The sequence below is a fragment of the Streptomyces sp. SID9727 genome (genome assembly GCF_010550605.1).
In the GTDB taxonomy this organism is placed as follows: domain Bacteria; phylum Actinomycetota; class Actinomycetes; order Streptomycetales; family Streptomycetaceae; genus Streptomyces.
Genome location: NZ_JAAGNI010000015.1, coordinates 1 through 56,437, shown reverse-complemented (window position 1 = coordinate 56,437; position 56,437 = coordinate 1). Strand labels below are relative to the sequence as shown.

Below are 56,437 nucleotides of genomic sequence, written 5' to 3'. Positions count from 1 at the left end.
GCCGGCCCCGGCAGGGCGGGGCGCCCCGTGCGGTGCGGCCCGGCGGGCGGCGACGGGCCGGAGGGCGGACCGGCGCGGGGCACTCCGGATAATGCCTGGTGATCGGCAGGGCGGGCAGGGCATTCTGTGCGCCATGTTGATCAGGGAAGCCACCTCCGAGGACTGGCCCGCCATCTGGCCGTTCTTCCACGAAATCGTCGCCGCCGGCGAAACCTTCACCTACCCCCTCGACCTCCAGGAGGCAGACGCCGCCGGCTGGTGGCTTCTCGAGCCGCCCCACCGGACCGTCGTCGCGGTCACCGATGACGGGACCGTCCTCGGCACGGCGAAGATGAACAAGAACCACATGGGCAACGGATCGCACATCGCCAGCGCCAGCTACATGGTCGACCCCCGGCACTCCGGGAAGGGCGTCGGACGCGCCCTGTGCGAGTACACCATCGACTGGGCGCGCACGGCCGGGTACCGGGCCATGCAGTTCAACGCGGTGGTGGAGACCAACACCCACGCGGTGAAGCTGTACGAATCGCTGGGCTTCGACATCCTGGGCACCCTGCCCGAAGGATTCGACCACCCGGTCGAGGGCTTCGTGGGGCTGCACATCATGCACCGCCGTCTCTGAAGGCGGGGGCGGGGACGCCTGGGCCGGCCGGGCATCAGCGGCCCGTGTCCGGCATGTCCCAACCAGCGTGGGTGTGGGGGAGGTTGTGACGCAGAAACCCCTGTGGGGCGGGTGCACACGGTGGGGCCGAGGCCAGTACTGTGCGCTGCACCGCCCATACGGGCGCGAAACATCTGCGGAGGAAATATCCATGACCATACCCAGGAGATCGTGGCGCGCAGCGGGAACTCTCGTCGCCGCCGCGGTTGTCGGCCTCTCCGGCGCGGTCCTCACCGCCGGTCCGGCCGCAGCTCACACCCCCACCTGGGCCGTGACCTGTGACGAAGTGAGCCTGCACCTCACTCAGTACAACGCCGGTGTCACCAACGAGGTGACCGTCACCGTCGACGGCAAGGACCTGCTGCCGACGGAGAAGTTCGGCAAGGACTTCGACAAGAAGCTCGCGCTGCCGGAGCACGACCAGCCGGTGAACGTCCGCCTGGTCGTCAAGGCCGGGGACGGTGACAATTTCTCGAAGGACGAGACCAAGCAGGCGCCGGTGTGCGAGGGCACCCCGCCGCCGAAGTCCTCGCCCAGCCCGACCGAGTCGAAGCCGCCCGAGACGCCGACCACGGCGTCTCCCAGCCCGTCGGAGACGCCGAGCGAGTCCGCTCCGTCGTCGGCCGCGCCTGCCGCGGCGACGCCGAGCCCCAGCTCGCCGGACCTCGCCGAGACCGGTTCCTCGTCGTCCACGCCGATCATCGGCGGTGCGGCTGTCGCCGTGCTGCTGGCCGGCGGCGGCATCATGTGGTCGGTGCGCAAGCGCCGCACCGCGCAGCACTGACACTCCGTGCCGCCCGGTCGCGCAGAGCGGCCGGGCGGCACGGCAGGGGGCGTACCGTCACGCGCGACGTGGCGGTACGCCCCTCACCGCTGAGTGCCCCCGCCTCGCGCCCCGGGCGGTTCGGCGGCGTGCCGGTGCACGGGTGGCGTGGTGGGCGGTGCGCCCGGTCCGATCTCGCACCAGACCGCCTTGCCCTCGCCCCGCGGCTCGATGCCCCAGCGCGTGGAGACGGCGTCGAGCAGCAGCAGCCCCCGGCCCGATGTCGCGGTCTCGCCCGGTGACCGGCGCCGAGGCCAGGCGCTGGAGCGGTCCTGCACGGAGAGCCGCACCCGGCGGACCGGCTCGGGCAGCACCTCCAGGGTCAGGACAGCCCCGCCCTCCGTGTGGAGCAGTACGTTCACCAGCAGCTCTCCGGTCACCAGCTCGGCGTCGTCCGCCAGTTCGGCCAAATCCCAGTCGGTCAGGGCCTGCCGCACGATGGTCCGGGCCTCGGACAGCCCCTCCGGGTCCGCCTGGTGGATGTACTGGTGGAGCCTCGGCGCCCGGGGCGACCCCGGGTCCGGGCTGCGGCGCAGCACCAGCAGCGCGACGTCGTCACCGGAGCCCCACCGCTCCCACAGCCGGTCCGACAGATGGTCGGCCAGCGCCTCGGCGCCCGCCGGGCCCGCGCCGACCTCGGTGATGAGGGTGCGCACCCCCGCGTCGATGTCGGCGCCCGGCTCCTCCACCAGCCCGTCCGTGTACAGCACCAGCGTCTCGCCCGGCACCAGGTCGAGCCGGGTCTCCGGGTACTCCTCGTCGCCGAAGTCGGTCGAGATGCCCAACGGCAGGCCACCGCGGACCCGAGGGCTGCCGACCCGGCCGTCCATGTGCCGGATCAGCGGCCCGAAATGGCCGGCGCGGACGACCCGGACGGCCCCGGTCTCCAGATCGACCTGGGCATAGGCGCACGTCGCGAACCGGTCCGTGTCCAGTTCGGCGAGGAACCGCGAGGCGCGGGCCAGCACCGTCGAGGGCGGATGCCCCTCGGCGGCGTACGCGCGCAACGCGATCCGCAGCTGACCCATGATCGCCGCCGCGTGCGTGTCATGCCCCTGGACATCGCCCACCACGACTCCGAACCGCCCCTTGGGCAGGGCGATCACGTCGTACCAGTCACCGCCGACCTGCCGGCCGCTCCACGCCGCGTGGTACCGGACCGCGATCTCGCCGCCCTCGATGTCATGGATGCGGCGCGGAAGCATCGCGGACTGCAGCCCGGTAGCGAACTCGCGTTCCTCGTCGAACAGCTTGGCCCGCTGGAGGGACTGGGCGACGATGGCGGCGAGCCCGCGGCACAGATTGCGCTCATCGGCCGTGAAGGCGGTGCGCTGCCGGTAGAAGAGGGCCAGACCGCCGAGCGTCCTCGCCTGGGCGACGAGCGGCAGATAGGCCGCCGCCTGGAACTTCATCCGTCCCACGGACGGCTCCAGCACCGGATAGCGCCGCGTCAGCGCCGCCGGCGAACCGAGGAAGCGGGGGCGCCCGCTGAGCACGGTGTCGGCCAGCGGAAACGCCGGGTCGAGGGGGCCCGGACTCAGGTCTTCCAGGACCTCCAAGGACTCACCGCTCAGCGCGATGACGTCGAGCTCCGCGTTGTCCAGCAGCCCGAGCGCCAGTCCGTCCGCGCCCAGCCGCGCCAGCCCTCCGGGACCGGTCAGAGCGGCCGTCACATCGTCCACCGTCACCGCACGCGACAAGGCACTCGTCGTACGTTCAACTATGTCGGTCTGGCGTCGCCGGCGTCGTTCCAGCTCCAGCATGAAGTCCGCATGGGTGACCTCGGCCGTCGCGTCCCGCACGAGGCCGATCACCCGGCGCGCCTTCCCGTGCTCACCGCGCACGATGCGCCCCTGGACATGCGTCCACTGATCCCGGCCGTCGGCGCGTGGAATCCGGAAGTGGACGCTGTACGAGCTGCCCGAGCCCTTCAGCGCCTCATCCGTCGCCACGCCCACACGGGCACGCTCCTCGGGGTCCAGCAGCTCAGCCAGGGACTCAGGGCGCGCGTCGAACGCGTCCGGGTCCAGACCGAAGACCAGCAGACCGGCCTCGTCCACGTCCAGGGTCCAGGTGTCCAGGTCCCACTCGAAACTGCCCGTCCGGTTCAGGGCGAGCCGCTCCGCCGTACCGGTCTCACCGGTCGGCGCTCTTCCCTCCGGCCGGCCGTCCGGTCCGGGGACGACCGGGGGCCGGTTCTGATCGGTCATGCCAGCTCCGGGGATCGTCCGGCGGGTCCGCCGTACGGCGTGCCTCAATTGTCCGGCCGGTCCGGCACACCTGCCACAGCGGAACCCACCCCGCACCGCCCCTCCCTCCGGGGCCCGCGCACAATGGCAGCGGAAGATCGTCCCCCGACCGGCGGACGGCAACGGCACCCGGGCTGAGCGGAGCGCGCGCATGAACCACGAGGACCCCGTCCTGCTGCACACCGAAGGACGCGTCCGCCACCTCACGCTCAACCGGCCCCGCGCCCTGAACGCGCTCAACCACGCCATGGTGCGACTCCTGGCCGACGCCCTCGACGCGGCCGAGAGCGACGAGGCCGTCGTCGCCGTGCTGCTCACCGGCGCGGGGGAGCGCGGCCTGTGCGCGGGCGGCGACATCCGAGCCGTCCGCGACGACGCCCTGGCCGGGGGAAGCGCCTCGCTGGACTTCTGGCGGGACGAGTACCGGCTCAACGCACGGATCGCCCGTTTCCCCAAGCCGTACGTCGCCCTCATGGACGGCATCGTGATGGGCGGCGGTGTCGGAGTCTCCGCCCACGGCTCCGTCCGGATCGTCACGGAGCGTTCACGCATCGCCATGCCGGAAACTGGGATCGGGTTCGTCCCGGACGTCGGCGGAACGTACCTGCTGGGCACCGCACCCGGCGAACTCGGCACGCATCTCGCGCTCACCGGTGAGGCGGTCGGTGCGGCCGACGCGCTGCTCTGCGGACTCGCCGACCACTTCGTGCCCGCCGACGGGCTCGCCGCCCTCGTCGCCGCCCTGGCCCGGTGCACGACCCCCGAGGCCGTCGCCACGACCGTGAGGGACCACGCCCGCCCCGCCCCCGGCGGCGAGCTCGCCGCGCACCGCGCCTGGATCGACTCCTGCTACGCGGCGGACACGGTCGAGGAGATCACCGACCGCCTCGCCGGCCACGGGGACCCGGCCGCCAAGCAGGCCGCGGCGACCATCCTGACCAAGGCACCCACCTCGCTCAAGGTGACCCTCGAAGCCGTGCGCCGGGCACGCCGCCTCGGCGGGCTCGAAGCGGTCCTCGACCAGGAGTACCGCGTCTCGACCGCCGCCTTCGCGGGCCCCGACCTGGTGGAGGGCGTCCGCGCCCAGATCGTGGACAAGGACCGCGACCCGAAGTGGAAACCCTCCGAGCTCGCCCAGGTCACCGCCGAGGACGTGGCCCGCCACTTCACGCCCCTCGGTGACCGCGAACTCGGCCTCGCACCACTTCCCGAGGCAGGCTGAGGGAGCGGGCCCGCCCCACCCCTCGGTTCAGTGGCCACTGCCCGTCAGGCTCGGCCGGAGCGCGCCGACCAGTTCGAAGAACCGCGTCTCGTTTCCGGCGAACCCGGCACGCCGGAGCGCCCCGTCCGCCTCCTCCATCGGCGAGGTGAGCAACGGCAGGAACAGCGGGGCGTCGTCGGGGTCGGAGAGAGCCGCCCGGGTGGCCTCCAGTAAACGGACGTACGCCTGTGCCGCCGCGATTTCGTCCTTGCGCATCTCAGCATCTCCAGGTCAGAGGTGTCGGACCCCACCAGCATCCCCCATGGGTCTGACAACGCCGTCCGGCGAGCGGCACGGCACGGCGGCTATCGGCCGTCCGGCCGACCCGTCGGCGGCTCGACCTCCAGGAACCGGCGACCGCGCGGCCCCCGGTACAACAGCGCGGTCCAGCCCAACTCCCGCAGCGCCGCCACGCACCTGGCCAGCTCGCCCTCCTCCTCGTACGCCGCCCCGCTCCCGGCCGGCCCCAGCCACTCCACCCGCACGGTGCCCGGCGATGGCCCCGCCGCCACCCGGTACCCCTTCGCCGTACGCTCCCCTGACGGGCCGACGGCCGAGGCGGGGAGCCCCGCGGCCTCCAGGGCCAGGGCCACGGCCCGTACCGGGCGGTGCCGTTCCCATGGCGCGGGCACCGACTCCGGGTCGCCCGGGCCGCTGTTCGCCAGCCGCCTGATCTGCCGCAGCCCGGCCAACGCCGACCGCACCGAAGCGGAGCGCGCCTCAGCCTCCCCGCGGGCCGGCGGGCCGTCCCCGGTCGCCGGTTCGAACCCGCTCTCCTCCCCGTCGCGCATCCGCGCCCCCTCCGTTCCTTCGCCGTACCGCACTCCCGCCAGTGTGCGCCGCCCCACCGACAACGGCGGACCGCACACCGAACCGATAGGCTCCGGTGCTGCTCACGAACACCGCGCCCCGAAGGATCCATCCCTGTGCCCGACACCGACCGGCCCTCCGGCACCGACCGCCAGGACGGAGACGGCCGTGACGCCCTGCGCGCCGACTGCGGCAAGTGCTTCGCCCTGTGCTGTGTCGCGCTGACGCTCACGCGCTCCGCCGACTTCGCCGTCAACAAGGCGGCGGGCACACCCTGTCGGAACCTCCGGGACGACTTCCGCTGCGGCGTCCACGCGCGGCTGCGCACCGAGGGCTTCCCCGGCTGCACCGTCTACGACTGCTTCGGGGCGGGCCAGAAGGTGTCGGTGGACATCTTCGGCGGCCGGGACTGGCGCGCCGCACCGGAGACCGCGCAGCGGATGTTCGAGGTCTTCCCGGTGGTCCGGCAACTCCACGAGCTGCTCTGGTACCTGACCGAGGCGGCCGCCCTCGCCCCCGCCCGTCCCCTGCGCGGCGAGATCCGGCGCACGCTGGAAGCGACCGAAGCCCTGACCCGCCTCGACGCCCCCGCCCTGGTCGATCTCGACGTGGCCGCCCACCGGGGCGAGGTCGCCGTGCTCCTCGGACGCGTGAGCGAACTCGTCCGCGCCACGGCGCCCGGCCGCAAGCGGCGCAGCCACCGGGGCGGCGACCTCATGGGCGCCCGGCTCAGGAAGGCGGACCTGCGGGGCGCCGATCTGCGCGGCGCCTACCTCATCGCGGCGGACCTCGCCGGCGCGGACCTGCGCCTCGCGGACCTCATCGGCGCGGACTTCCGGGACGCGGACCTGTCGGGCGCCGACCTGACCGGGGCGCTGTTCCTGACACAGGCGCAGGTGAACGCCGCCCGGGGGAGCGGCGCCACCCGGCTCCCGTCGCCGCTCGGCCGCCCCGCGCACTGGACGGCCTGACCCGTCAGCCTTCCGGGGAGTCCAGCGCCGCCTTGAGGCGTTCGAGCGTGGTGCGGATGTTGCGGCGCTGGAACACGGCGAAGGTGTGCCCCCGGGTGGCCACCCGGTCGAAGGCGTTGGCCACGACGTCCGGCCAGGCGCGGCGGTCGTCCGTCCAGGTCTCCGTGACCCGGGTGCCGCCCTCCACCGCCTCGAAGCGGTACTCCCACGTGGCGATCGGCCCGCGCAGCAACGGCCGCCGCGCACCGATCGCGTGGACGCGGAACGCGAACCGCCTGCCCGGATCGGCCGCGGTCACCGTGCACCGCGTCGTCCAGCTGACCGGGCCCCGCTTGTTCCGGCCGTCGAACACCATGCCGACGTACGCCTCCCGGCGGTCCCCCCGCACCCGGGCGCCGAGGTTCTCCGGGCTCCAGCGGCCCATGGCCGTGGGGTCGCTCAGCCGGGCGTACACCTCCAGCGGGCCGGTGTGCACGACGATGCTGTCCGACACGGACATGGTGCGGGGCATGGAGCACTTCCGTTCCGCGGCCGGCTGCGGTCACGACCGGGCGTCGGACCGGCCGCACGGCCGACGGGCTCCCGCCCCCACACCTTACTGACCGGTCACATAGGATCCGGAAGCGGGGAGTGACGCATCCGGCAGCGGGGACGAGAACGCCCCGCGGCCGTGGTTCGTTGCACAGACGTCGCATCCGGAACACGCCGACGACCGACCGAGGAGCCCGCACATGCCCAGCCGTACCGATCCCAGCCGCACCGAGCCCGGCACCGCAGACCGCACCCGGCTCGTCGAACGGCTGATGGAGCAGTTCCCGCACGTGCCGCGCGAGGCCGTCATCAAGGAAGACCTGCTGCGCGGCGGCGTCGCCTTCGACGAGTCCGCGCTCAGCGACAACGAGGGCGGTGACGTCAAGCCGAAGTCGTACTTCATCTTCTCCTTCGACCACGGCACCCTGCCCGAGTTGGGCGCGGCCGCCCTGCGCCGCCCGCCGGAGGAGATCGTGCTCACCGGCGGCCCGTACGAGCTGCGGCGCACCGTCGTCTCGGTGCGCGTCAACCCCGCGTCCCCGTACCGCGTCGCGGCGGACGCGGACGGGATGCTCGGGCTCTACCTCGACGGCAGGCGCATCTCCGACGTCGGCCTCCCCCCGATGCCGGACTACTACCGGCACACGCTGGCCAACGGGAAGTCCGTCATGGAGGTCGCCCCGACGATCCAGTGGGGCTACCTCGTCTACCTCACCGTCTTCCGGGTCTGCCAGTACTTCGGTGCGAAGGAGGAGTGCCAGTACTGCGACATCAACCACAACTGGCGCCAGCACAAGGCGGCGGGCCGCCCGTACACCGGGGTGAAGCCCGTCGAGGAGGTACTGGAGGCGCTGGAGATCATCGACCGGTACGACACGGCGAAGACCTCCACCGCGTACACCCTCACCGGCGGCGCCATCACCTCGCACATCGGCGGGCGGGACGAGGCGGACTTCTACGGCCAGTACGCCAAGGCCATCGAGGAGCGTTTCCCGGGCCGCTGGATCGGGAAGGTCGTCGCCCAGGCCCTGCCCAAGGCGGACGTCCAGCGCTTCCACGACTACGGGGTGCAGATCTACCACCCCAACTACGAGGTGTGGGACCGGCGGCTGTTCGAGCTCTACTGCCCGGGCAAGGAGCGCTACGTCGGCCGTGACGAGTGGCACCGCCGCATCCTCGACTCCGCCGACGTCTTCGGCGCGCGCAACGTCATCCCGAACTTCGTGGCCGGTGTGGAGATGGCCGAGCCGTTCGGCTTCACCACGGTGAAGGAAGCCATCGATTCGACCACCGAGGGCCTGCGCTTCTTCATGTCGCACGGCATCACCCCGCGCTTCACCACCTGGTGCCCGGAGCCGACGACCCCGCTCGGCAAGACCAACCCGGACGGGGCGCCGCTGGAGTACCACATCCGGCTCCTGGAGTCGTACCGCGCGACGATGGACGAATTCGGTCTCAGCTCGCCTCCCGGTTACGGCCCGCCCGGAGCGGGGAACGCGGTGTTCTCCGTCAGCTCCTTCATGGACAGCCTGCCGGCCGCCCCGCGGGACGCCCCCGAAGCGGGCTGAGCGCTCACCCCTCGGCGGCGAGCTCGCGCACCACGCGGGCGAAGCCCCGTACCAGTGCGGTGTCCGCGCCGTCCGCCCAGGCCAGGACCACGCGCAGCGGCTCCACGTCGGTGAGCGGCACCCAGGACAGGTCGGGGCGCGCGTAGTAGCGGGCCATGCTCTCGGGTGCGAAGCAGATCGCGGACCCCTGCGCCACCTGCTCCAGCATCTCCTCGACGTTGTCGTTGGTCGGCCCCCAGACCGGGGCCGACCCGTCGGGGCGCGGGTTGACGGCCCACCAGTCCACCCATGGCCGGGGCGCCCGCCGCGTCCACAGCAGCGGCTCGTCCTTGACCTCCAGGACGGAGACGCCGTCGCGGGACGCCAGCGGGTGTCCCGTGGGCAGGCCGACGACGCGGGACTCGGTGTGCACCGCCTCGTACGTCAGCCCCGTCAGGTCGTTGGGCAGCCAGACGAACGCCACGTCCGCGAGGCCGTCCCGCAGCGCTTCGGCCTCCTGCCCCCAGTCGTACCGTTTGGGGGCCACCCGCACCCCGGGATGGCGGCGGGCGAACTCGGCCCGCGCCCTGGTGGTCAGTTCGCCCGCCCCGCTCGCCTCGAAGCCCACCCGCAGCACCCCCGCCTCGCCCCGCGTGTGCCGTTCGGCCGCCGCGGTGACGCGCTCGGCCTGGCGTACGGTGAGCAGCGCCTCGGCGATCACATCGCGTCCCGCCGGGGTGGCCGAGACCCCGCCGGCGTGGCGGTCGAAGAGCTTCACCCCGAGCTCCGTCTCCAGACTCCTGAGCGCGTACGAGAGCGCCGGCTGGCTGACGAAGAGCCTGCGGGCGGCCCGGCCCAGGTTCTCCTCCTCGGCTATCACCGTGAGGTAGTGCAGCTGGCGCAGTTCCATGGCGTGATCATAAGTCGTCTTTATCGCTCAGGAGAATCCATGTCTTGGACCGTTCGCGCATGCGGATGACATAAATGAATCACCGCAACGCATCGACGGAACAACGGAGTTGAACATGAGCACGGCACACGCCACCCCCGCCCGCGACAACGCCCAGGGTCGCGTCTGGCTGATCACCGGCGCCTCCTCCGGCTTCGGCCGGTCCATCGCCGAGGCCGCCCTCGCCGCCGGGGACACGGTCGTCGCCACGGCGCGCCGGCCCGAGGCGCTCGACGCCCTCGTCGCCGCACACCCCGACCGCGCGGTCGCCGTCCGGCTCGACGTCACCGACACCGCCCGCATCGCCGACGTCGTCGCGGACACCGTGCTCTGGTACGGGCGGATCGACGTGCTCGTGAACAACGCGGGCATGGGGCTCGTCGGCGCGGTGGAGGAGACCACCGACCGCGAGCTGCGCGACCTCATGGACCTCCACTTCTTCGGCCCCGCTGCCTTGGTCCGGGCGGTGCTGCCGCACATGCGCCGCGACGGTTCGGGCGCCGTGGTCCAGATGAGCAGCATGGGCGGCCGGTTCACCTTCCCCGGCGTCGGCGGCTACTCCGCGACGAAGTTCGCCCTGGAGGGCCTGTCCGAGGCGCTGGCCGCCGAGGTGGCCCCGCACGGCATCAAGGTCCTCATCGTCGAACCCGGTTCCTTCCGCACCGGATTCGCCGGCGGCGGTGCCCTGCGCCAGTCCGCGCCGCTGGACGCCTACGCGGACTCCGTCGGCCCGGTCCGCAGCGGCCTGCCGGACTCGGACGGCAAGCAGGAGGGCGACCCCGCCAGGGCCGCCGCGGCCATCCTGGCGGCACTGGACGCCGGGGACACCCCGCTGCGGCTGCCGCTCGGCAACGACGCGACGGACGCCGTGCTCGGCGCGCTCGACGCCTCCCGCGCCGAAGTGCTCGCCTGGGAGAAGCTCAGCCGTTCCACCGGATTCGACGCCTGACGGTCGGCGGGCGTGTGCCCGCCCGGGCGTGTGTGCCGGAGCGTGCGCCCCGGCACACACGCGCATTCGTGCTTCGGATGGGGGTGGGAAGCGGGCGATCAGGGAAAGTAAGCGGAACAGAGCACCCCGATTGTAAAGGCGGCGCCCATGCTGCACGGTGTCGATGTCAGCGCCCATCAGTCCTCGTTCGACACGGACGGAGTGGACTTCGTCTTCATCAAGGCCACCGAGGGCCGTTCGTACGTCAATCCGCGCCTGACCGACCAGACGAAGCAGGCCCGCGACGCCGAATGCGTCGTCGGCTTCTACCACTTCCTGTGGCCCGGGAACATCGCGGCTCAGGCCGAGTACTTCCTGAGCAAGGCGCCCGAGAAGGCCGGTGATCTGCTCGCCGTCGACTGGGAGCAGAACGGCGAGGGCACCCGCGCGAGCAACGCCGAGAAGGACCGCTTCATCCGCGAGGTCAAACGCCTGCGGCCGCACCATCGCGTCCTGCTGTACTGCAACCGCTACTTCTGGCTGCACCACGACACCACGTCGTACGCCGGGGACGGACTCTGGATCGCCGACTACGTGAAGGCGGGCAAGCCGCGCATCAAGGCCTCCTGGCGCATCCACCAGTACACCGACCGGCCGCTCGACAAGGACGTGGCCGACTTCTCGTCCCGCTCCGCCATGCGCGACTGGGCGCGGAAGTGACGTCGGCGGACACCGGTCAGTAGGACTGAAGCTCCACGAGATTCCCCTCGGGGTCGCGCACGTGGGCGGTGCGCAGCCCCGGCCCCCACTCCGGGCGGTCGCACGCGGGTGCGGTCAACCCGGCGCCGTGGCCGAGGCAGAGGGCCAGCCCCGCGTCCACGTCGGCCACACGCAGGACGAACATCGACCGGTCCTGCGCCGGCGGCGGGTCCGCGGGCAGGCCGGCCGTACCCGCGACCGCCGCCATCGCGCTCCGGTCGAACAGCACCAGCACACCCTGGCCCTCGACGTCCCAATGGGCGTACGGCCCCGAGGCGTTGCCGCCGGCCCGTACGGCACCGATCAGCTCCGGCAGTACGGCGTCGTAGAAGCGGAAGCAGTCGGCGAACCGGTCGACCAGCAGGCGGGGATGCAGCGCGTCCACGGGATCTCCTTCGGTAGGTGTGCACCCATCATTGGGTTGGCCCTACGATATACCTGATGAACGAAACCCCTCCCAGTCTCCTGGGCCTCACGACCTATCTCATGTCCAAGACCGGCAAGGCGGCGCGCGGCAGACTCGCGGACCGGCTGGCCGAACGCGGCCTGCGGCTCTGGCACATGGCGGTGCTCGCGGCGCTGGACGACTTCGGCCCCCATGTGCAGCGCGAACTCGCCGCGCGGCTGTCGATCGACCGGAGCGACGTCGTGAAGATCGTGGACGGGCTCGGTGCGTCCGGACTGGTGGAGCGGGCCCGCGACACCACCGACCGGCGCCGCGTCACGGTCACCGTCACACCGGCGGGCCGGGCCATGCTGACGAGCCTCAAGTCCGAGGCGCTGGCCGTGCAGGACGATGTCCTCGCACCGCTGACGGACCGTGAACGCGCCCAGTTGGCCGCCCTGTTGCTCCGCGTCCACGACGGGGCACGGGAGAGCGGACCGGTCCGGCCAGGTCGCTGACCCGATCGGGGCGCCGGGTACGGCAGAATTCCCCGGTGACCACACCCGCGGCCCAGCCGCCTCGTGACCGCGCGCTCGGGCGCGGCATCACCACCCTCATCCCGCAGGCCGCGCAGTCCACACCGGCCGAACAGGCGGCGGCCGTACTGACCGCCATGCGGTCCGTTCCGGTGCGCGTCGGCGTACTCCAGGCAGCGGTCGTGCTGCTGGAGGAACGGGTGCGCGCCACGGAGGACGAGGCGGAGCGGGCCGCGGCGGCGACCACCGTGGCCATGCTCCGCAGCGCCATCGGACAGGCCGGCTGACCAACTCCCTGATCACTTCGGTCGAATTCCCCTCGCGTCGGCGCGGGGATTGCGCCATCCTGATCATCGCTCCCGGTCGGGGAGCGTGATCGACGGGCAGGCGGGACACGTTGGCGAACAGTGGTGTGTACGGGACGGCAAGCGGTCGGGTACGCGGACGTACACCGCACGGCGACGTCGTGGCCGTCCTCGGAATCCCATACGCCGCGCCGCCGTTCGGCGACAACCGCTTCCAGGCCCCCCGCCCGCGCGCCCCATGGCCCGGTGTCCGCGACTGCACGGGGTTCGGGCCCGTCGCGCCCCAGTCCGCCGAGCTGCCCGGCGCCCCCGTCTGGTCGCCCGGAGACGAGGACGTCCTGAGCCTCAACATCTGGACCCCCGCCGAGGCAGCGGGCCCGCTGCCCGTGCTGGTCTGGATCCACGGCGGCGCCTACACCTTCGGGTCGAGCGCGCAACCGGACTTCGACGGTACGGCGCTGGCTCGCACCGGCCTCGTCGTCGTCACCCTGAACTACCGCGTCGGCTTCGAGGGCTTCGGCCATGTCCCGGACGGCGCCTGCCCGCCCAACCGGGGCCTGCTCGACCAGATCGCCGCCCTCGAATGGGTCCGCGACAACATCGCCGCGTTCGGGGGAGCCCCGGACGACGTCACCCTGGCCGGGCAGTCGGCCGGAGCGGCGTCCGCGGTCTGCCTGATGGTGATGGACCGCGCCCAAGGGCTCTTCCGACGGGTGATCGCGCACAGCGCGGTCGGCCCCGTCTTCGCCCCGGAGCTCGCCGAGCAGGTCGCCGCGCGGGTGGCCGCCGCTGCGGGGAGACCCGCGACGGAGGCCGCCCCGCAGGAGCTGCTCGCCGCTTCGGAAAGGGTCGTCGGGAACCATCGCGAGGACCCCGGCTCCGGGCAGCTGCACTGGGACCCGGTCCTCTACGGCCCGGTCGCCGACGGGCACCTCCTGCGCGACGACCCGATGGCCCTCCTCGCCTCCGGAGCCGCCCGGGACGTCGGCCTGCTCGTCTGCCACACGACCGAGGAGTACTGGCTGATGGACGCCGTCGGCAGCAGCATCCCGGTCCCGACGGACGAGCGGCTGCACCGCTTCGCCGCCGACTTCGGCCTGCCGCCCGGGCTCGTCGACGGGTACCGTGCGCTCATGCCGGGCGCCGGGCCCCACGACATCCACCTCGCCGTGTACGGGGACCTGATGTTCGGCGAGTACAGCACCCGGCTCGCCGAGGCCCACGCGGCGGGGGGCGGCCGCGCCCACCTCTCCCGGTTCGACCGCAGGGGCGGCGGAGTGCGCGCCTGGCACTGCGCCGACGTGCCCTTCGCCTTCGGCAACGTGGACGACGAGGCCATCCGGTTCCTCATCGGCGGCGCCGCGCCGACGCCCGAGGACCGGGCCCTCGCGGACCGGATGACCTCGGCCTGGTCCGGGTTCGCGGCCACCGGCGACCCGGGCTGGGAGCCGGGCACCGGACACGTCAGGGTTTGGGGGACGCCGGACCGCGCGACGGCCTCCGGACACTGGCGGGACAGCGACGCGGTCCGGTCGCTGTGGGACACGTACACCTACCGGCCCGCCCGCTCCTGAAGCCGCGCCGGCCGCGAGGGGTCACGTCGAGGGCAGTCGCAGCGGCCCCCGGCCCTCGCGACCTTGCAGGGCTCCCCGCCCGCTGGGGTGGACGACCCGGAGCCGCTCCCTGAAGGCGCTGTGGACGGCGGCGGCGAACTTCTGCCGTCCGGCGAAGGGGCGGACGGTGTGGCCGCTGCCCGACGCCGGGTCGACCCGCCGTGCTTCGCCGCGCAGCCGGCGCCGTAGAACCCGCATCCGGACCACGGCATCGGAGTCGTCGGTCATCGCGAAGGTGATCTCCGAACCGCCGGAGTGCGGGACCGGGGTGTGCGCCTCGATCACGCGGAGAACGCCCGGGCAGTACGTCTCGGCCAGTTCCTCGGCGTATGCCCGGTCCTCCTTCGTCGTGGCCACGAGACCGCACCCCGTGAGGGCCGCCGCGGGCGCGCACACCAGCGCCCCGGCCCATGCCGCTGCCGTCGTGCGCCGTCCCGGTGCATCACCCGTCTCCGCCCGCCCCCCCCGCTCACCCCAGGCCCGCCCAACGGCCGGGCCTGCCACTTCATCTGATGTGACGGCAGGACCGGGATGCCCGCGGAGGATGAGTGCGGCCACTCAGTCGGCGGCCCGTACGGCCGGCGCTGTCATTGGCATGGACCTGCTAACGACTTCTCCGCTACAGTCCGGAACGGCACACTCTGAGAGCGCTCTCACGGAGGGCGCCTCGGACGCCTGCTGTTCCTCCCTCACCCAGCCGGAACAACAGAAGGGCCAAGACCTTGAGACGCTCCACAGCCTTGAGGACCGCACTCTCCGCCGTACTCCTCCTCGGAGCCTGGGCGGGTGCGGGCTTCCCCTCGGCCTCCGCCGCCGACACGCCCGCCCCGGCCCCCGCATCCGACGGCCTGCTCACCGCCATGCAGCGCGACCTCGGCCTGACGGCAAGCCAGGCGAAGGTGCGCATCTCCCAGGAGAAGACGGCCACCGCGCTCCAGCCGAAGGCGCGCCACGCCGCGGGTGCGGCGTACGGCGGCTCCTGGTTCGACCCCGCGACCGGTGGTCTCACCGTCGCCGTCACCGACGCCGGGCAGGCGGACGCCGTGCGGGCCACGGGCGCCACCGTGCGGATGGTGACCCACACCGAGAAGCGCCTCGACTCGGTCAAGGCGAAGCTGGACGAACTGGACGCTCCGCAGGGCGTCAGCAGCTGGCACGTCGACCCCCGCACCAACTCGGTCGTGGTGGACGTCGTCGCCTCGCAGAGCCGTGACAACGATGTCCGGGCGTTCGTGCGCAAGGCCAGGGAGGCCGGGCCGGTCACCGTCGAGCAGACCGCCGAAGCGCCGCGCACCTTCTCGGCCGGAACCGTGGGCGGAGACCCGTACTACACGGGCAACGTACGGTGCTCCATCGGCTTCTCCGTCTACGGCGGCTTCGTCACGGCCGGCCACTGCGGCCGGGCGGGTGCCGGGGTCAGCGGCTGGGACGGCTCCTTCATAGGCAACTTCCAGGGCTCGTCGTTCCCCGGCGACGACTACGCGTGGGTCAGCGTCGGCAGCGGATGGTGGACGGTTCCCGTCGTCCTCGGCTGGGGTACCGTCTCCGACCAATTGGTCCGGGGCTCCAACGTGGCCCCGATCGGCGCATCGATCTGCCGCTCCGGCTCCACCTCGCACTGGCACTGCGGCAGTGTGCTCGCCACCAACGACACGGTCAACTACGCCCAGGGCGCGGTCTACCAGATGACCAAGACCAGTGTCTGCGCGGAGGGCGGCGACTCCGGCGGCTCCTTCATCAGCGGCGACCAGGCGCAGGGTGTCACCTCGGGTGGCTGGGGCAACTGCAGCTCCGGCGGCGAGACCTGGCACCAGCCCATCAACGAGATCCTGAACCGGTACGGGCTGACGCTCCACACCGCCTGACCGCGATACGCGGAACCCGGGGCCCGGCCGCGCGGGACGGCGGGCCCCGGCACGCGTGCGCATCCGGCCGTCAGGCGAGCCGGAGGTCGATGAACGGCACCGTATCGCCGGGCAGGACGTAGCGATCGGTCTCCACGAAGCCGTTCCGCAGCGCGAACCGCAGGCCCTCGGGGTTCGACTCCAGGACACACGTCTCGATGACCTCGGCCCCGAGTCCCCGGGCCAGCTCCAGCGCGTGCGCGTACAGTCGCCCGCCGAACCCCCGGCCCCGGTGCTCAAGCAGGATGCGGGCGATCACGGTCCCCGCCGGGTTGTCCGCACTCGGTGGCCGCACGGTCGAACACCCCACCAAGGCGCCTTCCGCGTACGCGACGCACAGCCGGTTGCGCCCCGCGCGTTCCGTCACCTCCGCGAACGACAGGGCGGCCGTCGGAATGATGGCGTTGTGGACCGACTGCCAGTCCAGGAGCGAGGCCTCGCCGTTCACGGGTTCGATACGAAGATCGGTCATGGCCGTCAGGGGAACCGGTCGCGGGGCCACGTGTCAACCGGCGCCCGCGCGGCCGCACCCAGGACGGCATCGGCCACCGAAGGCGCCCGCAGCCGCCTGCGCGGCCGGCCGGAACGGGGCGGGCCGACCGGATTCGAACCGGCGTGCTCCTACATGACGTGAAGGCGCGACGACCTCTGCGCTACGGCCCACTCCGCCGGGCAGCCTACCTGCCGCGCGACCCGGGACGCAGGCCCTGCCGCGATACGGGCCGCCCGCGCACCGTGCCCGTGGCCCCGGCCGCTCAGGCGGTCCAGGTCCCGCGCAACGCGGCCGTGGCGAAGCCCGGCCCGTACGCGACGGTGATCCCGTCGGCGCCGGCCGGCGGCGGTTCGGCATGGGTGCGTTCGAGGATGCGGAGCACCGAGACACCGCCGAGGTTGCCCTCGTCGGTGAGGGTGGCGGTCGAGTGCCGGGTGTCGTGGGCGTCGAGGCCCAGCGCCGTCGCGGTGTCGCTGATGATGCGCGCGCTGCCGGGGTGGATGACCCCGAAGTCCACGGAGGGCCGGCCGAGCCAGTCCAGCAGACTGGGCAGCACGTCGTCCGCCGCGCTCAGCGCCTCCTTCGTGCTGTCGAAGTGGAACCCGGCCGGATCGACGCGGCCGGCGTACCGGGTGAGGCTGCCCGGCAGGACGTGCTCGTAGGTGTCGGCCGGGGATCCCACGCGGAAACCTGGGCCCAGCGGGGCATCGGTGACGAGGGTCGCCGCGGCGCTGTCCCCGAACAGCACCTTGTAGATCATGTGCTCGACGGCGTCGTCCTGGTGGTTGTACACGGCGGAGATGACCTCGGCGGCGACCACCAGCACGGTGGCCCCAGGTCTCGCGGCCACCAGGTCGACGGCCCGGATCAGCGCCTGGGTGCCGCCCGCGCAGGCCAGCGTCGTCAGGGCGATCCGGCGGACGTCCGGCCTCAGCCCCAGGCGGTCGATGAGGTGGATGTCCATGTTCGGGACGGACCAGCCGGTCGAATGCGTCGTGATGACGGCGTCCACATCACCCGGCTCCAGCCCGTACGCCAGGAGCACCCCCCGCGCCGCCTGCTCCGCCATCTCCAACGCGTCGGCGAACGCCGCCGCACCCCGGGCCGCGACACCGGCGTCCCCCGACACGGTCGGCGCCGCCAGCGGCCGCGTGAAGTACCTGCTGCGCACCCCGGTGTTGGCCACGATGCGGAGTATCGCGGCGAGCCGCGGGTGGTCCGGGTGATGGGCGCGGATATCGTCCGCGATCTCCCCGGTGGTCACTTTGTGGGCGGGGAACACGGTGGTGGGGCGGGCTATGTAGGCAGGCACGACATCCTCCGGCGGGCACGGTGCGGCGGCGATGTGGGGGTGGGCACAACCTAAGCCACAAACGGCCGTGCCGCCCTGATCACAACACCGCGGAACGCCGGAGGGAAGTCTTCACGGCGCGCGCAGGACCGGAACGCGAGTGTGCGCCCGCCGGGCGCCCGCGTGGAAGACGAGAACGATCATGCGCGCGCCGGGGGCCGCCATGGGCTGCGCCGCGCACATCGTCACCCACCCCGGACCGTCGACGGCGTGGCGGATGGGCCGTTCGTCGCCGTCGGGATGGATGTGCGCGCCGCCCGACTCCCAGATCGGCGCACACTCCGGGTCGGCCAGCACGTCCTTCTCCAGCCGGCGGAGCACCTCGTCGTCGGGGCGGCTGGCGAGCGCCGCCCGAAGCTGCGGCACGACCAGCGGGGCCCAGGCGGTGTCCCAGTCGATGAGCATCTCGCGGCCCTGCGGTTCGAGGAGCATCCACCGCATGGTGTTGGTGGGTACGCCCCCGGCGGGGAACAGCCGCGCGAACCCGTCGTTGTGCGCGATGAGCTCCCAGGAGGCGTCGGTGATGTAGGCGGGGTGGGTCATCCCGTCGATGGCCTCCTGCCACACCCCCGGCACCTCCTTGCCCGAGCGGGCGGTGAGCGGACCCGGCGGGTCGCCTATCCCGGCGTACCGGCACAGTGACACCCACTCCTGCTCGTTGAGGGCGAAGAGCATCGCGACGTCACGGAGGAAGCCGGTGTCCGGCCTCGGCCAGGCGCCGGACTCCAGCCGGCGGTAGGTGCCGGGTGTGCGGTGCAGCAACTGGTCGACCTGGTGCTGGGACAGCCCGGGAGCGCGGCGCCCCTGGCGGGACGAACGGTGGAAACCGTGTCCGGTGGGGTCGATCAGTGCACGCCGGACTCTGAGCAGTGTCCGCAGTGCCGTCTTGTCGGTGTTGGTCATGCGATCAAATCCCCCGCGTATGGGCCCGGTTGCGCGGGCGTGAGCCTAATTGGCGCGACGTGGCTTAGCGCTAAAAACTGGACGTAGAAAACAGTCTGTTTACCTTCCATGCTGGACCGCGTGAGGCGGTGGACCGCGGCCCTTCGGGGCGGTGGGCCCGCGCCTGACATGCGGTCTTCCTGCTGTCCTCTCCTGGCAATGTTCGCAGCCGGAATTCCGCACCCGTTCAGAACGGTGGCGGGAAGGGCTTGACCAGCAGACCGTATTTCGCCCCTGATGGGGCGGACTGTCCGGCACGGTCCGCTGATCTGGCTCTTTCCGTCACCCACCTCGGTCTCCCGGGCCGGGGCGGGGCGGTACTCGGTGCGGTCGGCAGCCCCCCTGCCGGCCGCACCATTTTCATCCCGGCGGGGTACTGCTCCATCCGGAGCCGGGCGGTCCCCGGGCGGTGCTCCGGTACGGTGACGCCGTCGCAGCCGTCCCCACCGCCACCGACGCCTGGTGAGTACGGCCCCATCAGCGGCTTTCCCCCGCATCCGGCGCGACGCGAAGTCGTTGCTCTCTGGTGGAGAGGGGCTTCGCCATGTAGCGTCACTGCCGGAAGTCGTGGTTCGCCGAAACCGCCCGTGCTCCGGCGCGGGCGCCTTGCTGTGCAGGGGGCGGGCCAGGACACCACTGGGACCGCGTGGTGCGGCTCCCGATATCGACTGAGAGGCACCGGCATGGCCAGCGGAACCGTCAAGTGGTTCAACGCCGAAAAGGGTTTCGGCTTCATCCAGCAGGACGGCGGCGGGCCGGACGTCTTCGCTCACTACTCGAACATCAACGCCACCGGCTTCCGTGAGCTCCAGGAGGGCCAGGCGGTGACCTTCGACATCACGCAGGGCCAGAAGGGCCCGCAGGCGGAGAACATCACGGCCGCCTGACGCCGCGGTACCACCGTCCGGCCCCCGGGGAGCGCGCTCCCCGGGGGCCGGACGCGTGTCACGGCCGTGTGCCTCTCAGCCGGCCGCCGGGGTCTCGTCGCCCTCGGACGCGGCCGGCGCGGTCGCGGTGTACAGGGCCGTGCCCTTCTGGATGCCCTTGCCGACGACGCCCCGCCTCACCAGGGTCTCCAGGGTGTTCCGCACCACCTGTACCGAGGTGCCGCGCTCCGGATGCGCCTTGGTCAGGTCCGCGTGCACCTCGCGGACCAGGCGCGGTTCGCCCAGGGGCATCAGGACGCGGATGAGCTGGTGCAGGGGAGCACCTGCCGCGGCCGCCGCCTTCTTGCCGCCGGCCCTGGCCCGGGGCGGCCTCGCCTTCGCGCGTCCGGCGGGCCGGGGGGCCGGGACGGGTGTGCCGGCGGGGGTGTCGTCCTCCGCGGGCTTCTTCCCGGTGCGCGGCGCGCGACGCGGCCGAGGGGGCGCCGTCTCTCCCGGCAGTGCAGCCTGCATGCCGGTCAGCCAGGCCTCGTCCGCCCTGAGCTGCTCCAGGCGGGCCCGAAGCCGCTCGATCTGCGCGGTGAGTTCCTCCTGCTCCGCACGGTTGTCGGTGAGATCGGTGGCGAACCGCTCGGCATACATCGTCTGCACGCTCTGCGACGCGCTGTCCGCGTTGTTCATGGATGGTCCACACTCCTCGGGCCGGGGGTTTGCTGTCGCACGCCCCCATTCACCACCCGGAAGGACGCGAAAGGCGCAAAGTGTGCCCAAGATCCAGCCGAAGGGATGAATGCCCGGCCGGGGACGGAAGCGGTCTCACCGGCCGGGCGCGGACGTCGTCGGATTTCACAACTCCGTTTGTGTGTACAGGTCTTGCATTGACGGACGCGTGTGCTGTTCATAACATCGCAACACCTGAAGCCGTGAATGACCGGATCTCGCCGCTGGCGAGACCGTTCGGCCGCCGCGGTATCCCCGTGCCGTCGCGTCGCTCCGTCCCCCACATGCTCCACACGTCCCCATTGACCTGAAGCAACCGCACACCACGCCGCTCGGCGTGCGCGCCGAGGGAGTCGGATGAGTACCCAGGCCGTCCAGTCGTACCTGACGCGTGGCCAGAAACGTCTGTGGTTCCTGCACCAGATGGACCCCGACGACGCCTCGTACAACATCCCGCTCGTCCTGCGCCTCTCCGGAGAACTGTCCGAGCCCGCGCTGCGCGCGGCCTTCGACGCGGTGACGGCCCGGCACGAGGCGCTGCGGAGCCGCTTCCCCGCCGAGGACGGCGAACCGTCCGCGCTGGTGGCCGCGCCGGGCCCGGTGAACGTGGAATTCCGGGACGTGCGCGGTGAAGGCGACCGGCTCGAAGCGCTGATCGCCGAGCGCACGAACCGCGCGTTCGACCTCGCCCGGGGTCCGTTGCTGCGCGTCGCCCTCTTCCGTACGGGAGACACCGAGCACGTCCTGTGTGCGGTCCTGCACCACATCATCGCCGACGGCTGGTCGCTCAACGTCCTGCGCGAGGAACTGGCGGCGCACTACACCGCACACCTCCGGGGCGGCACCGCCGATCTCCCCGCCCCGCCCGCGCACCCGTCCGAGCAGGAGCGCGACGCGGACGAGGCACAGGCGCGCGAAGCCCTCGCCTACTGGCGGGAACGCCTGGACGGCGCGCCCGCCCTGGAACTGCCCCTCGACCGCCCCCGCCCCGAACACCCCTCGCCGGAGGGGGCCTTCCACACCCGGCTCCTCACCGGCGCCGGACCCGTGATCGACGCCCTGGCCCGGGCCCGGCGCTGCACCCCGTTCATGGTGCTGCTCGCCGCCTACCAGGCGACCCTGCACCGGTGCACCGGGCAACGCGACTTCTGCGTGGGCGTTCCCACGGCGGGCCGCTCGGGCCCCGACGCCGAACAGGCCATCGGCTACTTCTCGCGGACCCTGGTCCTGCGCTCCGACCTGTCCGGCACGCCCACCTTCGCCGACCTGCTCCGCAGGGCCCGCGCCACGGTGCTCGGCGCCTTCACCCACGACCGCGTGCCCTTCGAGGAACTGGCCGAATCCCTGCGCCTGGACCGGGACCCCGGGCGCACCCCCCTGTTCCAGACGATGCTCACCGTGCACACCCAGGACGCCGGTCTGCTGCGCGACGCGTCCTTCGCCGGTCTCGGCTGCACCGAACTCGACCCCTCCATGCGGGCCTGCAAGTTCGACCTCACCCTCGACGTGCGCCGGGACGGCGACGACGTGGTCGCCGTCTTCGGCTACCGCACGGACCTGCTCGACGGGGACCGGGTGGCCCGCCTCGCGCGCTGGTTCGAGACGCTGCTGCGCGGAGCGGCGGACGGACCGGACACCCCGGTCCACCTCCTCCCGTTGCTGGACGGGCCCGAGCGCGCCGCGCTGGACGCGGCCGGGCGGGGCCCCGCCCTGCCCGAGGGCCCGTCCACCGTGCACGACGCCATCGCCCGGACCGTACGCGAACGCCCCGGCGGCGAGGCCCTGCGCGGGCGCGACGGCTCGCTCTCCTACGCCGGGCTGTGGGACGGGGCGGGCGGGCTCGCCGGACGGCTGACCGCCGAAGGGGTGCGGCGCGGGGACACCGTGGGCGTGCTGCTGCCGCGCGGACCGCAGGCCGTCGTGGCGATGCTCGCCGCGTGGCGCGCCGGTGCCGCCTACCTCCCCCTGGACCCCGACTACCCGCCCGCCCGGATCGCGTACATGGTCGCCGACAGCGGCGCGCGCACCGTCCTGACCTCCCGCGCCACCGCACCGCCCGAGCTGCCCGGGAGCGTCCGCGTCCTGTACGTGGAGGACGCCGACGGCACCGGTCCGGGGGAGGGGGGCCGGACCGCGCCCCTCCCCGAGGACGCCGCGTACCTCGTCTACACCTCCGGCTCGACCGGCGAGCCCAAGGGCGTCCTCGTCCCGCACCGGGCGCTGGCCGAGCGGGTCCGCTGGATGCGCGAGGGGTACGGGATCACCGCCCGGGACCGCGTCCTGCACTGCGCTTCGCTCAGCTTCGACACCTGCGCCGAGGAGCTGTTCCCCGCGCTGGCGGCCGGTGCCACCCTCGTCGTGGCCGACGCCGGCGCCACCCTGCCCGACCAGCTGACCGAGGACTTCACCGCCGACATCACGGTCATGGACCTGCCCACCCCGTACTGGCAGCACCTCGTCGGCGACCCGGACGTCGTCGCCTGGCCGGACGGGCTGCGGTTGCTGATCCTGGGCGCCGACCAGGTCCAGGCCGCCGCCGTGGGCGCCTGGCGCGAGCGGTTCGGCGACCGGGTGCGCGTGGTCAACTCGTACGGCCCCACCGAGACCACCGTCATCGCCACCACCGCCGGCCTCGGCGACGCGGACACCCGCGCCCGCCCGCCCATCGGCACCCCGATCGGCGGCGTCACCGCCACCGTGTGCGACGAGTACGGCGGCCCGGTCCCGCCCGGCACCCCGGGCGAACTCCTCCTCGGCGGCACCGGGGTGACCTACGGCTACACCGGCCGGCCCGGCGCCACCGCGCGGGCCTTCGTCCCCGACCCGTACGGCCCGCCCGGCTCCCGCCGCTACCGGACCGGCGACCTCGTGCGCCGCAGACCCGACGGCGCCCTGGAGTTCCTGGGCCGGCTGGACGGCCAGCTCAAGGTGCGGGGCTACCGCGTCGAGCCCGGCGAGACCGAAAGCGCGCTGCTCGCGCAGCCCGGAGTCGCCGAGGCGGCGGTCGTCGCACACCGCGACACGCTGGTGGGGTACGTCGTTCCCGCTGCCGGGGCCCTTGATCCGGTGGAGTTGCGGAGCGCCGTGGGAGCGCTCCTACCGGCCCACCTCGTGCCCGCCGCCGTCCTCGTCCTGGACCGGCTGCCGCTCACCCCGAACGGAAAACTGGACCGCGCGGCCCTGCCCGCCCCCGAGCAGCGCCCCGAACTCCGCGCCGGCTACCTCGCCCCGCGCACCGAGGCGGAGGAACTGGTCGCCGAGATCTGGCGCGAGGTGCTGGACATCGACCGGGTCGGCGCCCTGGACGACTTCTTCGACCTGGGAGGGCACTCCCTGCTCGCGACCCGGGTCATCGCCCGTGTCCGGGCCACCGCGGAACTCACCGTCCCCCTGCGCACCCTCTTCACCCACCGCACGGTCGCCGCCTTCGCCGAGGCGGTGGAGGCCGCCCTGATGGCCGAGATCGACGCCCTGTCGGAGGAGGAGGCAGCCGCCCTCCTCGCTTCGGACGGCGCCACCCTGGAAGGAACCGGTACGCCGTCATGAGCGACACCACCACACCCCCCGCCGGTCTCTCCGACACCAAGCGCGCCCTGCTCAGCCGCCGGCTCACAGCGGGCCGCGCCGGCGCCTCCCGCCCCGTCGTCCCGCGGAGACCCGAGGGTGCCGTGCCGCCGCTCTCCTTCGCGCAGGAACGCCTGTGGTTCATGGAGCAGTTCGCGCCCGGCACCGCCGCGTACAACATCCCCGTCGCACGCAGGCTGCGCGGCGAGCTGGACCGGGAGGCGCTGGCCCACGCCCTGGACACCGTCATCGCCCGGCACGAGACGCTGCGCTCCCGCTACCCGGTGACCGACGACGGCCGCCCGGTGCTGGAGATCGCCGCGCCCGCGCCCGCGCCGCTGCCCCTCGTCGAGGCTCAGGACGAGGAGGACGCGGCCCGGATCGTGGACGAGGCGGGGGCCGAGCCCTTCGACCTGGCCGCCGGTCCTCTGCTGCGCAGCCTGCTCGTGCGCGTGACCGATCGCGACCACATCCTGCTGCTCGTCGTCCACCACAGCGTCAGCGACGGCTGGTCCAGCGAGATCCTGATCTCCGAGATCCTGCGCCGCTACGCGGCCCGCGTCGCCGGGGAAGACGACCCGTTGCCCGAACTGGCCGTGCAGTACGGCGACTTCGCCCAGTGGCAGCGCGACCGGCTGAGCGGGGACGCGCTCACCGCCGAAGTCGCGTACTGGGCGGACGAGCTCGCCGGAGTGGAACCGCTCGTCCTGCCCACCGCCGGGCCCCGCCCGGCACGGCAGACCTTCGACGGGGCCGGCTACGGGTTCCAGGTGGAGCGTGGACTCCTCGACCGGCTCGCCGCCCTCGGCAAGGCGCACGGAGCCACGATCCACATGGTGCTGCTCGCCGCCTTCCAGGAACTCCTGGCCCGGTTCAGCGGCCAGCGCGACTTCGCCGTCGGATCACCCGTCGCCGGCCGCCCCGAGCCTGAACTGGAGGGCCTGGTCGGCATGTTCGTCAACGTGCTGGCGCTGCGGGCCCGGCTCGACGGCGACCCCACCTTCGCCGAGCTGCTGGAGCGCACCCGCGAGACCTGCCTGGAGGCGTACGCACACCAGGAGCTGCCGTTCGCCCAGCTGGTCACCGAGCTGAACGTCGAACGCGACGTCTCCCGCTCACCGGTCTTCCAGGCGGTGCTCGCGGTCCAGAACTACGCCACCGGGCGGCAGGCCACCGCCGGCCCGGGGCTCGACGTGGAGACCTACGGCCTGCGTGCCTCGGGCACCCGCTTCGACGTCGAACTCTTCCTGATGGAGTGGCCGGACGGGCTGCGCGGCGCCTTCAACTACAACACCGACCTCTTCGCCGAGGAGGACATCGCCCGGCTCGCCGCCCACCTCGACCGGCTGCTGCACGCGGTGGCCGGCGACCCGGATGTGCCGCTGTCCGGACTCGACCTGCTCTCCGACCGCGAACGCGCTCGGGAAATCAGGGACTTCAACCGCACGGCGGCGCCGGTCCCGGCCGGTGCCACCCTGGTCTCCCTCATCGCCGACCAGATCGCGCGCACCCCCGACGCCACTGCCGTGACGGCCGGCGACCGCGGTCTCACCTACGCCGGACTCGACGCCGCCGCCGACCGCATCGCCGCCCGGCTCGTCGCGACGGGCACCGGCCCCGGCGACGTCGTCGCCGTCGGCGCGGAACGTTCCCCCGAACTGGTCGCCGCGCTTCTCGCCGTCCTGCGTACCGGCGCCTGCTACACCCCGCTCGACACCGCATACCCGCCCGAACGGCTCGCGTTCATGCTGGACGACAGCCGTGCGCGGGTGCTTCTGACCCAGCGGTCCGTTCCCGTCCCCGAGGGCTGCCGGGCCTCCGTCCTCTTCCTCGAAGACGACGACCCGGTTCGCGGGAGCGCTCCCACGGCGGCGGTGAGCCCCCCGGCACCCGATGATCCCGCCTACCTCATCTACACCTCCGGTTCCACCGGCCGGCCCAAGGGTGTGCCGAACACCCACCGCGCCATCGTCAACCGTCTCTTGTGGATGCAGCGGAGCTACCCCATCGGCCCCGAGGACGCGGTGCTCCAGAAGACTCCGGCGGGGTTCGACGTCTCCGTCTGGGAGTTCTTCTGGCCGCTGATGACCGGCGCGCGTCTCGTGCTGGCCCGTCCCGGGGGCCAGAAGGACGCCGCCTACCTGACCGAACTCATCCGTTCCGCGCCCGTGACCGTCGCCCACTTCGTCCCCTCGATGCTGCCGCTCTTCCTCGCCGAAGAGGGCGCGGGCCGGTGCACGGCCTTGCGCCGCGTCGTGTGCAGCGGCGAGGCCCTGCCGCCCGACACGGCGAGCGCCTTCCGCGAGGCGCTGCCCGGTTGCGCGCTGGCCAACCTGTACGGGCCCACCGAAGCGGCGGTCGACGTGTCGGCCTGGGAGTGCGAGGGGCCGTCCGACGTGGTCCCCATCGGCTTCCCGGTCGACAACATCCGCCTCTACGTCCTGGACCGGGCGCTGCGACCGGTGCCCCCGGGGGCACCCGGTGAGATCCACATCGCCGGCACCGGGGTCGCCCTCGGCTACCACCGGCGACCCGGGCTCACCTCCTGCCGGTTCGTCCCCGACCCGTACGGCCCGCCGGGCTCACGCCTCTACCGCACCGGCGACCTGGGCAGGCGCCGCCCCGACGGGGCCCTGGAACACCTCGGCCGCATCGACCAGCAGGTCAAACTGCGCGGCCTGCGCATCGAACCCGGCGAGATCGAGTCCGCCCTGCGCGCCCTGCCCCCGGTGAGCGAGGCGGCCGTCGTCGTACGCGAGGACACCCCGGGCGACAAGCGGCTCGCCGCCTACCTCGTCACCGCCGGAGAGGAGCCCGCGCCCGACCCGCAGGAGCTGCGCACTGCGCTCAAGCGGGTGCTGCCCGACTACATGGTGCCCGCCTCCTTCACCGCCCTGCCCGCCCTCCCGCTCACGCCCAACGGAAAGCTGGACCGCCGGGGGCTGCCCGCCCCGCAGGTCCACCGGACGTCCGGCGCGGCCCGTGCGCCCGGGACCCCGGCGGAGCGCGTGCTCGCCACGGTCTGGGCCGAGGTGCTCGGACTGGCGGAGGTCGGCGTGGACGAGGACTTCTTCGACCTCGGCGGCCACTCGCTCCTCGCCACCCAGGTCGTCGCCCGCGCCCGCGGACTTCTCCCGGAGGCGGGCGCCCGGCCCGTCAGCGTGATGGACCTGTTCACCTGCCGCACCGTCAGGGACCTCGCCGCGCTGGCGGACACCCCCGAGGACGCCCGGGGCCCCCGCAGACTCCTGCACCGGCTCACCCCGCAGGCCCCGGCCGGACGCCTCCGCGCCACCCTGGTCTGCGTCCCGTACGGCGGGGGCAGTGCGGTCGTGTACCAGCCCGTCGCCGATCTCCTGCCGCAGGGCTACGAGTTGTGGGCCGTCGCCATACCGGGCCATGACGTCGGTGTGACGGAGGAACACCTGCCGTTCGGGGAACTCGCGGAGAGCCTGGCCGCCGAGATACGCGAACGGGTCCGCGGCCCGCTGATCGTGTACGGGCACTGCGGCGTCGGCACCGCGCTGGCCGTGGCGACCGCCCGGCTGCTGGAGGCGTCGGGCCGCGAGCTCGAAGCCGTGTACGCGGGGGCGCAGTTCCCCTTCGCCAAGCCGCGCGGACGGGTGCTCGGCGCTCTCTCCAAGGTGGCGTCCCTGGAGTCGCTGCTCGGCAACCGGGTGTACGTCAACTGGCTCACGGGCATGGGCGTGGACACCTCCCAGCTCGACTGGGAGCAGACCGAGTTCATCGTGGGCAACATGCGCCGCGACAGCCAGGCCGCCGAGGAGTACTTCACTGGGGCGATCGCGGACGTCGAGGCCGGCGCCCCGAGGCTGCGGGCCCCGCTGGTGTCGCTCGTCGGCGACCGCGATCCGGCCGCCGACTTCTACCAGGAGCGGTACCGGGAGTGGCTGCTCCTCGCGGAGCGCTCGGCCGTCGCGGTCATCGACCAGGGCGGCCACTTCTTCGTGAAGTACCGGGCCGCCGAGGTCGCCGAGGCGGTGACGAGCGTCCACGAGGCGATCCGGGCCGGGACCACCGCGACCCTGCCCGGCCGCTCCCCGGACGCCGCCTGGTGGTTCCATGCCGAGACCGGGCCGCCGGACGGCCCCGGAGCGGACCCGGCGGACGGTGACGACACGCGGGCCCCGGGCGCCCCCGCGCCGGGTGCCGCCCGGTTCCTCGCCGTCGTGATCGGGCAGTTGGGGTCGATCGTGGGCTCGGCGCTCACGGAGTTCGCCCTGCCCATCTGGATCCTGCTGGAGACCGGCTCGCTCGCCCGGTTCGCGCTGTACTCGGTCGTCGCGATGCTGCCCGGAATCCTCGTCGGCCCGCTGGCCGGTGCCGTCGTGGACCGGTTCGACCGGCGCAAGGTCATGCTCGCGGGCGACCTCGCGGCGGGGCTCAGCCAGGTGGCCATGCTCGGCCTGCTGCTCGGGGGCGCACTGGACACCTGGTATCTGTACGTGCTGCTGGGCGGCCTCTCGGTGGCGCTCACCTTCCAGCGACTGGCGTACAGTTCGGCGATCCCGCAACTCGTCCCCAAGCGCTATCTCGGTCACGCCAACGGACTCGTCCAACTCGCCTTCGGTACAGCTCAGTTCGTGGTGCCGCTGGTAGCGGTGGCGCTGATGGCGGGCATCGGTCTGCGCGGCATCCTCATCCTCGACATCGCGAGCTACGTGGTCGCCGTCGCCGTGCTCGTCTGCGTGAGGTTCCCCCGCACGCTGCCCTGGACCCGCCGGGAACCGGTCGTCGAGGAGATCAAGCAGGGTTTCGCCTACACCTGGCGCCACCGGGGCTTCCGCTCGATGCTTCTGTGGTTCGCCGCGCTCAACCTCTTCCTTTCACCGCTGTTCCTGCTGGTGACGCCCCTGGTGCTGTCCTTCGACACCCTGGACGGGGCGGCGGCGGTGGCCACGGCGGGCGGTGCCGGGGCGGTCGCGGGCGGGCTGATCATGGGAGTGTGGGGCGGGCCCCGCAGACACCGGGTGCGCGGCATGCTCGCGCTGGCCGGGGTGTTCGCCCTGGCCGGGGCGGTGACAGGGCTGCGGGCCGACCTCTGGGTGATCGGTGCCGGAGCCTTCGGGATGTCCTGCGCCATCGCCCTGGTCAACGGGGTCTACTCGACCATCGTCCAGGTGAAGGTCCCGCAGCGCTTCCACGGCCGCGTCTTCGCCCTGAACACCATGGTCGCCTGGTCCACCCTGCCCATCGGCCACGGGCTCGTCGCGCCCCTGGGAGCCCGGCTGTTCGACCCGCTGCTGGCCGACGACGGGGCGCTGGCCGGCAGCGTGGGACGGGTGCTGGGGACGGGCCCGGGGCGCGGGATCGGGCTGATGTACCTGCTGTGCTGCCTGGTCATGCTGGCACTGGTGGCCCTGGCCCTGCGGCTGCCGGTCCTCGCCCGCTTCGACCGCGACGTGCCGGACGCCGAACCCGACGACCTCATCGGCCTCCGGGAACGCGCGGCCGCCCTCGCGGCTTCCGCGCCCGTCCCCACCGGGGCCGACCGGTGAGCCCCGCCGCGTCCCCGCGCTCCCTGATCGAGCTGCTGGTCCACCGCGCCGCCCTCCACCCGGACCGCCCCGCCCTCCGCAACGGTCCGCACACCCTGGACTTCGGCACCTGGTGCGACCGGGCCGTCGCCCTCGCCCACGGCCTGCTCGCCCAGGGCCTGCGCCCCGGCGACCCGGTCGGGCTGCGCTACGGAGCCACGCAGTGGACCGACTACGCGGTCGCCTACTGCGGGGTGCAGTGGGCGGGCGGCATCGCCGTACCCCTGTCCGACCGGCTGGCTCCGGCGGCCACCGCGCACATCGTCGAGGACAGCCGGTGCGCGGGTGTCCTGCACGGCGAGGGCGGGCCACCGTCCCGGCTGCCCGCGGGGGTGTGGCGGGCGACCGGCGACGACTTCAGGACCGGGGCCGGGGACGGGCTGCCGTTTCCCGATCCGTCCGCGCCCGCCCAGTACCTCTACACCTCGGGCACCACCGGCCTCCCCAAGGGCGTCCTGGCCACCCACGCCAATCTCGCCCACGGCTGCACCCTGGACGAACGCCGAAGGCCCCTGCGCCACTCGCGCACTTTCCTGCACGCCTTCCCGATCGGCACCAACGCCGGACAGACGATGCTCGTGAACTGCCTGGACGCGGCCGCCACCGGTGTCGCCGCCCCGCAGTTCACCCCGCTGCGGTTCGCCCGGCTCATCGAGGAGCACGCGGTCGGCAGTGTCTTCCTGGTGCCGGCCACCGCCATCGAACTGCTCGCGTCCACCGCCCTCACCGGCCGCGACCTCAGCACGGTCAAACTGGTCGGCTCGACGGCGGCGGCGCTCCCGCAACCCGTCGCGCTGCGGCTGTCGCAGGCGTTCCCCGGGGCGCAGGTCGTCAACTACTACACCTCGACCGAGGCCGCGCCCGCCCAGATCACCCTGCTCTTCGACCCCGACCACCCCGACTCGCCCGGCCGCCCCGCCTCACTCGACCACCTGCGCGTCACCGACACCGAGGGGCGCCCGGCGGCCACCGGTGAACCCGGCGAGATCTGGCTGCGCTCACCCACCGCACCCCGCGCCTACCTCGGGGCCCCCGACGCGGACGCCGAGGTCTTCCGCGGCCGCTGGGTGCGCATGGGGGACGTCGGGCGGCTCGACGCGGACGGCTACCTCCACCTGCTCGACCGGGAGCGCGACGTCGTCAAGTCCGGCGCCCACAAGGTGTCCACGATCCAGGTCGAGAACGCCCTGCACGCCCACCCGGACGTCGCCGACGCCGCCGCCTTCGGCATCCCGCACCCCGTACTGGGCAGCGTGGTCGCCGCCGTCGTGGTACCCCGGCTGGGCGAACCGGACATGCCCCGGCTGCGGTCCTTCCTGCTCGACCGGCTCGCCGCGCACGAGCTGCCGGCCCGGATCCTCTTCCGCGACACCCTGCCCCGCAACGAGGGCGGCAAGGTCCTCAAACGTGAACTCCACCGGCTCCTGGACGACGAGGCGACCCCATGACCCCCTCCTTCGAAGCACCGGCCCCGCTCGACCCGGCCCAGCACGGGCTCTGGGTCACCGAGCGGACCCTCGACACCGGTTCGGCGTACCACCTCAGCCTGGCACTGCACATCCAAGGGCCGCTGGACCAGGCCGCCCTGGCGACGGCCTGGGGCGACTGCGTACGGGCCGCCCCCGTGCTCGCCGCCCGGACCGACCCCGCCGGGCCCGGCCTGCTCCCGGGCGAGGCACCGGCCCTGCGGCTGGTCACCGCCGCGCCGGACGACATCGGCAAGCTCCGCGACGAGGAGACCGCCGCCCGCTTCGCTCCGGGCGAGGCCCTGGTACGCGCCACGCTGTTCACCACCGCCCCGGACCGGCGTCTGCTGCTCGTGGTCGCCCACCACCTCGTCTTCGACGGCGAGTCCAAGGACCTCCTGGTCACCGGACTGGCCCGGGCGTACCGGGCGGTGACGGGGGAGAGCCGGCCGCCCTCCGCCGCCCAGGCACCGACACCCCCGCCGCCCGTCTCCGAGGCGGCCGTCCACGACGCGGCCCGCTTCTGGGCCGGCCGCTGGCGCGACAGCCCCGCGCCCGCCCTCCCCGGCCTCACCGCCCACCACGCGGACCCCGTCGCCCCGGCCCCCGGCGGCGCCTGCGGCTTCCGGTGCGACGGGGAGTGGCACGCCCGCCTGGTGACCGGCGCCGCGACGCTCGGCGTCACCCGGTTCGAACTCCTCACGGCGGCCTGGCACGCCCTGCTGCTGCGCTACGGCAACACCGCCCCCGCCACCGCGATCGAACTCTCCACCCGCGTGCCCGGCGAGCCCCGGCAGGCCGGCCTGCGCGTCAACGAACTGCCCCTCTTCACCGACCCGCGCCCGGAGATCACCTTCGCGGACTTCGCCCACGAGGTCCGGGCCGCACTGCGCGCGCTCTACGCCCACCGCACCGTCCCCCTCAGCCGTGCGGTGCGCGGGCTCACCCCGCGCACCGCACTCTGCCCGGTCTCCCTGAGCTACCGCCGGCGCGACACCTCCCGGCCCGCCGACTTCGGCCCCGGCCTCGATGTGCGCACCGAGTGGACCGGCTTCGCGCACACCGCACGCAACATCGCCCACCTCCAACTGGTCGACGGGCCCGACGGCCTGGAAGGCAGCCTCCAATACCGCACCGCCGCCTTCGAGAGCGAGGCGCCCGCCCGCGTCCTGGGCCACTTCCTCACCCTGCTCGACGGGGCCCTGGCCGCACCGGACACCGCCCTCGTCCGCCTGCCCGTCCTGCCGCCCCGGGAACGCGCGACCCTGCTCGCCGACACCACCCGCACCCCGGGCAACGCCCACGCCACCCTGCCCGAGCTGTTCGCCGCCCAGGCCGCCGCGACCCCGGACGCCGTCGCCGTCATCGAGGGCGACACCGCCCTCACGTACGCCGAACTCGACGCCGCCGTCCGCCGCCGCGCCCACCGGCTGCGCGCCGAGGGGGCCGGCCCCGGCGTCCTCGTCGGCATCGCCCTGCCCCGCTCGGCCGCCCAACTCGTCGCCGCTCTCGGCACGCTCACCGCAGGCGCCGCCTACCTGCCGCTGGACCCCGACCACCCGGCGGAGCGCCTGGCGTTCCTCCGCGCCGACTCCGGGATCACTCTGGAGACCGCCGCCGACCCGGGACGGGAGGACCTGGAACGGCTCCCCGACGCCCCGGCGGCGCCCGCGCCGCCCTCCCCCACGGACCCCGCGTACGTCCTGTACACCTCCGGTTCCACCGGTGTGCCCAAGGGCGTCGAGGTCTCGCACGCGGCCCTCGCCAACCTCCTCACGGCCATGCGGGACACCACCGGCACCGAAACCGGCAGTCGCTGGCTCGGACTCACCTCGCTGTCCTTCGACATCTCCACCGTCGAACTCTTCCTGCCCCTGGTCACGGGCGGCACCGTCGTCCTCGTCCCCGAGGGGCGCCACCGCGACGGCACCGCGCTCGCCGCACTCGTCGCACAGCACCGTCTCACCCACGTGCAGGCCACCCCCAGCGGCTGGCGCACCATGCTCGCCGCCGGGCTCCACGCACCGGACCTGGTGGCCCTGACCGGGGGAGAAGTCCTGCCCGGCGCCCTCGCCCACGAACTGCGCACCGCCGTCGGCCGGCTGGTCAACGTGTACGGGCCGACCGAGACGACGGTCTGGTCCACGGCCGCCGAGCTCGGACCCGAAGACCCCGTCACCATCGGCCGCCCGCTGGCCAACACCCGCACCTACGTCCTGGACGCCCGCCTCCAGCCCCTGCCGCGGGGGCTGACCGGAGAGCTGTGCATCGGCGGTGACGGCGTGGCCCTCGGCTACCGGGGCCGCCCCGGACTCACCGCCTCCCGTTTCGTCCCGGACCCGTTCGGTCCGCCCGGCGCCCGCCTCTACCGCACGGGCGACCTGGTCCGGCTCACCGCTGACGGCCGCATCGCCTTCGCGGGCCGGTCCGACACCCAGGTGAAGGTGCGCGGCCACCGCGTCGAACTCGGCGAGATCGACACCGCCCTCGGCGGCCACGCGCAGGTCGCCCAGGCCGTGACGGTGCTGCGGGAGTCCCCGGACGGTGAGCCCGGACGGCTGGTCGCCTATGTGGTGCCCGCCCCGGCCGGCGTACCGCCGACGCCCGAAACCCTGCGCGACCACCTCGCTCGCACGCTGTCGGCGGCGGCCCTGCCCGACGCCTACGTGGCCCTCGACGCGATGCCGCTCACCCCCAACGGCAAACTCGACCGGGCCGCCCTGCCCGAACCGCCGCGTGCACGGGCCACCACCCGTGAAACCCCCGCGCAGGGAGCGCACGAAGACGTCACCGCCACCGTCCTCGCCATCTGGCGGGACGTGCTGGACCTCGACGACCTCGGCGCCGACGAGGACCTCTTCGACCTCGGCGGCCACTCCCTCACCATCACCGCCATCGCCGGTCGCATCCGCAAGGAGTACGGCGTCTCCGTGCCCTTCGACGTCTTCTTCGACAGCCCCACCGTCCACGGTGTCGCCGCGTGCGTCGCCGCACTCATCGAGGAGAACCAGTGAACACATCAGCCCTCCGCTATCTGGTGGCGGTCAACGACGAGGAACAGCACGCCCTCTGGCCCGCCGGCGCCCCGTTGCCCGCCGGCTGGCGGCCGGAGGGGTTCAGCGGCACCGAGGAGGAGTGCGTGGCCCACGTCGACCAGGTGTGGCCCGACATCAGGCCCCTGAGCCTGCGCCGCCGGCTGGCCGGCGAGGAGGGCAGGTGAGCACCGCCCACGACCCGGCCACCGGGGAGCGCGCACGGCTCGCCGGGCTGATCAGCGATGCCATGGACGGGCAGCTCGCCGCGGCCGACATCCTCACCGCCCGGAGCACCCTCACCGAACTGGGCGTCACCTCCCTGGCGTTCCTCCGGCTCGCCGACACCCTGGAGGAGGAGTACGGCATCGAACTCGACCTGGCCGACCCGGCGTTCTACCAGGAGAGCATCGACAGCCTGGCGGCCAGGCTGGTGAGGGGATGAACGGCCTCGCCACCGCCCGCACCCTGCACATCCCCTTCGCGGGCGACAGAGCGGGCACGGCCCCCCTCACCTGGGGCCAGCGGGCGATCTGGAACGCGATCCTGCGCACCGCGCCCAACGACACCTACTTCAACATCGGGCGCCTTCTCCCGCTGGGGGAGCGCGGACGGGTCACGGACCTGCCCCGGTTCGCCACCGCGCTCACAGCCCTGATGGAGCGTCATGAGGCGCTGCGCACCCGGTTGTACGACGGTGAGGACGGCGAGCCCCGCCAGTCGCTCACCGACTGCGGCGCCCTGCCGGTCACCGTGGTGGACGAGCCCGACCCCACACGGACCGAGGCGGGCGCACGCGCCCTCCTCGACGAACTCACCGCCACCCGTTTCGACTACGCGCGGGAGTGGCCGCTGCGCGTCGGCGCCGTCTGCCACCGGGGCCGGGTGACGCACGCGGTCCTGGCCCTCTGCCACCTCGCGGCCGACGGCCACGCCGCCGAGCAGGTGGTCCGCGACCTGCGGCTGCTGGTGCGCCGGGGCTCGGCCGGGCGGTCCCCGCGCACCAACCCCCTGGACCTCGCCCGGTACCAGCACGGCCCGGCCGGCGTGCGCCGCAGCGAGCGGGCCCTCGCCCACTGGGAGACCTTCTACCGGACCATGCCGCCGACGATGTTCCCCCGGCAGGCCGCCGCACCCCGCACACCCCGGTTCTGGAGCGGCCGGCTGGTGTCCGAGGCGCTGATGCGGGCGACGGACACGCTCGCGGCCGCGCACCGGATCAGCGGATCGACGGTCCTGATGACCGCCCTGGCCGCCCTGGTCGCCGCCGAGGGCGGGCACCCGGCGGCGGCGATGATGCCCATCGTCGCCAACCGGGCAGCCGAGGAGCGGCGGGACCTGGTCGCGATGCTCTCCCAGGACGCACCGTTCCTGCTCGACACGACCGGCGCCGAACGGTTCACGGACCTCCTGCCCGTGGCGTGGCGCGCGGCCCTGGCGGGTTACCGGGCCGCGTCCTACGACCCGGTCGCCTGGGAGGCCGTGCGCGAACGCGTCGGCCGGGAGCGCGGCACCGCCGTACACCCGTACTGCTGCTACAACGACCAGCGGTTCCACGTACGCCCGCCGGACGAAGGCCCGCCGCCGGGCGCGGCGGAACTGCGCGCGGCACGCGCCCGTACCGCGTTCGGCTTCCCGGCCACCGAGGAGAAGCTGGGCTGCCGCTACTGCGTGCACGTCACCGAGGAGGAGGGCGTCCTCGCCGTCCTGCTCACCGCCGACACCGCCTACCTCCCGCCGCCCCGGATCCGGGCGCACCTGTGGGCGCTGGAGGAGGTGGTCGTCGCCTCGGCGTGCGGCGAGCCCCCGCTCCTCGCCGGGCTCCCGGCCCTGCTGGCGCGCGCGGAGGCGGCCGCCTGACGCCTGCTCACGGCCGCTGCGGGCGGCGCCCCCACGCGGAGATCATCGGTGCGGTCGCGAGGTCGAGACGGCCGGTCTCGACGTTCGCCAGATGGCGGTCGATCTCCTCGTCGGTGGCCAGCCCCGCCGCCACGAGCCGGCCACGGATCTGCCGCACCGTCGCGGCCTCCAGGACCGTGCACGCCGGCGAGGTGACCGGGAAGTACGCGTCCGCCCGGACGTCGTCGAGCCCCGACTCGCGCAGCAGCCGGGGCAGCGTCCTGCCGTACTCCAGGTCCGCGCCGCGCCCGGCCATCAGCGACCGGAAGCCCGAGCGCAACCGGTTGGCGAGCCGCTGCTCGGGCCCCGACTCGTCCGGGCACAGCAGCGGCTGCAGCCCCGGGTCCGCGTCCTCCAGCAGCAGTACGCCACCCGGCCGCAGCGCCCCGGCCATCCGCCGCAGCGCCTCCGCGCGGTCGGCGACGTGCACCAGGACCAGCCGCGCGTGCACCAGGTCGAAGCCGCCCTCAGGCGGCGGGTCGGCGGACACGTCGTGGGCCCGTACCTCGATCACGCCGCCGGCGACCCCCTCGGTCCAGGACACATCGATGTCGGTGGCGACCACCGCCCCCTCCGGGCCGACCCGCTCGGCCAGACCGAGCGGCACCGACGGCCCGCCCGCACCGACCTCCCAGCACCGCATGCCGGGCCCGATGCCCAGCTGGTCGACATGGCGGAACGTCACCGGGTCGAAGAGTTCCGAGAGCGCGCCGAAGCGGATGCCCGCCTCCGACTGCTGGTTGTCCAGGAGGTAGCCGTGATCCGCTGCGTGCTGAGTCATGGCGCGATTCTGACACCCTGGCCGGAAGCAGCCGTACGGCTCGGCCCGGACGGCCAGGAATCGGCTCGACAGACGGGAGCGCGATGCCGTGTGATGGCCGGGACCGCCCGCCGCGCGCAGTGGGCCGAGGACAGGGAGCCGCCGTTGGCAGCCACGAGCGACCGCCCCGCGATCGACACCCCGCTGGTCAGACGGCTGGTCGACAGCCAGTTCCCGCAATGGGCCGGACTGCCGCTGGTACGGCTCGCCCAGGCCGGCGCGGACCACGTGATCCACCGGCTCGGCCGTGCACTCTCCGTGCGGCTGCCGCGTTACGCCGGTGCGATCGGGCAGGCCCGCAAGGAGCTCACCTGGCTGCCCCGGCTCGCCCCGCACCTCCCGCTGGCCGTCCCCGCGCCGGTCGCGGTGGGGGAGCCCGGCTTCGGATACCCGTGGCCGTGGGCGGTGACCCGCTGGCTGGACGGCGAGCCCGCCACCGTCGAGGCCCTGGGCGACTCGCGCGAGACCGCAGTGGCGCTCGCCGGATTCCTGACCGCCCTGCGACGCTTCCAGCCCGGCGGCCACCTGCTCACCCCCGACATCGACCGCACCGCGGACTCCCTGCGCGGCCGGGACCGGACCACGCGCGCGGCGATCGCCGCGCTGGACGGCGTGTTCGACGCCGGGGCCATGACGAAGGTCTGGGACGCGGCACTGGAGGCGCCCGCCTGGGACCGGCCCCCGGTCTGGGTGCACGGCGACTTCCACACCGGCAACCTGCTGACCCGCGACGGCCGCCTCAGCGCCGTCATCGACTTCGGCGGGCTCGGCCTCGGCGACCCGGCCCGCGACATGATGATCGCGTACACCCTGCTGTCGGCGGACAGCCGGGCGGTCTTCCGCACGGCGCTCGGTCCGGACGACGCGACCTGGACGCGGGGGCGCGGCTGGGCGCTGGCCACCGGGCTCAGCGCCCACACCTTCCACGCCGCCACCGACCCGCGCGTCGCCGCGCAGACGACCCGGCAGATCCACGCGGCCCTCGCCGGCTGAAAGCCCGTACGCGCTTCGTCACGACCGTCGCCGCCCCGGTCGACCGCGCGGAGCACCGGCAGGCAGACTGGGTGCCGTGACGACACTGAGCAAGGGCGCCAACATGCCGGTGGCCCCATCCGCCGTCCGGGCCGTGCTGAGCTGGTCGGCCGGGCCCGGAGTGCCCGGCGTCGACGCCTCCGCGCTGGTGCTGGGCGCGGACGGCCGGGTCCGCTCGGACGGCGACTTCGTCTTCTACAACCAGCCCCGGCACCCCTCCGGGACCGTGCGCCACTTGGGCAGGGGCACCGGATCCGACACGCTGGAGGCCGACCTGGCCGCGCTGGGCCCCGAGGTGGACCGGATCGCCCTGTGCGCCTCGGCGGACGGCGGCACGTTCGGGCAGGTGCCCGGGCTCCATCTGCGGCTGCTGGACGCCGGGTCGGGCGCGGAGCTGGCCCGCTTCGACATGGCGGCCGGCCCGGAGACCGCCTTCGTGTGCGGGGAGCTCTACCGGCGGGCCGGCGGATGGAAGTTCCGGGCCGTGGGCCAGGGGTACGCGAGTGGGCTCGCCGGCCTGGCGACGGACTTCGGGATCAGCGTGGACGAACCCGGTACACCTCCGGCCGCCACCCCCGGCGGGGAAGCGCCGCGCCTCGCCAAGGGCGAGGAGCATCTGCCGGTCGACATGCGCAAGCGCCTCTCGCTGCGCAAGCAGCAGGTGGCCGTCAGCCTGGGCAAGCACGGCCTGGACCGGCTGACCGCCCGGGTGATCCTCGTCCTCGACGCCTCCGGGTCGATGAGCGGCCTCTACGCGCGCGGCACCGTCGCGGGTGTCACCGAACGCATGGCGGCCGTCGCCGCGCAGCTGGACGACGACGGTGCGATGCAGGCGTGGACCTTCGCCTCGAACCCGGCCCGGCTGCCCGATCTGACCATCGGCGAACTGCCCGAGTGGCTGCGGCTGCACGTGCGGGTCGGCCAGGTCAGCCTGTTCGGGCGGAAGAAGCCGCAGAAGGGACTGGCCCCCGGGCAGGTCGACATGCGCGCGGTCGGCATCCAGAACGAGGAGCAGAAGGTCATCGCCGAGGTCCGGGACTTCGTGCGCGCCGACCCGGTGCCCGCCCCGACGCTGGTCCTGTTCTTCTCCGACGGCGGCGTGTACCGCGACGACGAGATCGAGCGCGAGCTGCGTGCGGCGGTCGAGGAGCCCGTCTTCTGGCAGTTCATCGGCCTCGGCCGGGCGCGGTACGGCGTGCTGGAACGGTTCGACACCATGCCCGGCCGCCGGGTGGACAACGTCGGCTTCTTCGCCGTGGACGACATCGAGCAGGTCTCCGACCAGGAGCTGTACGACCGCCTCCTGTCGGAGTTCCCGTCCTGGCTGCGGGCGGCCCGGCAGGCCGGCGTCCTGCGCTGAGCCGTACGGGTCATGAGCCGCCGGACGGCCGGGTTACGGCAGGTGCGGCCGGGAGCCCGGGGCTTACGGTGGCGGCCGGCCGCACCAGGCTCACGAAAGGCTCGTCCATGAAGATCACGGTCATCGGCGGTACCGGACTGATCGGCTCCCAGCTCGTCTCGCGGCTGCGCGAGGCCGGCCACACGGCGGAACCCGCCTCCCTGTCGACCGGTGTCGACCTGCTCACCGGCAAGGGCCTGGGTGAGGCGCTCGCCGGAGCGGAGACGGTCGTCAACGTCAGCAACTCGCCCACGTTCGACGCGGCGTCCCCCGACTTCTTCCGTACGACCATGGGGAACCTGCTGACGGCCGGGGAGCAGGCCGGTGTGCGGCACCAGGTCGTGCTGTCCATCGTCGGTGTCGACCAGGTGCCCCGACTGGACTACTACCGGGCCAAGACGCTTCAGGAGGAGCTGCTGCGCAACGGGCCCGGCGCCTACTCCATCGTGCGTGCCACGCAGTTCTTCGAGTTCATGGACGCCGTCATGTCCTGGACCTCCGACGAGGACACCGTCCGGCTCCCCGGCACGCGCGTCCAGCCCATCGCGACGGCGGACGTGGTCGCCGCCCTCGCGGACACCGCCACCGGCGCGCCGCTGAACGGAACGGTCGATGTGGCGGGGCCCGACGTCTACCCCCTCGACGAACTCGGGCGCCTCACACTGGCCGCCCGGGGCGATGGCCGCACCGTCGTCACGGACGACCGGGCGGGCATGTTCGCGGCCGTGGAGGGCGATGTGCTGACCGCGGGACCCGGGGCGCGCATCGCTCCCACCTCGTACGAGGAATGGCTCGCCGGGACCCGCTGAGACGGAAGGGCGGCCACCCGGCGCGGACCGGAGCCCGCACCAGGTGGCCGCCCTCGCGTGGCCGGTGTCTCAGGTGTTGTTGGCCAGAGCCAGCAGCCGGCTGGAGTCACCGTTGAACCGGTCGCGGTCCACGGCTCCCGAAATGCCGCCCACCGAACCGGAGTCGGTGTACTGCCAGAACGTCCAGTACGGGAAGCCCTTGGGGATGGTCGGGCTCGACGCGGTCGTCCAGTGCGCGGTGAACAGCGGGCTGCGCGCCGACATGCCGCTCCAGCCGCCCGTGCACGAGTTCCACCAGCTCGCGCTGGTGTAGATGACGACGTCGCGTCCCGTCTTGGCCTTGTACGTGTTGTAGAAGTCGAGGATCCACGACTGCATGGCGGAAGCCGACTTGCCGTAGCAGCCGCCCTCCAGGTCGAGCATCCCCGGAAGCGTCAGGTTGTCCCGCGACCACGCGCCACCGTGGCCGGCGAAGTACGTGGCCTGGGCCGCTCCGCTGGACAGATTGGGACGCGCGAAGTGGTACGCGCCCCGGATCACCTTCGCGTTGTAGGCGTTGAGGTAGTTGGCGTTGAAGTTGGGATCCTTGTACGTGGTGGACTCGGTGGCCTTGATGTAAGCGAACTTGATGCCCGCGGACTTCACCGACGACCAGTTGATCGAGCCCTGGTAATGCGAGACGTCGATGCCGGGGAGCGTCGTCGCCTGGATCGAGGCGCTGCTCTCCGGGGTGAGGTCGACGTGCCGGTCGTCCGGGGCGAACGTGTCGCCGTCGGCGAGGTAGCCGGCGCCCATGTACCCGTCGCCGAGCGGGATGGCGGCACCGGACGACGCGGCGGGCGGCTGCGGCGACGCCGACGCCGGCACGGCGGTGACGGAAGGCACTGCCACCATGCCGAGGCCGACGGCTCCGAGGGCCGCCAGCTTGCGGAGTGCGGGTCTGCGGCTGTGGATCGATAACACGGGAGCCTCCTGGGGTGAGCGGCGCGAAGAGGGGTCTACTCGCGTAGCATGTGGAGCGGTTCCGAGCGTAGCGGCGGGTCCGGGGGACGGCCTGTCACGGAGGGCGGGGGAGCCACTCTCTTGACGAAGGCATGCCAAGAGTGACGCATGAACACCACTGCGGCGTAAAGGGCTTTGGATCGGTCCCTGTGGTCCAGTCCAGTGAAGAATCCGCCGAGCTGGGGCGACACCGCCAACCGGGTGAGAAGTTTCACCTCGCTGAAACCCCGGCGCGCGCCCGGCGCTCCGGAAGGCGGACACCAGGAGGCCTCGCCGCGAGCAGCGCGACCGCGACACGGACCCCTGCCCGGGGATCCGGAACCGCGGGGCGCCGGATCGCCACCGGACGGGACGCCCTCCATAGCGGCGTGCACATGGGCGGGAACACGAGTACGGCCGGACCCGGCCCGGGCACGGGCCGCTCGCCGCCGTCCGCCGGGACGCCGCGGGCCTCGACACGTGCCTCACCGTTCCGGGGACGGCTCCGTCAGCTCGGGCTCCAGGCCCTCCGTCACTTCGCTGCGGCCCCGGCCGGATTCGGTGCGCCATGTCTCGAAGGCCCAAGCGGTCCACGCCACCACGGCGAGCCCGAGGAGCCAGCCGCCGACCACATCGCTGAACCAGTGGACACCGAGCGCGACCCGGGTGAAGCCGACACCGAGCACCGACAGCACCGCCACCGCCCAGCACACCACCCGGCCGCGCCGGGGCACCAGCGGCAGCAGGACCAGCAGCAGCACCGCGAACGACGTCGTGGCGGTCATCGCGTGCCCCGACGGGAACGAGAAGCCGGATGCCCGCGCCACCGGATCCTCCAGCGACGGCCTGGCCCGCTCGACCACCGCCTTGGCCAAGAGGCCCGTCAGACCACCGGCCACCGCAGTGACGGCGGACCACGCCGCCAGCCGCCAGGCCCGCCGGTACAGCAGCCAGCCGGTCAGCAACGCGACCGCGCAGCGCAGCGTCAGCGGGTCCCAGACCCAGTTCGACAGGAAGCGCAGCGTGCTCGTCCAGGCCGGGTGGTCGAGCGCCGTGCGGTGCAGCCGGTCGGCCGCGCCCGAGTCCACCGCCCGCAACGGCCGCCAATGCCCCTCCACGAGGACCAGCACCAGTGCGAACGGCACGGCGGACACCGCGGCCACGGCGGCGGCCCCCAGCAGACGCACGCCGAACGCGCGGTCCGCGGCCCGGCGCCGGTGTTCCCGCAGCAGACGTGTGGTGGCTCGTACAACCATTCATGCTCCCGGATCGGCGAGAATCGGACCGGGCCGACGGGCGCGGACAGCTTCCAGCTGCGCCGCGAAGGACAGCCCGAGGAACAGGGCGATGGACGTCAGATAGGCCCACAGCAGCAGCGACATGAAGGCGCTCAACGGTCCGTAGACCGTGTCGAAGGAGCCGCTGAGGGACAGGTACTGGCTCAGCAGATAGGTGAGCGCCGTCCACAGCACCAGGTACAGGGCCGCGCCGAACGCCAGCCACGTGTAGCCGGGCTGGTTGCGGCGCGGGGAGCGACGGAAGATGGCACTCGCCGACAGCAGCGCGAGGAGCAGCCCGCACGGCCAGCGCAGCAGGTCCCAGGTGGCCCGCGCCGTGTCACCGAGGTCGTAGACCGTCGCGGCGGCCGCGACGAGGTCACCGCCCACGACCATCAGGATGAACCCGAGCCCCAGCGGGATGCCGGCCGTCAGCGACATCACCAGGCCCCGGAAGTACTTCTGGTGGAAGGGCCGGTCGCGCTCGACGCCGTAGATGCGATTGGCCCCGCGCTCTATCTGGCACATCGCGGTCGTCACGTTGACCAGCGAGAACAGCAGCCCGAACCAGAGCGTGAGCTGCGACCCCTCACCGGCCCGCCGGCGGCTGCGGTCGAGCGCGTCGTCCACCACATCGGCGCTCGGCCCGGCCGCGAGCCGATGGATCGTCAGCTCCGCGAGCCTGCCCACGTTCTCGGTGTGCAGCGAGGCCGAGAGCCCGACGAACGCGATCACCAGCGGTATGACCGCGAGCACCGTCTGGAGTGCCAGCGCACGCGAGTGGCTGAACCCGTCCGCGTAGCGGAAGCGCACGAACGAGTCACGCACCAGCGGCCACCGCCCGTAACGGCGCAGCGAGGCCAGCGCTTCGTCGGCGGTCAGCTCGTCGCCCGCCATGTCACGGGTCTGCGGAACCCGGGTCGCGGTGCCCATCACTCGCCCCCCGACGGCAGCAGGACGGTGAGCGCCCCCGGGCGCACCTCGGCCACGAGGCGGCGTCCCCGGCCCACCGGATCGCCGTCCAGCTCCCTCGACTGCGCTTCGGCGAAACGGAGTTCGGCGCGGCGGAAGGTGAAGTACTCCACGGGCGCACCGGCGGAACCGCCCTGCTCCGGACGTCCGCGCAGCACCGCCCCGACGGCGCGCAGCCAGCCGCCCGGACCGCGCGGGTCGAACACCGCCAGGTCCAGGAGCCCGTCGTCGGGCTCGGCGGACGGGACGAGCGTGGCACCGCCCTGTACGTCCCCGATGTTGGCGAGCAGCACCATCCTCGCCGTACGACGCGTTTCCGGCCCGCCGTCCAGCCGGATGGACACCGACATGCGCGGCGCCCGCAGACCCCGCCAACCGGCGACCACGTACGCGGGCCAGCCGATCGCGGCCTTCGCCGCACTGCCGGTGTTCTCCAGCATGGCGGCGTCCAGCCCCGCCCCGGACATCGCGGTGAAGTGAGTGGCGGGCAGGCCGTCGCCCTCGATCCGGCCGAGGTCGATCCGGCGCGGGGTGCCCGACAGCGCGGCGGCCAGCGCGTCGACGGGTGACACCGGCAGGCCCAGGTTCCGGGCGAGCAGGTTGCCCGTACCGCACGGGACCACGGCCAGCGGGACCCCTGTCCCGGCCAGCCGGTCGGCCGCGGCCCGGATCGTCCCGTCGCCCCCGCACACCACGACCAGCGACGCGCCCGCGCGCACCGCTGCCGCGGCCTGCCCGCCGCCCGGATCGTCGGCCGTCGTGTCGACGAACTCCGCCGCGTGACGCCCGTGCTGCTCCAGGACGAGGCGCAACGTCTCGCGCTGCACCTCGTCGGTCACCGTCGGGTTGACCACGACCACCGTGAGGCCGGCGACCTGCCGGGCACGCTCCGCGGCGGCCTCCTGGGCTATCTCCATCGCGTTCTTCGGAACAGGGGCCGGGCTCGTGCCCTCGGCCAGCAGCGCCCGGCCCGCCACCAGGAGGGACAGGGCTCCGTTCAGCATGCCGCCGAGCACGTCGGTGGGGTGGTGCATCCCCCGGTAGAGCCGGGCAAGACCCACCAGCAGCGGGATGAGCAGCAGCAGCCCGGCGAGCACCTTGTGGCGTCGGCCGCGGCGCCCGCCGGGAAGGAGGGCCAGCACGGCAAGACCCGCGTACAAGGCCGTCGCGGCCCCGGTGTGCCCTGAGGTGTAGCTCGCCGTCGGTGGTGACGCGTCGAGCCGGTCCACATCGGGCCGGCTGCGGTCCACGCAGATGGTGATGACCAGGAACACCAGGGACTGGAGCGAGACGCCGACGGCGAGAAAGACGGCCTGCCGCCACCGCGGGAGGCGGGGGAGCACCACCAGGCCCAGGCAGACCAGCACGGTGATCGCGATGATCGTGAGGGTGTTGCCGGCTTGCGACGCGACGGACGACAGATCGGTCAGGGGCCCCGTCCGCAGGCGCTCGAACCCCTCGTTGACCTCGTCCTCGGCGCTCACCGGCCAGATCGCCTGCGCGGGCCCGGTGATCAGGAGCCCGAGCCCCACCATCAGTGCCGCCTGCCCCACGGTGAGAGCGGCGAGGCGCAGGCCCGCCGTGCGGAGGCCGGTCGTCAGGGCGGGGGAGCGGCCCGGGACGGCGGGCGCACGCGATCCCGTCGGCGGGGCGGGTCTCTCCGGCTGAGTGGCGGACATGGGTTCCCCCTGTTCGGCGGTGGGGAAGGTGGAGGCCCTTCCGGTGCACCGCCGTCTGCCCCGTAATCCGCCCGGCAGGCATGGAGTCCGGGTCCGCCACGGAACCGCCGGTGACCGGGTGTGACCGGCGACGGCGCGGGTACGCGGAGCTGCGTCCGGAGGAACGAGGAGCCGCGAACAGGAGGACGGTCATGGCGGTGCCGAAAACGGGTCTGCTGGTGCTGGACTGCGCCGAACCGCAGGAACTGGCGGACTTCTACGCCGCCTTGCTGGGCGCCGAGGTCCGTCCCGGTTACGAGCTCGAGGTGATCGAAGTGGTGGGTGCGGCCGGTGTCCACCTCGCCGTGCGCATGGACCACGGCTACGCACCGCCGAGCTGGCCGCGCCCCGACGACTCGCAACAGGCCCACCTGCGCATCCTGGTCGCCCGGGAGGACATGGACGAGGCGGAACGGGAAGCCGTCGGCCTCGGCGCACGTCCCCTGGACACGAAGAACAACGGCGGCGCACGCGACGCCCGCCTCTACTCCGACCCCGCCGGACATCCCTTCACGCTGGCCGCGCGCCCTTAGGGCGTGCGGGGCGGTGTTACCCACATCTGTCTACGAGTAGGAGTTCACATGTCTTCCTCGATCGTCGAAACCGTCGACATCAAGGCTCCGGTCGCCGTGAGCTGGGCCCTGTGGAGCGATGTCGCCCGCTGGCCCGCCTTCCTGAGCCACGTCCGTCGCGTCGACCCCCTGGACGCGCGCCGGTTCGCCTGGCAGCTCTCCCTCCCCGGTGCCGACAAGGAGTTCGTCGCCGAACTCACCGAGGTGATTCCGGAGAACCGGATCGCCTGGAAGACCATCGAGGGTGTCCATCACGCGGGGGTCGTCACCTTCCACCGGCTGGACGACGAGTCGAGCCGGGTGGCCCTCCAGATCGAGTACGAGCCGCAGGGCTTCGTGGAGTACCTGGGTGCCCTCACCAACCTGGACTCGGTGCTGGCCAACTACGACCTCGGCGAGTTCCAGAAGCTGGCCGAGCGGACGGCGCGTGGCGACTTCTGACAGCCCCGCGTTCAGTCCACGGGGTGCCCCGGCGGAATGCCCAGGGCACCGGTGACCGACAGGAACGGGACACCCCCGTCCGCCGGGTGGTGCACCTCTTCCGGGGCGAGCAGGTGCCCGACGTGGTCCCCGCCGTCGACGCGCCGTACGACGCGGCCGACGAACCACGCGGGCGCCTCGTCCAGCACGGGTACCCCGCCCGGCCCGGGGTGCCAGGCCACCCGCGCGAACTTGTCCGTACGGTCTCCCGTCTCGCCGCCGAAGAGCCGGGCCAGGGCGACCTGGTCGCGGTGGAGCAGATGGACGGCGAGCCGGTCGGCGCGGGCGGCGACCCGGTGGGTCCGGTTCAGCTCGGAAAGCCACACCATGAACCGGGGTGGCCGCATCGAGCACTGGGAACCGAAGCCGACCAGGCAGCCGGCCCGCTCCCCGTCCGCCTCGGCGGTCACGACGTACATCGGATAGTCCAGCGCTTCGGTGAACCGGTCGAACGCGTTCACGGCGAGTCGCTCCTTCCCGGGCTTCAGGCTCTCTGACGGCATCACCCCGCCGGTTCGCGAACCGGCGGGGTGATGGATGCGGGGACACAGGTCACCCAGGAACGCGGGTGGCGGCTCAGGCCATCTCGGGCTGCGGCTCCAGCTTCGGAACGGCCGCCGCCTCCGGCTCCCAGCGCCGGACGATCCGTACGTACCCGTAGATCACCGAGCCCATGGCCAGGATGAGAAGCGGGCCGAACAGCCACGGGTGGTGCGCCATCTCCAGCGACAGATAGCGGTACGACACCAGGAGCGCGGCGAAGACCGCGGTGCCGTAGGCGACCAGGCCGACGGCCGGCCGGTCCCAGCCGCGTTCCAGTGCGCGCATGCCGGTCTCGATCGTCAGCGTGAACACCACACCGGCGACGAGGTCGGCACCGTAGTGGTAGCCGAAGCCCAGCGTCGCGGCGAGCGTGGCGACGAGCCAGAAGGCGCCCGCGTACCGGAGGAACCTCGGGCCCTTGCGCGAGTGGATGAAGATCGCGGTGGCCCACGCGGTGTGCAGGCTGGGCATGCAGTTGCGCGGGGTGATCTCGTCGAACGGCATGTGGTGCGGGGTACCGATCGGCACGGGGGTGTCGGGCCACATGTCGCCCACGGCCCAGTGGCCGCCGTCGGAGCCGAACGCGAAGATCGGGCCGACCACCGGGAAGATCATGTAGATGGCCGGGCCGAGCAGGCCGATCACCAGGAAGGTGCGCACCAGGTGGTGGCCGGGGAAGCGGCGGTCCGTCGCCACGTTGCGCAGCTGGTACATCGCGACGCACACCGCGGCGACCGCGAGCTGTGTGTAGACGGCGTCGAGGAAGTGCGCGCCGGCCGAGCCCGTCGCCTCGATGAGCCGCCCCACCGCCCAGGACGGGTTGCCGAGCGCGTGGTCGGCGTTGGCCATGTACTGGTCGAGCACCTCGGGACGGGTCTTGGACGTGATGACCAGCCAGGTGTCACCGGTCTTCCGCCCGGCCACCAGCAGCAGACCCAGACCGACACCCTTGAGGAGCAGCATGCGCTCCCGGCCCGTGCGGCGGGTGAGGGCGATGACCGTGACCCCCACGAGCACCCACAGCGCACCGTTTCCGAAGGGGTGCCCCTCCTTGACCGGGGCGTCGGCCACCCACCTGATCAAGGCGATGACGATGTCGATGCCCGCCGCCACCCCGACCGCGATGAACCGCTGCCGCCAGGTGAGGACCACCATCATCAGACCCATGCTGGCGTACAGCAGGAAGCCCGATGTGGGGGGGACCACCACTTCTTGCACCTGGGTGGTGACCGGCCCCGGCAGGCCGTAGTGGCGCGCGGCGATCTCCAGAGCCACGAGGAACGCGAGTGTCACCACCGCCGCCGCAGTCCATAGGATCGCTCGCGGCTGACGCCACGCGGCGAAGGGTATTCGGCGGCTTATTCGCGAAAACACCCGCGATGCTATCGATATCAATTCTCTGGCCGATGTCCTGGGTTTTGGTCAAATAGGTCGCTTTTCATGCCACATGGCATGGTGTGCGGGCGATGAGGGTGGTCGCCGGGGTGGGATCATGCTAGCCGAGGGGTTTCGACGGTTATTCGGTGGTCGTGTCCCCGTTCGAAAACGGTGTCCCGAATGCGGTGTGGCCCGCCCCGAGGGGCGGGCCACGGCGCTCCCTTCGGAGCGGGTCGTGCGGACCGGGAGGTCAGGAGAGCGCGCAGCTCACGGTCGGCACGGTACCGGCGGCCGGTGTGCCCTGGAAGCCGAAGCTGGTGTGCGCTCCGGCCGCGAGCGCGCCGTTGTAGCCGGTGCTGGTGACGGTGACGGCGGTGCCGGACTGGGTGTAGGCGGCGTTCCACATGTTGGTGATCTTCTGGCCGCCGCCGTAGGTCCAGGTCAGCTTCCACGAGGTGGCCGCTGACGTACCCGTGTTGGTCACGGTGACGTCCACCCCGAAGCCGCTGCCCCAGTCCCCGTTCACCGTGTAGACCGCCTTGCAGCCGGTGTCGCCGCCGGAGCCCGTGGTGGTGGCGGTGACGGACGCGGAGGGCGTGGAGGTGTTGCCCGCCGCGTCGCGGGCGCGGACGGTGTACGTGTACGAGGTGCCGGACGTCACACCGGTGTCGGTGAACGTGGTGCCGGTGGCGGTGCCGGCCTTGGTTGAGCCCCGGTAGACGTCGTAGCCGGTGACTCCGGTGTCGTCGGACGCGGCCTTCCAGGACAGGGAGACGGAGGTGCCGGTGGTGCCGGTGACGGCGAGGCCCGTCGGGGCCGTGGGCGCCTGCGTGTCGCCGCCGCCGCCGCTGCCGCTGCCGCCGCCGCCGAAGCCGGGCGCCTTGATGCTCGCGAGGTACCCGTCCTTCACGGTGTCGACCGAGGTCCAGTCGTCCTTGAGGATGCCACCGGTGTCGCCGGAGTTCGGGTTCCAGGACCAGAAGGTCCAGGAGAAGCTGTCGGCCCCGTACTGGCTGGTGGGCCGCAGGTAGTCGGCCAGGGCCTTCAGCCATTTCTGGTCGGTGGTGGACTGGAGCGTCGTGCCGAACTCGCCGACCCACACCGGGGCGATGTTCTGCTTGAAGATGTAGCCCCAGTACTTGTCCCAGACGCCGGGCATGTTGTCCGGGAACGAGGAGTCGGTGAACCACGGCTGCTGGGCGACGCTGGTGGCGTAGTCGTGCGCCGAGTACACCACCTTGTGCGGCACGCTCAGCTCCACCGGGTACTGCCCGACGCCCATGAGGTTGCCGCCCCACCAGCCGGACACCCCGTCGAAGGTCTGCACGCCCTCCACGAAGATCAGCAGGTCGGGGTTGGCGGAGAGCACGGCGTCGCCGCCCCGCTCCGCCGCGAGCCGCCAGTCCTTCGTGGTGTCGCCGCAGCCCCAGCAGGCGGGGTCGTGGGGCTCGTTGTGCAGATCGATGCCGACCACCGCGTCGTTGCCCGCGTACCGGGCGGCCAGCGACGTGAGGTGGGCGAGCCACGTGGACTCGGGGACGGCCGAGGTGTACCAGAGCGGCGACTGGCCCGCCGAGTCGGGGCGGTGCCGGTCCAGGATGACCTTCATGCCGACGCTGCCCGCGTGGTCCACGATGCGGTCCATCACCTGGAGCGAGTCGAGGCCGGCCAGGTCGGTGTTCATCCCGGAGGAGTAGTTGATGCCCGCCGGTTCGGTGCCGGCGAAGATGTCGTCGCTGTAGGGCAGCCTGATGGTGTTGTAACCCAGCGACTTCATCTGGTCGATCATGCTCGTGTAGTCGCGGGACCAGAGGCCGTGGGGCACGTAGTTGGCGGTCTCGAAGCCGAACCAGTTGATGCCGGCGATGCGGACCGGCTGGTTGGCCGCGTCAAGGATCTGCCGCCCGCTGGTGTGCCAGTAGCCGGAGCCGGCGGCGGCCGCGGCGGCCTCGCCGGCTGTTGCCGCGTGGGCGCCGGCGAGGGGCAGGAGCAGGGCCGCCGCGGCGACGGCGACGGTTCTGGCGGCTCTTCGGAAGGTGCGGAGAGGGTGAAGCACGGTGCTGGTTCCTCTCTGGAGGCGCGGCACACGGCGCGAGAAGGAGATGGGAGCGCTCCCATCCCGCGCCGTGCGCCGCCCCGCCTGTGACATGGGGGACGGGGGTGCGGAGGTCGCCGCACCCGCTCGCTCGCCCGAAGCCGGACGGGGGCGCGACCCGGCGCAATAAAAGCGATAAAGCAATGAGCATGTCAATGGAGGCGCGGCGTTCATGTGTTGAACGCGGGGGTCGAGCGCTCGTGGACATTTCCTCTTCGGAGAGTTGAGCCGCTGACCGAAGTGTTCGCGGGGCGGTGCCGGGGCGGCCCGGCGGTGAAAAGGGGTGGACGTGCGGATCTCCGCGCTGCAAAGATATGCCCCATGACGCATGATCATGCATTGCAGACGAGTGATCACCTGACCTGGCCCACCGGGTTTCGCGGATACACCGGTCATGGCGGGTTGCGCGACCACGGCGACGACATCTCGATCGTCGCCTCGGACCGGCCGGCGACCAGTGCCGCCGTGTTCACGCAGAGCCTCTTCGCCGGTCCGGCCGTGCTGCTCAGCCGACGGCACGCCGCGGGGGGCAATCTCCGCGCCGTGACCACCCTGGCACAGAACGCCAACGTCGCGACCGGCCGCCAGGGCGAGGAGAACGCCGCTGAGGTCGTCCGGCGCGTGGCCGGCATCCTCGGCGCCTCCGAAGGTGAGGTGCTCATCGGATCCACGGGTGTCATCGGCCGCCCCCTGCCGATGTCCACCATCCTTCCGCACTTCGACAGGACCGCCGAGCAGGGTCTCGCCGTGTTCACGGCCGCCCCCCGGGACGTCGCCCGCGCCATGATGACCACCGACACCCGACCCAAGACCGCCTCCCGCACCGTCGGACAGGCGCGCATCGTGGCCGTGGCGAAGGGCGTCGGCATGCTGGAGCCCAACATGGCCACGATGCTGGCCTACGTGTTCACGGACGCCGAAGTGCCCGCGGCCGACCTGGACGCCGCGCTGCGAGGAGCCGTCGACCGTACGTTCAACTGTCTGAGCGTCGACACCGACACCTCCACCTCCGACACCGTGGCCGTCATCGCCAACGGGGCCGCCGGCCCCGTCGACCCCGTGCTGTTCGCCGACGCGCTGGCCGATCTCTGCCTGGATCTCACCCTGCAGATGGCGAGCGACGGCGAAGGGGCCACCAAGCTCCTGCGCGTCACCGTGGGCGGAGCCCGCGACCGCGCACAGGCCAAGCGCATCGCCAAGAGCGTGGTGAACTCGCCCCTGGTCAAGACCGCCGTCCACGGCGCGGACCCCAACTGGGGGCGCGTGCTCATGGCCATCGGAAAGAACACGGGCGAGACCGACATCGTCCCGGCCCGCGTCACGGTGAGGTTCGGTGACACCGAGGTGTACCCCGTCGAGCCCGAGGCGGACACCCTGGACAGGCTCGCGGACCTCATGCGGCGGGACGAGGTGGACATCGCCGTCACGCTCGGCATCGGCGAGGGCGAAGCGACCGTGTACGGCTGCGACTTGTCGGCCGACTACATCCGCGTCAACGCCGACTACACCACCTGAGAGGCGGCTCCGTCGCCGCGGTGCGCGCCCGCACCGCGGCGACGGAGCGGCCGCACCACCTGAGCGACGGGCCGGCTCACACCCGCACGAAGCACCCCACGAGCACCGCCGTCGAAACCACCAGCATGCCGAGGCAGTTCACCCAGAACGTCGTGTTCAGCGCCCGTGCGCGGATGTGCGCGGCGGCCGCCGCGAGGAAGTAGACCACGATCGCCGCGGTCGTCGTCATGGCCACACCGGGCACCCGGAAGCCGACGGCGAGGCCCGCCACCGAGGCGGTCTTCGCGGTGGTCAGCACCCACCACCACTCGCGCGGCAGCAGTACGCCCTCCAGGCAGGCCACGATGAACTTCGGCGGGCGCAGCATCATCGCCGCGTCACCGGCCTGGATGACGAGAAGGACCACCACCGGCCATACGGGCGAGGGGAGTTCGAGGAGCGCCATGGGTCAGTTCCCTTCCTCGGTGACGAAGGCGGCGATGGCCCCGAGCCTCGCGGCCGTCTGCCGGGGCTCGGTCGTTCCGGCGGCGAGCAGCATCAGTTCCCCCAGATAGCCGGCGAACATCACCTGGGCGCCGAGCCGGGCGCGCGCCTCGCCCATCCCGCCGTTCACCATCGCGGCCGTCAGATTGGCCTCGGAGAGCGTCCGGAGAGCGCCGAGCGCGGCGTTCTCCGGCCTGCCCCGGGCCAGGGTCCGGAAGTAGGCGCGGGCGAGGTCGTCGTTCTCGGCGAACAGGGCCAGGAAGGGGTCGAAGTAGTGCGCCAGGTAGTCGACGGCGGGCGGCGCGGCTCCGTCCTCCACCGGCTCGGGCGGCGTCGGGATGCGGTCCGCGATCGCCTGGTCGTACACCAGGCCCAACAGGGACTCCTTGTCCCCGACCGCCATGACCGCACCCACCGAGACCTCGGCCTCCGCCGCGATCTGACGCACCGTCGTGCTCTGGAAGCCCCGCTCGCGGAAGAGCCGGGCGGCGGCCCGGACGACGCGGGCGGAGGTCCGCCGCTTCTGCTCCGCACGGGTTGAGTGAACGTGTTCACCGAACATGTTCACCAATGTACGAGGGCGGCTCCGCCCATGCAAGAGCCCCGGCCCGCACAGCCGCGGACCGGGGTTCCGGAAAGGTGCTACAGATCGTCGCCGAACGCCTCGGCCAGCTCGCGGTACTCGGCCAGCGGCAGCCCCGTCCTGCCCTCGTCCGCGGTGACCACCTGGAGCGCCACGTGGTCCGCGCCGGCGTCCGTGTACTCCCGTGTCCGCGCCTTCACCCGCTCGGTGTCGCCCAGTGCGAAGAGGGCGTCCAGCAAGCGCGCGCTGCCGCCGCCGTCGAAGTCGCCCTCCGTGAAGCCGAGGCGCAGCAGGTTCGAGGTGTAGTTCGGCAGCCGGAGGTACATCGCCAGCATTCCGCGCGCCGTGTCGCGGGCCCGGTCGAGATCGGTGTCGAGCACGACGGAGAGCTCGGGTGCAAGGAGCGCGTCGGGCCCGAGCGCCTGCCGTGCCTCCGCCGTGTGCGCGGCGGAGACGAGGTACGGGTGTGCGCCCAGCGCCCGGTCGGACGCCAGCTTCAGCATCTTCGGGCCGAGCGCCGCCAGCACCCGGTGCCGGGGACCCACGGAGGGGTCGGCGGCGTCCAGCGCGTCGAGGTAGGCCACCATCGCGCTGTACGGCTTCGCGTACTGGGGGGCCAGCGCGTCGTGGCTGACCCCCAGGCCGAGCACGAAGCGGTCCCGGGCGCCGGAGCCGATCGCGGCGACGCGGGTGGCCACCTCCTCGGCGGTGTGGTCCCAGATGCTCAGGATGCCCGTCGCGACGGTGACGGTCCGGGTGGCGTCGACGATCGCGGCGGCGTCCTCCGGTGTAGGGCTGCCGCCGAGCCACAACGTCCCGTATCCCAGCGCCTCGATCTCGGCCACCGCCTCCGCGATCGCCTTCTTCCCGTCGGCGTCCACCCGCGACGTGTGCAGGGCGCCGCTCCAGATGCCGATCCGGCCGAACGTCTCATGCTTCTCAGGAGTCATGCCGGGGCCAACAGCGTCCGGCCCGCACTATTCCCGGGGCTGCTCCGAACGGGTGGGCCGCCCCCGACACGCCGTCAGCGGGCCGGAGACGGGGCCCATGTGGCGGAGTCACCGCGTGTGCGGCGGCGGCGCCGGGGCAACTGGCGGATATTGGATGCTCTGCGACTCCGCAGGACGCACCCGCCCGGACGAGGAGGTAGCTGCCGTGACGACCCCCGCCGCATCGGAGGGCCCCGGAGACAGGGAACATCGCTCACGTGGGGGAGGGGGCCGGAAGCGCGATCAGCGCGACGAGGCGGCGGCGCCCGGCGACTCCGGCGTGGGCACCGTCACCACCGCCGTGCCCGCCAGACTCGACCGGCTGCCGTGGTCGCGCTGGCACTGGATGATCGTCATCGGCCTCGGCACGGTGTGGATCCTGGACGGCCTCGAAGTCACGACGGTCGGCAACATCGCGAGCCGTCTCTCGGAGGACGGTTCCGGCCTGGACATCACGTCCGCCCAGGTCACCGGGCTCGCCGCGGCCCTCTACGTGGCCGGTGCCTGCACGGGCGCGCTGTTCTTCGGCTGGCTCACCGACCGCTACGGCCGCAAGAAGCTGTTCATGGTGACGCTCGTGGTCTACCTCGCCGCGACCGCCCTGACCGCCCTGTCCTTCAGCGCCTGGTGGTTCTTCCTCTTCCGCTTCCTCACCGGCTTCGGCATCGGCGGCGAGTACGCGGCGATCAACTCGGCCATCGACGAGCTCATCCCCTCGAAGTACCGGGGCCGGGTCGACCTCATCATCAACGGCAGCTACTGGCTGGGCGCGGTCGGCGGCGCACTCCTGTCGATCGTCATGCTGGACACGGACATCTTCCCCAAGGACCTCGGCTGGCGCCTCACCTTCGCGCTCGGCGTCGTCCTGGGCCTGGTGATCCTCCTCGTACGCCGGCACGTCCCGGAGAGTCCGCGGTGGCAGTTCATCCACGGACACGGCGAGCAGGCCGACGAACTGGTCGATTCCGTCGAGCGGGAGGTCGAGGAGGAGAAGCACGAGAAGCTGCCGCCGCCGGCCGGAGAGATCACGATCCACCAGCGCAAGAGCATCGGCTTCGGGCTCATCGCCAAGACCGTCTTCCACAGCTACCCCAAGCGCGCGGTGCTCGGCCTCTCCCTCTTCATCGGGCAGGCGTTCCTCTACAACGCGATCACCTTCGGCTTCGGTGCGATCCTCACGACGTTCTACGACGTGGAGAGCGGGCACACCGGCTACTACTTCGCGGTGATCGCCGCGGGCAACTTCATCGGCCCGCTCGTGCTGGGCAAGCTGTTCGACACCATCGGACGGCGCATCATGATCGCCGGCACGTACATCCTGCCGGGCATCCTGCTCTTCATCACGGCCTGGCTGTTCGACCGCGGCTCGCTGACCGCCAACACCCTCACCGCGTGCTGGTGCGTGGTGCTGTTCTTCGCCTCGGCCGGCGCGAGCAGCGCGTACCTCACGGTCTCCGAGGTCTTCCCCATGGAGACCAGGGCGATGGCCATCGCCTTCTTCTACGCGATCGGTACCGCGGCCGGCGGGATCAGCGGCCCCTTGATCTTCGCCGACCTCACCGAGTCGGGCGTCCCCGGCGACACCGCCCTCGCGTTCTCCATCGGCGCGGCCCTCATGTGCGCGGCCGGCCTGGTCGCCGCCTTCCTCGCGGTCGACGCGGAGCAGCGCTCCCTGGAGGACATCGCCAAGCCGTTGTCCCAGACCTCGTAACGGACCTGGTCACGCCCCCGGGCGCGACCCTCAGGCCGGACCCGGCGTCGCGGACACGGGTCCGGCCAGTCCGTGCAGCAGCAACCCGGTCAGCGTGTCGATGATCCCGTCGTCCGAGAACTCCGGCCGCCCGCCGCGGCCCTCGCCATCCGGGCGAGGCGGTCCGAGCGCGCCGCGTCGTACGCGGCGAGGACAGCCGGTACGGAGGGCTCCGTGCCGAGCGAGCGCGCGAGCACGAGGGCGTCCCCCAGCGCCATCGACGCACGGCGGGTCCGCTCGGGCGCTGGGCACGGGTTCCGACGATGCCGGTCGGCATCCGCCTCTTCTACGAGAAGGCCATGGTCTGGCTCTGCACGTACGACTGCGGCGAACTCCCCGCCGCGCGGACGGGCGCGCTCCGGGACTGACGTGGGCGGCCTAGCCCGGGGCCCCGTTATTCCGGCTGCGTTGCGCCCGCGCGGTGGTGTGGGATCGGAACATGACGATCGCACTCGGTACACCGGACACCGACGGACTGGCAGCGGCGGCGGAAGCGCTGCGGAGCTGGCAGGCCGAGGGCGCCCCGATGCAGCTGCACCCCGGCGACCTCGGCTGGTACGGGCGCCACGGCTCCAGGGCCGTCGCCGCAGCGGTCAGGACCTGGAGCCGGGCCGGGCGGATCCTCGCCGTAGGGCTGCTCGACGGACCCGGCCTGGTCCGGCTGACGACCGCGCCGGACGCCCGTGGGGACGAGGCGCTCGCGCGACGGCTGGCCGACGACCTGTCCGACCCCGCGCACGGGGTGCTTCCGACGGGCCGGGCGGCCGTCGAGGCGCCGCGGGACGCGCTGGTCCGGGAGGTGCTGGGGGAGCGGGGCTGGGGCATCGACGAGCCGTGGACACCGCTGCGCCGCGACCTGGCCGGGCCGGTGCCCGCACCGGTTCCGGCGGTCGAGGTCGCC

48 protein-coding genes, 1 tRNA gene and 1 pseudogene are annotated in these 56,437 nt (G+C 72.8%); 27 read left to right on the top strand and 23 right to left on the bottom strand.

The window, feature by feature from the left end; genetic code table 11:
• The first annotated feature begins 133 nt into the window (after positions 1–133).
• Both G3I41_RS01225 and G3I41_RS01220 read left to right on the top strand, forming a co-directional pair.
• A complete protein-coding gene (locus G3I41_RS01225; protein WP_164398429.1) occupies positions 134–622 on the top strand; it encodes a GNAT family N-acetyltransferase in 489 nt (162 codons plus the stop codon).
• A 190-nt stretch (positions 623–812) separates the two neighbouring features.
• Positions 813–1,445, top strand: a complete 633-nt coding sequence (locus tag G3I41_RS01220; RefSeq protein ID WP_164398428.1) for an LAETG motif-containing sortase-dependent surface protein — start codon at positions 813–815, stop codon at positions 1,443–1,445.
• A gap of 83 nt (positions 1,446–1,528) precedes the next feature.
• Here G3I41_RS01220 and G3I41_RS01215 read toward each other — a convergent pair whose 3' ends face one another.
• The gene (locus G3I41_RS01215) at positions 1,529–3,694 is read right to left on the bottom strand and encodes a SpoIIE family protein phosphatase (RefSeq protein ID WP_164398427.1); all 2,166 of its coding nucleotides are present in this window, start codon (positions 3,692–3,694) and stop codon (positions 1,529–1,531) included.
• Between the two features lie 190 nt (positions 3,695–3,884).
• On the opposite strand from G3I41_RS01215, the gene G3I41_RS01210 reads away from it, so the two are divergent.
• Positions 3,885–4,955 (top strand): enoyl-CoA hydratase/isomerase family protein, encoded by a 1,071-nt coding sequence (locus G3I41_RS01210; protein WP_164398426.1) that lies wholly within the window; start codon positions 3,885–3,887, stop codon positions 4,953–4,955.
• Between the two features lie 27 nt (positions 4,956–4,982).
• On the opposite strand, the gene G3I41_RS01205 is transcribed toward G3I41_RS01210, so the two are convergent.
• Both G3I41_RS01205 and G3I41_RS01200 read right to left on the bottom strand, forming a co-directional pair.
• Positions 4,983–5,210 carry a hypothetical protein gene (locus tag G3I41_RS01205; RefSeq protein WP_164398425.1) on the bottom strand — a complete coding sequence of 76 codons (228 nt, stop codon included), beginning with the start codon at positions 5,208–5,210 and terminating at the stop codon, positions 4,983–4,985.
• An 89-nt stretch (positions 5,211–5,299) separates the two neighbouring features.
• Complete coding sequence (locus tag G3I41_RS01200; RefSeq protein ID WP_164398424.1) at positions 5,300–5,785, bottom strand: hypothetical protein; 486 nt, start codon at positions 5,783–5,785, stop codon at positions 5,300–5,302.
• 135 nt (positions 5,786–5,920) lie between these two features.
• Here G3I41_RS01200 and G3I41_RS01195 point away from each other — a divergent pair, with 135 nt between their 5' ends.
• Complete coding sequence (locus G3I41_RS01195; RefSeq protein WP_164398423.1) at positions 5,921–6,775, top strand: pentapeptide repeat-containing protein; 855 nt, start codon at positions 5,921–5,923, stop codon at positions 6,773–6,775.
• A gap of 4 nt (positions 6,776–6,779) precedes the next feature.
• Here G3I41_RS01195 and G3I41_RS01190 read toward each other — a convergent pair whose 3' ends face one another.
• Positions 6,780–7,286 carry an SRPBCC family protein gene (locus G3I41_RS01190; protein ID WP_164398422.1) on the bottom strand — a complete coding sequence of 169 codons (507 nt, stop codon included), beginning with the start codon at positions 7,284–7,286 and terminating at the stop codon, positions 6,780–6,782.
• Positions 7,287–7,506: 220 nt separating this feature from the next.
• Here G3I41_RS01190 and G3I41_RS01185 point away from each other — a divergent pair, with 220 nt between their 5' ends.
• Positions 7,507–8,874, top strand: a complete 1,368-nt coding sequence (locus G3I41_RS01185) for a radical SAM protein (protein ID WP_164398421.1) — start codon at positions 7,507–7,509, stop codon at positions 8,872–8,874.
• Positions 8,875–8,878: 4 nt separating this feature from the next.
• Here the strand turns inward: G3I41_RS01185 and G3I41_RS01180 are convergent, their stop codons facing one another.
• Complete coding sequence (locus G3I41_RS01180) at positions 8,879–9,763, bottom strand: LysR family transcriptional regulator (protein ID WP_164398420.1); 885 nt, start codon at positions 9,761–9,763, stop codon at positions 8,879–8,881.
• Positions 9,764–9,878: 115 nt separating this feature from the next.
• Between G3I41_RS01180 and G3I41_RS01175 the strand changes: the two genes are divergently transcribed.
• Together G3I41_RS01175 and G3I41_RS01170 are read left to right on the top strand one after the other, a co-directional pair.
• Positions 9,879–10,751, top strand: a complete 873-nt coding sequence (locus tag G3I41_RS01175) for an oxidoreductase (protein WP_164398419.1) — start codon at positions 9,879–9,881, stop codon at positions 10,749–10,751.
• 147 nt (positions 10,752–10,898) lie between these two features.
• Positions 10,899–11,450: a glycoside hydrolase family 25 protein gene (locus G3I41_RS01170; RefSeq protein WP_164398418.1), complete on the top strand. Its 552-nt coding sequence runs from the start codon at positions 10,899–10,901 to the stop codon at positions 11,448–11,450.
• 16 nt (positions 11,451–11,466) lie between these two features.
• Here the strand turns inward: G3I41_RS01170 and G3I41_RS01165 are convergent, their stop codons facing one another.
• Entirely contained in the window at positions 11,467–11,874 is a 408-nt protein-coding gene (locus tag G3I41_RS01165; protein WP_164398417.1) for a VOC family protein, read from the bottom strand.
• A gap of 56 nt (positions 11,875–11,930) precedes the next feature.
• On the opposite strand from G3I41_RS01165, the gene G3I41_RS01160 reads away from it, so the two are divergent.
• The 3 genes from G3I41_RS01160 to G3I41_RS01150 all read left to right on the top strand — a co-directional run bounded on the left by G3I41_RS01160 (position 11,931) and on the right by G3I41_RS01150 (position 14,289).
• Complete coding sequence (locus G3I41_RS01160) at positions 11,931–12,392, top strand: MarR family winged helix-turn-helix transcriptional regulator (protein ID WP_164398416.1); 462 nt, start codon at positions 11,931–11,933, stop codon at positions 12,390–12,392.
• Between the two features lie 35 nt (positions 12,393–12,427).
• A complete protein-coding gene (locus G3I41_RS01155) occupies positions 12,428–12,697 on the top strand; it encodes a hypothetical protein (RefSeq protein ID WP_164398415.1) in 270 nt (89 codons plus the stop codon).
• 125 nt (positions 12,698–12,822) lie between these two features.
• Positions 12,823–14,289 (top strand): carboxylesterase family protein, encoded by a 1,467-nt coding sequence (locus G3I41_RS01150; RefSeq protein WP_343242027.1) that lies wholly within the window; start codon positions 12,823–12,825, stop codon positions 14,287–14,289.
• A 21-nt stretch (positions 14,290–14,310) separates the two neighbouring features.
• Here G3I41_RS01150 and G3I41_RS01145 read toward each other — a convergent pair whose 3' ends face one another.
• Entirely contained in the window at positions 14,311–14,685 is a 375-nt protein-coding gene (locus tag G3I41_RS01145) for a hypothetical protein (RefSeq protein WP_239081429.1), read from the bottom strand.
• 365 nt (positions 14,686–15,050) lie between these two features.
• Between G3I41_RS01145 and G3I41_RS01140 the strand changes: the two genes are divergently transcribed.
• Positions 15,051–16,193, top strand: a complete 1,143-nt coding sequence (locus G3I41_RS01140) for a S1 family peptidase (RefSeq protein WP_203599935.1) — start codon at positions 15,051–15,053, stop codon at positions 16,191–16,193.
• A 70-nt stretch (positions 16,194–16,263) separates the two neighbouring features.
• Here the strand turns inward: G3I41_RS01140 and G3I41_RS01135 are convergent, their stop codons facing one another.
• The 4 genes from G3I41_RS01135 to G3I41_RS01120 form a co-directional block, all read right to left on the bottom strand.
• A complete protein-coding gene (locus G3I41_RS01135; RefSeq protein WP_164398412.1) occupies positions 16,264–16,704 on the bottom strand; it encodes a GNAT family N-acetyltransferase in 441 nt (146 codons plus the stop codon).
• 118 nt (positions 16,705–16,822) lie between these two features.
• A tRNA-Asp gene (locus tag G3I41_RS01130) sits at positions 16,823–16,895 on the bottom strand.
• A 92-nt stretch (positions 16,896–16,987) separates the two neighbouring features.
• Complete coding sequence (locus G3I41_RS01125) at positions 16,988–18,037, bottom strand: PhlD (RefSeq protein WP_164398411.1); 1,050 nt, start codon at positions 18,035–18,037, stop codon at positions 16,988–16,990.
• Between the two features lie 111 nt (positions 18,038–18,148).
• On the bottom strand, positions 18,149–18,979 hold the full coding sequence (locus tag G3I41_RS01120) for a helix-turn-helix transcriptional regulator (protein ID WP_164398410.1): 831 nt from the start codon (positions 18,977–18,979) through the stop codon (positions 18,149–18,151).
• Between the two features lie 722 nt (positions 18,980–19,701).
• Between G3I41_RS01120 and G3I41_RS01115 the strand changes: the two genes are divergently transcribed.
• Positions 19,702–19,905, top strand: a complete 204-nt coding sequence (locus G3I41_RS01115; RefSeq protein ID WP_018552900.1) for a cold-shock protein — start codon at positions 19,702–19,704, stop codon at positions 19,903–19,905.
• Positions 19,906–19,980: 75 nt separating this feature from the next.
• Here G3I41_RS01115 and G3I41_RS01110 read toward each other — a convergent pair whose 3' ends face one another.
• Positions 19,981–20,583 (bottom strand): hypothetical protein, encoded by a 603-nt coding sequence (locus G3I41_RS01110; RefSeq protein ID WP_164398409.1) that lies wholly within the window; start codon positions 20,581–20,583, stop codon positions 19,981–19,983.
• Positions 20,584–20,979: 396 nt separating this feature from the next.
• On the opposite strand from G3I41_RS01110, the gene G3I41_RS01105 reads away from it, so the two are divergent.
• The 7 genes from G3I41_RS01105 to G3I41_RS01075 are packed head-to-tail and all read left to right on the top strand — an operon-like array spanning position 20,980 to position 36,102.
• A complete protein-coding gene (locus G3I41_RS01105) occupies positions 20,980–24,168 on the top strand; it encodes a non-ribosomal peptide synthetase (RefSeq protein ID WP_164398408.1) in 3,189 nt (1,062 codons plus the stop codon).
• Positions 24,165–29,705, top strand: coding sequence for a non-ribosomal peptide synthetase/MFS transporter (locus G3I41_RS01100; protein WP_164398407.1), 5,541 nt, complete (start codon positions 24,165–24,167; stop codon positions 29,703–29,705). The genes G3I41_RS01105 and G3I41_RS01100 overlap by 4 nt, the downstream gene beginning before the upstream one ends.
• Entirely contained in the window at positions 29,702–31,192 is a 1,491-nt protein-coding gene (locus G3I41_RS01095; RefSeq protein ID WP_164398406.1) for an AMP-binding protein, read from the top strand. Before G3I41_RS01100 ends, G3I41_RS01095 begins: the two co-directional genes overlap by 4 nt.
• Positions 31,189–34,224, top strand: coding sequence for an amino acid adenylation domain-containing protein (locus tag G3I41_RS01090; RefSeq protein ID WP_164398405.1), 3,036 nt, complete (start codon positions 31,189–31,191; stop codon positions 34,222–34,224). Before G3I41_RS01095 ends, G3I41_RS01090 begins: the two co-directional genes overlap by 4 nt.
• The gene (locus tag G3I41_RS01085; RefSeq protein WP_164398404.1) at positions 34,221–34,430 is read left to right on the top strand and encodes an MbtH family NRPS accessory protein; all 210 of its coding nucleotides are present in this window, start codon (positions 34,221–34,223) and stop codon (positions 34,428–34,430) included. Before G3I41_RS01090 ends, G3I41_RS01085 begins: the two co-directional genes overlap by 4 nt.
• Positions 34,427–34,687, top strand: coding sequence for an acyl carrier protein (locus tag G3I41_RS01080; protein ID WP_164398403.1), 261 nt, complete (start codon positions 34,427–34,429; stop codon positions 34,685–34,687). The genes G3I41_RS01085 and G3I41_RS01080 overlap by 4 nt, the downstream gene beginning before the upstream one ends.
• Positions 34,684–36,102, top strand: coding sequence for a condensation domain-containing protein (locus G3I41_RS01075; RefSeq protein WP_164398402.1), 1,419 nt, complete (start codon positions 34,684–34,686; stop codon positions 36,100–36,102). Before G3I41_RS01080 ends, G3I41_RS01075 begins: the two co-directional genes overlap by 4 nt.
• A gap of 7 nt (positions 36,103–36,109) precedes the next feature.
• Here G3I41_RS01075 and G3I41_RS01070 read toward each other — a convergent pair whose 3' ends face one another.
• Positions 36,110–36,922, bottom strand: a complete 813-nt coding sequence (locus G3I41_RS01070; protein ID WP_164398401.1) for a methyltransferase domain-containing protein — start codon at positions 36,920–36,922, stop codon at positions 36,110–36,112.
• Positions 36,923–37,015: 93 nt separating this feature from the next.
• Between G3I41_RS01070 and G3I41_RS01065 the strand changes: the two genes are divergently transcribed.
• From G3I41_RS01065 to G3I41_RS01055, 3 genes are all read left to right on the top strand, one after another.
• Positions 37,016–37,954, top strand: coding sequence for an aminoglycoside phosphotransferase family protein (locus tag G3I41_RS01065; RefSeq protein ID WP_164398400.1), 939 nt, complete (start codon positions 37,016–37,018; stop codon positions 37,952–37,954).
• 76 nt (positions 37,955–38,030) lie between these two features.
• Positions 38,031–39,353 (top strand): VWA domain-containing protein, encoded by a 1,323-nt coding sequence (locus tag G3I41_RS01060; RefSeq protein ID WP_164398399.1) that lies wholly within the window; start codon positions 38,031–38,033, stop codon positions 39,351–39,353.
• A 107-nt stretch (positions 39,354–39,460) separates the two neighbouring features.
• Positions 39,461–40,201 (top strand): SDR family oxidoreductase, encoded by a 741-nt coding sequence (locus G3I41_RS01055; protein ID WP_164398398.1) that lies wholly within the window; start codon positions 39,461–39,463, stop codon positions 40,199–40,201.
• Positions 40,202–40,270: 69 nt separating this feature from the next.
• Here the strand turns inward: G3I41_RS01055 and G3I41_RS01050 are convergent, their stop codons facing one another.
• The 4 genes from G3I41_RS01050 to G3I41_RS01035 form a co-directional block, all read right to left on the bottom strand.
• A complete protein-coding gene (locus tag G3I41_RS01050; RefSeq protein ID WP_164398397.1) occupies positions 40,271–41,164 on the bottom strand; it encodes a GH25 family lysozyme in 894 nt (297 codons plus the stop codon).
• A 503-nt stretch (positions 41,165–41,667) separates the two neighbouring features.
• The gene (locus G3I41_RS01045; RefSeq protein ID WP_164398396.1) at positions 41,668–42,438 is read right to left on the bottom strand and encodes a phosphatase PAP2 family protein; all 771 of its coding nucleotides are present in this window, start codon (positions 42,436–42,438) and stop codon (positions 41,668–41,670) included.
• Positions 42,439–43,392, bottom strand: a complete 954-nt coding sequence (locus G3I41_RS01040; RefSeq protein WP_164398395.1) for a YihY/virulence factor BrkB family protein — start codon at positions 43,390–43,392, stop codon at positions 42,439–42,441. It abuts the gene before it with no gap.
• Positions 43,392–45,110: a diacylglycerol kinase family protein gene (locus G3I41_RS01035; protein WP_164398394.1), complete on the bottom strand. Its 1,719-nt coding sequence runs from the start codon at positions 45,108–45,110 to the stop codon at positions 43,392–43,394. Before G3I41_RS01035 ends, G3I41_RS01040 begins: the two co-directional genes overlap by 1 nt.
• Positions 45,111–45,301: 191 nt before the next feature.
• Here G3I41_RS01035 and G3I41_RS01030 point away from each other — a divergent pair, with 191 nt between their 5' ends.
• Complete coding sequence (locus G3I41_RS01030) at positions 45,302–45,682, top strand: VOC family protein (RefSeq protein ID WP_164398393.1); 381 nt, start codon at positions 45,302–45,304, stop codon at positions 45,680–45,682.
• 48 nt (positions 45,683–45,730) lie between these two features.
• Entirely contained in the window at positions 45,731–46,162 is a 432-nt protein-coding gene (locus tag G3I41_RS01025) for an SRPBCC family protein (RefSeq protein WP_164398392.1), read from the top strand.
• A gap of 11 nt (positions 46,163–46,173) precedes the next feature.
• Here the strand turns inward: G3I41_RS01025 and G3I41_RS01020 are convergent, their stop codons facing one another.
• The 3 genes from G3I41_RS01020 to G3I41_RS01010 all read right to left on the bottom strand — a co-directional run bounded on the left by G3I41_RS01020 (position 46,174) and on the right by G3I41_RS01010 (position 50,177).
• Positions 46,174–46,662: a flavin reductase family protein gene (locus G3I41_RS01020; protein WP_164398391.1), complete on the bottom strand. Its 489-nt coding sequence runs from the start codon at positions 46,660–46,662 to the stop codon at positions 46,174–46,176.
• A gap of 115 nt (positions 46,663–46,777) precedes the next feature.
• Complete coding sequence (locus G3I41_RS01015; RefSeq protein ID WP_164398390.1) at positions 46,778–48,040, bottom strand: DUF5933 domain-containing protein; 1,263 nt, start codon at positions 48,038–48,040, stop codon at positions 46,778–46,780.
• A gap of 331 nt (positions 48,041–48,371) precedes the next feature.
• The gene (locus tag G3I41_RS01010) at positions 48,372–50,177 is read right to left on the bottom strand and encodes a cellulase family glycosylhydrolase (RefSeq protein WP_164398389.1); all 1,806 of its coding nucleotides are present in this window, start codon (positions 50,175–50,177) and stop codon (positions 48,372–48,374) included.
• A 396-nt stretch (positions 50,178–50,573) separates the two neighbouring features.
• On the opposite strand from G3I41_RS01010, the gene argJ reads away from it, so the two are divergent.
• Complete coding sequence (argJ, locus tag G3I41_RS01005; RefSeq protein WP_203599939.1) at positions 50,574–51,731, top strand: bifunctional glutamate N-acetyltransferase/amino-acid acetyltransferase ArgJ; 1,158 nt, start codon at positions 50,574–50,576, stop codon at positions 51,729–51,731.
• Between the two features lie 76 nt (positions 51,732–51,807).
• On the opposite strand, the gene G3I41_RS01000 is transcribed toward argJ, so the two are convergent.
• The 3 genes from G3I41_RS01000 to G3I41_RS00990 form a co-directional block, all read right to left on the bottom strand.
• Positions 51,808–52,176: a DoxX family protein gene (locus G3I41_RS01000; RefSeq protein WP_164398387.1), complete on the bottom strand. Its 369-nt coding sequence runs from the start codon at positions 52,174–52,176 to the stop codon at positions 51,808–51,810.
• A 3-nt stretch (positions 52,177–52,179) separates the two neighbouring features.
• A complete protein-coding gene (locus tag G3I41_RS00995; RefSeq protein ID WP_164398386.1) occupies positions 52,180–52,776 on the bottom strand; it encodes a TetR/AcrR family transcriptional regulator in 597 nt (198 codons plus the stop codon).
• Between the two features lie 80 nt (positions 52,777–52,856).
• Positions 52,857–53,747: a TIGR03620 family F420-dependent LLM class oxidoreductase gene (locus G3I41_RS00990; RefSeq protein WP_164398385.1), complete on the bottom strand. Its 891-nt coding sequence runs from the start codon at positions 53,745–53,747 to the stop codon at positions 52,857–52,859.
• 205 nt (positions 53,748–53,952) lie between these two features.
• Here G3I41_RS00990 and G3I41_RS00985 point away from each other — a divergent pair, with 205 nt between their 5' ends.
• Positions 53,953–55,497, top strand: coding sequence for an MFS transporter (locus G3I41_RS00985; protein WP_164398384.1), 1,545 nt, complete (start codon positions 53,953–53,955; stop codon positions 55,495–55,497).
• Positions 55,498–55,975: 478 nt separating this feature from the next.
• Positions 55,976–56,437, top strand: a pseudogene (locus G3I41_RS00975) (GNAT family N-acetyltransferase); the annotation flags it as partial.

What these genes read in the sequence shown, in the direction of transcription:
- G3I41_RS01000 (WP_164398387.1), bottom strand. Translation starts at nt 52,176, where the DNA reads ATGGCGCTCCTCGAACTCCCCTCGCCCGTATGGCCGGTGGTGGTCCTT.
- G3I41_RS01025 (WP_164398392.1), top strand. Translation starts at nt 45,731, where the DNA reads ATGTCTTCCTCGATCGTCGAAACCGTCGACATCAAGGCTCCGGTCGCC.
- G3I41_RS01160 (WP_164398416.1), top strand. Translation starts at nt 11,931, where the DNA reads ATGAACGAAACCCCTCCCAGTCTCCTGGGCCTCACGACCTATCTCATG.
- G3I41_RS01220 (WP_164398428.1), top strand. Translation starts at nt 813, where the DNA reads ATGACCATACCCAGGAGATCGTGGCGCGCAGCGGGAACTCTCGTCGCC.
- G3I41_RS01055 (WP_164398398.1), top strand. Translation starts at nt 39,461, where the DNA reads ATGAAGATCACGGTCATCGGCGGTACCGGACTGATCGGCTCCCAGCTC.
- G3I41_RS01030 (WP_164398393.1), top strand. Translation starts at nt 45,302, where the DNA reads ATGGCGGTGCCGAAAACGGGTCTGCTGGTGCTGGACTGCGCCGAACCG.
- G3I41_RS01205 (WP_164398425.1), bottom strand. Translation starts at nt 5,210, where the DNA reads ATGCGCAAGGACGAAATCGCGGCGGCACAGGCGTACGTCCGTTTACTG.
- G3I41_RS01090 (WP_164398405.1), top strand. Translation starts at nt 31,189, where the DNA reads ATGACCCCCTCCTTCGAAGCACCGGCCCCGCTCGACCCGGCCCAGCAC.
- G3I41_RS01170 (WP_164398418.1), top strand. Translation starts at nt 10,899, where the DNA reads ATGCTGCACGGTGTCGATGTCAGCGCCCATCAGTCCTCGTTCGACACG.
- G3I41_RS01070 (WP_164398401.1), bottom strand. Translation starts at nt 36,922, where the DNA reads ATGACTCAGCACGCAGCGGATCACGGCTACCTCCTGGACAACCAGCAG.
- G3I41_RS01045 (WP_164398396.1), bottom strand. Translation starts at nt 42,438, where the DNA reads ATGGTTGTACGAGCCACCACACGTCTGCTGCGGGAACACCGGCGCCGG.
- G3I41_RS01175 (WP_164398419.1), top strand. Translation starts at nt 9,879, where the DNA reads ATGAGCACGGCACACGCCACCCCCGCCCGCGACAACGCCCAGGGTCGC.
- G3I41_RS01040 (WP_164398395.1), bottom strand. Translation starts at nt 43,392, where the DNA reads ATGGGCACCGCGACCCGGGTTCCGCAGACCCGTGACATGGCGGGCGAC.
- G3I41_RS01120 (WP_164398410.1), bottom strand. Translation starts at nt 18,979, where the DNA reads ATGACCAACACCGACAAGACGGCACTGCGGACACTGCTCAGAGTCCGG.
- G3I41_RS00990 (WP_164398385.1), bottom strand. Translation starts at nt 53,747, where the DNA reads ATGACTCCTGAGAAGCATGAGACGTTCGGCCGGATCGGCATCTGGAGC.
- G3I41_RS01100 (WP_164398407.1), top strand. Translation starts at nt 24,165, where the DNA reads ATGAGCGACACCACCACACCCCCCGCCGGTCTCTCCGACACCAAGCGC.
- G3I41_RS01185 (WP_164398421.1), top strand. Translation starts at nt 7,507, where the DNA reads ATGCCCAGCCGTACCGATCCCAGCCGCACCGAGCCCGGCACCGCAGAC.
- G3I41_RS01190 (WP_164398422.1), bottom strand. Translation starts at nt 7,286, where the DNA reads ATGCCCCGCACCATGTCCGTGTCGGACAGCATCGTCGTGCACACCGGC.
- G3I41_RS00995 (WP_164398386.1), bottom strand. Translation starts at nt 52,776, where the DNA reads ATGTTCGGTGAACACGTTCACTCAACCCGTGCGGAGCAGAAGCGGCGG.
- G3I41_RS01035 (WP_164398394.1), bottom strand. Translation starts at nt 45,110, where the DNA reads ATGTCCGCCACTCAGCCGGAGAGACCCGCCCCGCCGACGGGATCGCGT.
- G3I41_RS01210 (WP_164398426.1), top strand. Translation starts at nt 3,885, where the DNA reads ATGAACCACGAGGACCCCGTCCTGCTGCACACCGAAGGACGCGTCCGC.
- G3I41_RS01115 (WP_018552900.1), top strand. Translation starts at nt 19,702, where the DNA reads ATGGCCAGCGGAACCGTCAAGTGGTTCAACGCCGAAAAGGGTTTCGGC.
- G3I41_RS01105 (WP_164398408.1), top strand. Translation starts at nt 20,980, where the DNA reads ATGAGTACCCAGGCCGTCCAGTCGTACCTGACGCGTGGCCAGAAACGT.
- G3I41_RS01065 (WP_164398400.1), top strand. Translation starts at nt 37,016, where the DNA reads ATGGCCGGGACCGCCCGCCGCGCGCAGTGGGCCGAGGACAGGGAGCCG.
- G3I41_RS01225 (WP_164398429.1), top strand. Translation starts at nt 134, where the DNA reads ATGTTGATCAGGGAAGCCACCTCCGAGGACTGGCCCGCCATCTGGCCG.
- G3I41_RS01180 (WP_164398420.1), bottom strand. Translation starts at nt 9,763, where the DNA reads ATGGAACTGCGCCAGCTGCACTACCTCACGGTGATAGCCGAGGAGGAG.
- G3I41_RS01200 (WP_164398424.1), bottom strand. Translation starts at nt 5,785, where the DNA reads ATGCGCGACGGGGAGGAGAGCGGGTTCGAACCGGCGACCGGGGACGGC.
- G3I41_RS01135 (WP_164398412.1), bottom strand. Translation starts at nt 16,704, where the DNA reads ATGACCGATCTTCGTATCGAACCCGTGAACGGCGAGGCCTCGCTCCTG.
- G3I41_RS01215 (WP_164398427.1), bottom strand. Translation starts at nt 3,694, where the DNA reads ATGACCGATCAGAACCGGCCCCCGGTCGTCCCCGGACCGGACGGCCGG.
- G3I41_RS01075 (WP_164398402.1), top strand. Translation starts at nt 34,684, where the DNA reads ATGAACGGCCTCGCCACCGCCCGCACCCTGCACATCCCCTTCGCGGGC.
- G3I41_RS01110 (WP_164398409.1), bottom strand. Translation starts at nt 20,583, where the DNA reads ATGAACAACGCGGACAGCGCGTCGCAGAGCGTGCAGACGATGTATGCC.